At 58.6% G+C, this 56,575-nt stretch carries 53 protein-coding genes and 4 tRNA genes (1 of these 57 cut by a window edge); 27 read left to right on the top strand and 30 right to left on the bottom strand.

Annotated features, from left to right (window positions below; translation table 11 throughout):
- Window positions 1–321: the 5' end (the start) of a DNA gyrase subunit A gene (gyrA, locus tag GOW56_RS02525; protein WP_171204842.1), read on the bottom strand. Its footprint begins 2,406 nt before the window's first position; the window shows 321 of its 2,727 coding nt (coding positions 1–321); its start codon is at window positions 319–321; its stop codon lies off the left edge, out of view.
- Between the two features lie 193 nt (window positions 322–514).
- Between gyrA and GOW56_RS02520 the strand changes: the two genes are divergently transcribed.
- Window positions 515–784 carry an usg protein gene (locus GOW56_RS02520; protein ID WP_152458119.1) on the top strand — a complete coding sequence of 90 codons (270 nt, stop codon included), beginning with the start codon at window positions 515–517 and terminating at the stop codon, window positions 782–784.
- A gap of 99 nt (window positions 785–883) precedes the next feature.
- Window positions 884–1,546 carry a hypothetical protein gene (locus tag GOW56_RS02515; protein WP_216603509.1) on the top strand — a complete coding sequence of 221 codons (663 nt, stop codon included), beginning with the start codon at window positions 884–886 and terminating at the stop codon, window positions 1,544–1,546.
- On the opposite strand, the gene GOW56_RS02510 is transcribed toward GOW56_RS02515, so the two are convergent.
- On the bottom strand, window positions 1,547–2,500 hold the full coding sequence (locus GOW56_RS02510; RefSeq protein WP_171204841.1) for a radical SAM protein: 954 nt from the start codon (window positions 2,498–2,500) through the stop codon (window positions 1,547–1,549).
- Window positions 2,501–2,663: 163 nt separating this feature from the next.
- Here GOW56_RS02510 and zwf point away from each other — a divergent pair, with 163 nt between their 5' ends.
- The 4 genes from zwf to GOW56_RS02490 all read left to right on the top strand — a co-directional run bounded on the left by zwf (window position 2,664) and on the right by GOW56_RS02490 (window position 8,200).
- On the top strand, window positions 2,664–4,118 hold the full coding sequence (zwf, locus tag GOW56_RS02505) for a glucose-6-phosphate dehydrogenase (RefSeq protein WP_171204840.1): 1,455 nt from the start codon (window positions 2,664–2,666) through the stop codon (window positions 4,116–4,118).
- Window positions 4,115–4,786, top strand: a complete 672-nt coding sequence (pgl, locus tag GOW56_RS02500) for a 6-phosphogluconolactonase (protein ID WP_171204839.1) — start codon at window positions 4,115–4,117, stop codon at window positions 4,784–4,786. The genes zwf and pgl overlap by 4 nt, the downstream gene beginning before the upstream one ends.
- A 4-nt stretch (window positions 4,787–4,790) precedes the next feature.
- Entirely contained in the window at window positions 4,791–6,395 is a 1,605-nt protein-coding gene (pgi, locus tag GOW56_RS02495; protein WP_171167934.1) for a glucose-6-phosphate isomerase, read from the top strand.
- Window positions 6,396–6,580: 185 nt separating this feature from the next.
- Entirely contained in the window at window positions 6,581–8,200 is a 1,620-nt protein-coding gene (locus tag GOW56_RS02490; RefSeq protein ID WP_171204838.1) for a long-chain-fatty-acid--CoA ligase, read from the top strand.
- 21 nt (window positions 8,201–8,221) lie between these two features.
- On the opposite strand, the gene GOW56_RS02485 is transcribed toward GOW56_RS02490, so the two are convergent.
- From GOW56_RS02485 to GOW56_RS02475, 3 genes are all read right to left on the bottom strand, one after another.
- A tRNA-Asn gene (locus tag GOW56_RS02485) sits at window positions 8,222–8,296 on the bottom strand.
- A gap of 128 nt (window positions 8,297–8,424) precedes the next feature.
- A tRNA-Asn gene (locus tag GOW56_RS02480) sits at window positions 8,425–8,499 on the bottom strand.
- Window positions 8,500–8,575: 76 nt separating this feature from the next.
- A complete protein-coding gene (locus GOW56_RS02475) occupies window positions 8,576–9,490 on the bottom strand; it encodes an MBL fold metallo-hydrolase (protein WP_171204837.1) in 915 nt (304 codons plus the stop codon).
- Window positions 9,491–9,534: 44 nt separating this feature from the next.
- Between GOW56_RS02475 and GOW56_RS02470 the strand changes: the two genes are divergently transcribed.
- Together GOW56_RS02470 and GOW56_RS02465 are read left to right on the top strand one after the other, a co-directional pair.
- The gene (locus GOW56_RS02470; RefSeq protein ID WP_171167937.1) at window positions 9,535–10,854 is read left to right on the top strand and encodes an ATP-binding protein; all 1,320 of its coding nucleotides are present in this window, start codon (window positions 9,535–9,537) and stop codon (window positions 10,852–10,854) included.
- 98 nt (window positions 10,855–10,952) lie between these two features.
- Complete coding sequence (locus GOW56_RS02465) at window positions 10,953–11,510, top strand: hypothetical protein (protein WP_171115717.1); 558 nt, start codon at window positions 10,953–10,955, stop codon at window positions 11,508–11,510.
- Between the two features lie 53 nt (window positions 11,511–11,563).
- Here GOW56_RS02465 and GOW56_RS02460 read toward each other — a convergent pair.
- Window positions 11,564–11,640: transfer RNA gene (locus GOW56_RS02460), tRNA-Ile, on the bottom strand.
- 106 nt (window positions 11,641–11,746) lie between these two features.
- Here GOW56_RS02460 and purM point away from each other — a divergent pair.
- The 3 genes from purM (at window position 11,747) to rnd (ending at window position 14,658) form a co-directional block, all read left to right on the top strand.
- Complete coding sequence (gene purM, locus GOW56_RS02455) at window positions 11,747–12,793, top strand: phosphoribosylformylglycinamidine cyclo-ligase (RefSeq protein ID WP_171204836.1); 1,047 nt, start codon at window positions 11,747–11,749, stop codon at window positions 12,791–12,793.
- Window positions 12,790–13,386 carry a phosphoribosylglycinamide formyltransferase gene (gene purN / locus GOW56_RS02450; protein WP_171204835.1) on the top strand — a complete coding sequence of 199 codons (597 nt, stop codon included), beginning with the start codon at window positions 12,790–12,792 and terminating at the stop codon, window positions 13,384–13,386. The genes purM and purN overlap by 4 nt, the downstream gene beginning before the upstream one ends.
- A gap of 114 nt (window positions 13,387–13,500) precedes the next feature.
- Window positions 13,501–14,658, top strand: a complete 1,158-nt coding sequence (rnd, locus tag GOW56_RS02445; protein ID WP_171204834.1) for a ribonuclease D — start codon at window positions 13,501–13,503, stop codon at window positions 14,656–14,658.
- Window positions 14,659–14,664: 6 nt separating this feature from the next.
- On the opposite strand, the gene GOW56_RS02440 is transcribed toward rnd, so the two are convergent.
- The gene (locus GOW56_RS02440; RefSeq protein WP_171204833.1) at window positions 14,665–15,195 is read right to left on the bottom strand and encodes a hypothetical protein; all 531 of its coding nucleotides are present in this window, start codon (window positions 15,193–15,195) and stop codon (window positions 14,665–14,667) included.
- A gap of 139 nt (window positions 15,196–15,334) precedes the next feature.
- Between GOW56_RS02440 and GOW56_RS02435 the strand changes: the two genes are divergently transcribed.
- Entirely contained in the window at window positions 15,335–15,745 is a 411-nt protein-coding gene (locus tag GOW56_RS02435) for a SufE family protein (RefSeq protein ID WP_117868838.1), read from the top strand.
- Between the two features lie 2 nt (window positions 15,746–15,747).
- Here the strand turns inward: GOW56_RS02435 and GOW56_RS02430 are convergent, their stop codons facing one another.
- The 3 genes from GOW56_RS02430 to GOW56_RS02420 form a co-directional block, all read right to left on the bottom strand.
- Window positions 15,748–16,407, bottom strand: coding sequence for a DUF1638 domain-containing protein (locus GOW56_RS02430; protein ID WP_171204832.1), 660 nt, complete (start codon window positions 16,405–16,407; stop codon window positions 15,748–15,750).
- Window positions 16,408–16,484: 77 nt separating this feature from the next.
- Window positions 16,485–17,522, bottom strand: coding sequence for a Hint domain-containing protein (locus tag GOW56_RS21705; RefSeq protein ID WP_171204831.1), 1,038 nt, complete (start codon window positions 17,520–17,522; stop codon window positions 16,485–16,487).
- A 146-nt stretch (window positions 17,523–17,668) separates the two neighbouring features.
- Window positions 17,669–18,367: a B12-binding domain-containing protein gene (locus tag GOW56_RS02420; RefSeq protein WP_152458104.1), complete on the bottom strand. Its 699-nt coding sequence runs from the start codon at window positions 18,365–18,367 to the stop codon at window positions 17,669–17,671.
- Between the two features lie 270 nt (window positions 18,368–18,637).
- Between GOW56_RS02420 and GOW56_RS02415 the strand changes: the two genes are divergently transcribed.
- Complete coding sequence (locus GOW56_RS02415) at window positions 18,638–19,705, top strand: PA0069 family radical SAM protein (RefSeq protein ID WP_171204830.1); 1,068 nt, start codon at window positions 18,638–18,640, stop codon at window positions 19,703–19,705.
- 135 nt (window positions 19,706–19,840) lie between these two features.
- Here GOW56_RS02415 and gltA read toward each other — a convergent pair whose 3' ends face one another.
- Together gltA and gltX are read right to left on the bottom strand one after the other, a co-directional pair.
- Window positions 19,841–21,136: a citrate synthase gene (gltA, locus tag GOW56_RS02410; protein WP_171115733.1), complete on the bottom strand. Its 1,296-nt coding sequence runs from the start codon at window positions 21,134–21,136 to the stop codon at window positions 19,841–19,843.
- A 121-nt stretch (window positions 21,137–21,257) separates the two neighbouring features.
- A complete protein-coding gene (gene gltX, locus GOW56_RS02405) occupies window positions 21,258–22,658 on the bottom strand; it encodes a glutamate--tRNA ligase (RefSeq protein WP_171204829.1) in 1,401 nt (466 codons plus the stop codon).
- 78 nt (window positions 22,659–22,736) lie between these two features.
- On the opposite strand from gltX, the gene GOW56_RS02400 reads away from it, so the two are divergent.
- The gene (locus tag GOW56_RS02400) at window positions 22,737–24,785 is read left to right on the top strand and encodes a ComEC/Rec2 family competence protein (RefSeq protein ID WP_171204828.1); all 2,049 of its coding nucleotides are present in this window, start codon (window positions 22,737–22,739) and stop codon (window positions 24,783–24,785) included.
- Here the strand turns inward: GOW56_RS02400 and lexA are convergent.
- From lexA to GOW56_RS02370, 6 genes are all read right to left on the bottom strand, one after another.
- Window positions 24,779–25,477, bottom strand: coding sequence for a transcriptional repressor LexA (gene lexA, locus GOW56_RS02395; protein WP_171167952.1), 699 nt, complete (start codon window positions 25,475–25,477; stop codon window positions 24,779–24,781). The genes GOW56_RS02400 and lexA overlap by 7 nt on opposite strands.
- Before the next feature lie 78 nt (window positions 25,478–25,555).
- Complete coding sequence (gene glp / locus GOW56_RS02390; protein WP_171204827.1) at window positions 25,556–26,728, bottom strand: gephyrin-like molybdotransferase Glp; 1,173 nt, start codon at window positions 26,726–26,728, stop codon at window positions 25,556–25,558.
- A complete protein-coding gene (moaC, locus tag GOW56_RS02385) occupies window positions 26,725–27,198 on the bottom strand; it encodes a cyclic pyranopterin monophosphate synthase MoaC (RefSeq protein WP_171204826.1) in 474 nt (157 codons plus the stop codon). Before moaC ends, glp begins: the two co-directional genes overlap by 4 nt.
- Window positions 27,198–28,010 carry an indole-3-glycerol phosphate synthase TrpC gene (gene trpC / locus GOW56_RS02380; RefSeq protein ID WP_171204825.1) on the bottom strand — a complete coding sequence of 271 codons (813 nt, stop codon included), beginning with the start codon at window positions 28,008–28,010 and terminating at the stop codon, window positions 27,198–27,200. The genes moaC and trpC overlap by 1 nt, the downstream gene beginning before the upstream one ends.
- Window positions 28,007–29,026, bottom strand: a complete 1,020-nt coding sequence (gene trpD / locus GOW56_RS02375) for an anthranilate phosphoribosyltransferase (RefSeq protein WP_171204824.1) — start codon at window positions 29,024–29,026, stop codon at window positions 28,007–28,009. Before trpD ends, trpC begins: the two co-directional genes overlap by 4 nt.
- Window positions 29,023–29,604 (bottom strand): aminodeoxychorismate/anthranilate synthase component II, encoded by a 582-nt coding sequence (locus GOW56_RS02370; RefSeq protein ID WP_171115746.1) that lies wholly within the window; start codon window positions 29,602–29,604, stop codon window positions 29,023–29,025. Before GOW56_RS02370 ends, trpD begins: the two co-directional genes overlap by 4 nt.
- Before the next feature lie 198 nt (window positions 29,605–29,802).
- On the opposite strand from GOW56_RS02370, the gene GOW56_RS02365 reads away from it, so the two are divergent.
- On the top strand, window positions 29,803–31,224 hold the full coding sequence (locus GOW56_RS02365) for a polysaccharide deacteylase family 2 protein (RefSeq protein ID WP_171204823.1): 1,422 nt from the start codon (window positions 29,803–29,805) through the stop codon (window positions 31,222–31,224).
- 58 nt (window positions 31,225–31,282) lie between these two features.
- Here GOW56_RS02365 and trpE read toward each other — a convergent pair whose 3' ends face one another.
- From trpE to fabI, 5 genes are all read right to left on the bottom strand, one after another.
- The gene (gene trpE / locus GOW56_RS02360; RefSeq protein ID WP_171204822.1) at window positions 31,283–32,794 is read right to left on the bottom strand and encodes an anthranilate synthase component I; all 1,512 of its coding nucleotides are present in this window, start codon (window positions 32,792–32,794) and stop codon (window positions 31,283–31,285) included.
- Between the two features lie 11 nt (window positions 32,795–32,805).
- Window positions 32,806–34,647, bottom strand: coding sequence for a peptidylprolyl isomerase (locus GOW56_RS02355; RefSeq protein WP_171204821.1), 1,842 nt, complete (start codon window positions 34,645–34,647; stop codon window positions 32,806–32,808).
- Window positions 34,648–34,727: 80 nt separating this feature from the next.
- Window positions 34,728–35,903: an aminotransferase gene (locus tag GOW56_RS02350; protein WP_171115755.1), complete on the bottom strand. Its 1,176-nt coding sequence runs from the start codon at window positions 35,901–35,903 to the stop codon at window positions 34,728–34,730.
- A gap of 21 nt (window positions 35,904–35,924) precedes the next feature.
- A complete protein-coding gene (gene gpt, locus GOW56_RS02345; RefSeq protein ID WP_152458089.1) occupies window positions 35,925–36,434 on the bottom strand; it encodes a xanthine phosphoribosyltransferase in 510 nt (169 codons plus the stop codon).
- Between the two features lie 4 nt (window positions 36,435–36,438).
- Window positions 36,439–37,245 (bottom strand): enoyl-ACP reductase FabI, encoded by an 807-nt coding sequence (gene fabI, locus GOW56_RS02340; RefSeq protein WP_171204820.1) that lies wholly within the window; start codon window positions 37,243–37,245, stop codon window positions 36,439–36,441.
- Window positions 37,246–37,380: 135 nt separating this feature from the next.
- Here fabI and pdxH point away from each other — a divergent pair, with 135 nt between their 5' ends.
- The 4 genes from pdxH (at window position 37,381) to GOW56_RS02320 (ending at window position 39,228) form a co-directional block, all read left to right on the top strand.
- Entirely contained in the window at window positions 37,381–37,986 is a 606-nt protein-coding gene (gene pdxH, locus GOW56_RS02335) for a pyridoxamine 5'-phosphate oxidase (RefSeq protein ID WP_171116534.1), read from the top strand.
- A 142-nt stretch (window positions 37,987–38,128) separates the two neighbouring features.
- A complete protein-coding gene (locus tag GOW56_RS02330) occupies window positions 38,129–38,635 on the top strand; it encodes a cold-shock protein (RefSeq protein ID WP_174829352.1) in 507 nt (168 codons plus the stop codon).
- Window positions 38,636–38,640: 5 nt separating this feature from the next.
- On the top strand, window positions 38,641–39,108 hold the full coding sequence (locus tag GOW56_RS02325) for a DUF192 domain-containing protein (protein WP_171204819.1): 468 nt from the start codon (window positions 38,641–38,643) through the stop codon (window positions 39,106–39,108).
- A 43-nt stretch (window positions 39,109–39,151) separates the two neighbouring features.
- Window positions 39,152–39,228 (top strand) — tRNA-Pro (locus GOW56_RS02320).
- Between the two features lie 11 nt (window positions 39,229–39,239).
- On the opposite strand, the gene GOW56_RS02315 is transcribed toward GOW56_RS02320, so the two are convergent.
- Window positions 39,240–39,674: a hypothetical protein gene (locus GOW56_RS02315; protein WP_171205027.1), complete on the bottom strand. Its 435-nt coding sequence runs from the start codon at window positions 39,672–39,674 to the stop codon at window positions 39,240–39,242.
- Window positions 39,675–40,216: 542 nt separating this feature from the next.
- Here GOW56_RS02315 and GOW56_RS02310 point away from each other — a divergent pair.
- Together GOW56_RS02310 and GOW56_RS02305 are read left to right on the top strand one after the other, a co-directional pair.
- On the top strand, window positions 40,217–43,837 hold the full coding sequence (locus GOW56_RS02310) for a vitamin B12-dependent ribonucleotide reductase (protein ID WP_171204818.1): 3,621 nt from the start codon (window positions 40,217–40,219) through the stop codon (window positions 43,835–43,837).
- A 539-nt stretch (window positions 43,838–44,376) separates the two neighbouring features.
- Window positions 44,377–44,622, top strand: a complete 246-nt coding sequence (locus GOW56_RS02305) for a hypothetical protein (protein WP_117868858.1) — start codon at window positions 44,377–44,379, stop codon at window positions 44,620–44,622.
- A 45-nt stretch (window positions 44,623–44,667) separates the two neighbouring features.
- On the opposite strand, the gene GOW56_RS02300 is transcribed toward GOW56_RS02305, so the two are convergent.
- Window positions 44,668–46,212: a trimethylamine methyltransferase family protein gene (locus GOW56_RS02300; protein ID WP_171204817.1), complete on the bottom strand. Its 1,545-nt coding sequence runs from the start codon at window positions 46,210–46,212 to the stop codon at window positions 44,668–44,670.
- Between the two features lie 401 nt (window positions 46,213–46,613).
- Between GOW56_RS02300 and GOW56_RS02295 the strand changes: the two genes are divergently transcribed.
- Complete coding sequence (locus GOW56_RS02295; RefSeq protein ID WP_254447139.1) at window positions 46,614–47,144, top strand: outer membrane protein; 531 nt, start codon at window positions 46,614–46,616, stop codon at window positions 47,142–47,144.
- A gap of 8 nt (window positions 47,145–47,152) precedes the next feature.
- Here GOW56_RS02295 and GOW56_RS02290 read toward each other — a convergent pair whose 3' ends face one another.
- Both GOW56_RS02290 and GOW56_RS02285 read right to left on the bottom strand, forming a co-directional pair.
- On the bottom strand, window positions 47,153–48,340 hold the full coding sequence (locus tag GOW56_RS02290; RefSeq protein ID WP_171204816.1) for a pyridoxal phosphate-dependent aminotransferase: 1,188 nt from the start codon (window positions 48,338–48,340) through the stop codon (window positions 47,153–47,155).
- 56 nt (window positions 48,341–48,396) lie between these two features.
- On the bottom strand, window positions 48,397–48,741 hold the full coding sequence (locus tag GOW56_RS02285; protein ID WP_171115769.1) for an MmcQ/YjbR family DNA-binding protein: 345 nt from the start codon (window positions 48,739–48,741) through the stop codon (window positions 48,397–48,399).
- Between the two features lie 218 nt (window positions 48,742–48,959).
- Here GOW56_RS02285 and cysS point away from each other — a divergent pair, with 218 nt between their 5' ends.
- Genes cysS through GOW56_RS02265 form a run of 3 tightly spaced genes read left to right on the top strand, consistent with a single transcriptional unit; the run spans window position 48,960 to window position 52,770 of the window.
- A complete protein-coding gene (gene cysS, locus GOW56_RS02275) occupies window positions 48,960–50,357 on the top strand; it encodes a cysteine--tRNA ligase (protein WP_171204814.1) in 1,398 nt (465 codons plus the stop codon).
- On the top strand, window positions 50,357–51,991 hold the full coding sequence (gene cimA, locus GOW56_RS02270; protein WP_171167987.1) for a citramalate synthase: 1,635 nt from the start codon (window positions 50,357–50,359) through the stop codon (window positions 51,989–51,991). Before cysS ends, cimA begins: the two co-directional genes overlap by 1 nt.
- 2 nt (window positions 51,992–51,993) lie before the next feature.
- On the top strand, window positions 51,994–52,770 hold the full coding sequence (locus GOW56_RS02265; protein WP_171205025.1) for a squalene/phytoene synthase family protein: 777 nt from the start codon (window positions 51,994–51,996) through the stop codon (window positions 52,768–52,770).
- Here the strand turns inward: GOW56_RS02265 and GOW56_RS02260 are convergent, their stop codons facing one another.
- Window positions 52,771–53,997, bottom strand: a complete 1,227-nt coding sequence (locus GOW56_RS02260; RefSeq protein ID WP_152458078.1) for an MFS transporter — start codon at window positions 53,995–53,997, stop codon at window positions 52,771–52,773.
- 97 nt (window positions 53,998–54,094) lie between these two features.
- Here GOW56_RS02260 and GOW56_RS02255 point away from each other — a divergent pair, with 97 nt between their 5' ends.
- Window positions 54,095–54,727, top strand: a complete 633-nt coding sequence (locus GOW56_RS02255) for a DNA-3-methyladenine glycosylase (RefSeq protein ID WP_171204813.1) — start codon at window positions 54,095–54,097, stop codon at window positions 54,725–54,727.
- Entirely contained in the window at window positions 54,724–55,389 is a 666-nt protein-coding gene (locus tag GOW56_RS02250; protein ID WP_171204812.1) for an alpha/beta hydrolase, read from the top strand. Before GOW56_RS02255 ends, GOW56_RS02250 begins: the two co-directional genes overlap by 4 nt.
- A 45-nt stretch (window positions 55,390–55,434) precedes the next feature.
- On the opposite strand, the gene GOW56_RS02245 is transcribed toward GOW56_RS02250, so the two are convergent.
- Entirely contained in the window at window positions 55,435–55,860 is a 426-nt protein-coding gene (locus GOW56_RS02245; protein WP_171204811.1) for a VOC family protein, read from the bottom strand.
- Between the two features lie 32 nt (window positions 55,861–55,892).
- Window positions 55,893–56,498 (bottom strand): rRNA large subunit pseudouridine synthase E, encoded by a 606-nt coding sequence (locus tag GOW56_RS02240; RefSeq protein WP_171204810.1) that lies wholly within the window; start codon window positions 56,496–56,498, stop codon window positions 55,893–55,895.
- Window positions 56,499–56,575: the final 77 nt, after the last annotated feature.

Here is a 56,575-nt window from a genome sequence, read left to right as displayed (position 1 = left end):
CATCCGCACCAGCGCATCATAGATCGCGCTGTCGCCGTGGGGGTGGTACTTACCCATCACGTCACCCACCGGACGGGCCGATTTGCGATAGGCCTTGTCATGGGTATTACCGGTCTCGTGCATCGCATAGAGGATGCGCCGATGCACCGGTTTCAAACCGTCGCGCAGATCGGGGATCGCGCGGCTGACGATGACCGACATCGCATAGTCCAGATAGGACGTGCGCATCTCGGATTCGATCGAGACCGTCGGGCCGTCATAGACAGGGCGCTCGGGCGGGGTTTCATCCATGTTTTCGGGGATTTCTGGCGTATCGCTCACGTAAACTGCCCGTATTTTGTGCTGGGTCTATATCTTGTGGATGCACCTTATCAGACCCGGCACATAAGGTGCAAGCAAGCAGCGCTCCCCAAGGTTCGAATCCTCGGTAACACCCAAGTAACATATTGTTATCTAAGTATTAGGGGGTTTTCGTGCTAGCCTGAGAATATCGTGCAACAAACCGGAGGTCTGCATGAAGACAAGTGAAACCGAATTGATGCTTAAGGGCTATGGCCTGACAACGGCCGAATTTTTCTATCATATGCCCGATTACGTCCACGTCCTGAATACCTTCATCTGGCAGGAATATGACCTTGCGCCGGATCATCCGAAACTCTTCGAATTCATCGAGTTTTGGCAACGAGAAATAGAAGGGCCGCTGCATTCCGTGAAATTCACGCACCGCAAGATGATCGCACCGGGCGAGTGGCGCAACATGGTTGGCGAGTTTCGCGTGAACTGAGTGATCGGCCAGGTTCGCCTGTGCGTCGGAATTCCTGTTCTCATTTGAGGCAAGTCGCGTATGGTGACTGCCAATCTGATGGCGTCACAGGAAAAAACAATGATCAGAGCCGTTCTCTTTGTTGCAGCGCTTTGCATGACCAGCCCCGTTTTTGCCGAGGGTGTTCTGGACAAAATCAAAAAAGGCGCCGAGAGCGTCGGGAAGACGATCGACAAAGGTGCCGAAGCGGTTGACGATACGATCACGTCCACCTCTGAGCTGCTGTCCAACGAGGCAACACCTGAAGAAACGCGCGCAAAGCTTGACGCGATGGCAGGTGAGATTTTGGATCAGCTTTTGGCGGAAAACCCCGATGCGCGGCCACTTTATGACGTCAGTGCCGGGTATGCGGTGTTCGACTCTCGTAAGGTTACAGTATTTCCTGTGTCGGCGGGCTATGGCCGGGGCGTGGCGGTGTCGAAAGACACCGGGCAACACACATACATGAACATGGGAACGGGCGGGGTTGGCGGCGCCATCGGCATCGGTGGGTTCGAGACCAAATTCGTGATCCTGTTCGAAACTCCCGCTGATCTGGATAAGTTCATAAACCAAGGCTATGACGCGACCGCAGAAACGGGGGCCATGTATGGCGAGGACAAAACGGGCGAAACCCTGCGTTTTACTGATGGCCGCTCGTTCTTTGTTCTCAACAAAAAGGGCTGGCGCGTATCGGCCGGCGCGTCTGGCACCAAGTTTTGGAAATCGCCCGAGCTGAACTGATCAGCCAGAACAGCTGGCCCCGCCCAAAACGCAGAATTTGGCGCAATGAGGGTGGTTCAGATGCACGTCCGCCTCGGCCTCGGCCAGGGTATGACCCATCTCGAACTCGGGCTCATAGGGCAGCAGGGTGCAGGCCAGGACAGCAGGTTTTTCGGCCCCCTTGCGTTTGACCACCATACGGGCGCTGGCGCACATGACGTCGTTGGGGGATTTGTCAAGAATTCCCCAGCACGCGGTGGTGATTTCTGGAACCTCGACAGTTTCGTCCATTTCGGGAAACAGAACGGTCTGAGCCGGGTTCTGCGGGTCAATATCAAATCCGTGCCTGGCAAAGAACCTAGCATAGCCAGCACGGCTTTCCGCGTCTGACTCCCCCCAGACCGTACGCCCGGCGATGGCCATGTTGAAACCGTGGTCGCGCAACCATTCCATCCCGGCCAGGGTTTTGTCGAAACTGCCGTCGCCGCGTTCTTCATCGTGCAGGGCCGGGCGGAAGTGATCGACCGAAATGCGCAGAGTCAACATGTGGTTGAATTCCTTTTGCAACCCCAGCAACCCTTCGCGCATTTTGCGGCGCATCATCGGCGCCATTGCGTTGGTCAGGATCAGAACCTTGTACCCTCGTTCCAGCGCGGCGCGCGTCATGTCGATCATTTGCGGGTTCATGAACGGCTCACCGCCCGTGAAACCGATCTCGTGCACGGGCCAGTTGCGGGCTTCGATCTGATCCAGGTAGTTCCGGACCTCTTCAGCGGTGATGTAAACCAAAGCGTCATTGGTCGGGCTGCTGGCGATATAGCAGTTCACGCATTCGATATTGCACAAAGTGCCCGTATTGAACCAAAGGGTCTCGGGCCGTGTCAGGGAAACCTTTGCGCGGGTTTGGCCGTCAGCTGTCACCGATTTGTTTTGAAACTTGCCGATATTGGCGAGCTGAGGGGCGTTGTCTTTCATTCCCGCATCCGGTTCTTAAAGGTCATCAATTCGATCTAGCCCTTTGTCGCGGATTTGGTAAGGGTGACGCAGCGGTTCTGACAGAGTTTTGAACAGAGTGATTTTTTGCCGAATGGTTGCGCTAACATTGGACATGCCGGAAGGGGCGAGGTAAGGACAATTCATGGTTTCACGCGTCATACCTGTTGATCCCTTTGATCTGATCATTTTCGGCGGCACCGGCGATCTGGCGCAGCGCAAGATTCTGCCCGCGCTTTACCGTCGGTTTTGCGCCGGGCAATGGCATGAGGATGCAAGGATTATCGCAGCAGCGCGTACGGGCCATTCCGTGGAAGATTTCCGACAGATGGTCGCAGAATCGCTTCACCGGCATGCTGCGGTCCGCGCTTCAGAGTCCCAGAGAGTGTCCCGTTTTCTACAACGGGTCGATTATGTCCCGCTGGATGCAGTATCAGCCGAAGGATGGGACCTGCTGGGTAAAAAACTGTCACCCAACCGCGTGCGCGCGTTCTATTTCTCGGTCGGCCCCAGCCTGTTCGGCCCCTTGGCCGAGCGGGTCCGGGCCTATGACCTGGCGACCGAAGATACGCGCATCGTGGTGGAAAAACCGTTCGGGCATGATCTGGGCAGCGCGCGAGAGCTGAATGCCACACTGGCTGCGCATTTTGATGAAAGCCAGATTTACCGAATCGATCATTATCTGGGCAAGGAAACCGTCCAGAACCTGATGGCCGTACGGTTTGGCAATATGCTGTTCGAACCGTTGTGGAACAGCCAGTATGTCGACCACATCCAGATCACCGTTGCCGAAACCGTGGGCATCGATGGGCGCGAAGAATACTATGAACGCGCCGGCGCGATGCGGGACATGGTGCAAAACCACCTGATGCAGCTGCTGTGCCTGATTGCCATGGAACCCCCGGCGAAGTTCGATCCGGACGCGGTGCGGGATGAAAAGCTCAAGGTGATCCGGGCGCTTGATCCGGTGGAGCCGCATCACATCGTGCGCGGCCAGTTTTCGGCAGGGCCGGAAGGGGTGGGATACCGCGAATGTGTCGGCAATCCACGCTCGACCACTGAAAGCTATGTGGCGCTGAAGGCGCATGTCAGCAATTGGCGATGGGCGGGCACGCCGTTTTATCTGCGTACGGGCAAACGGCTGGTGGCGCGCTCGTCGGTTATCAATGTGATGTTCAAGGACGCGCCGCATTCGATTTTCGGGGAAGAGGCCGGGCGTCACGCCAATGCGTTGTCGATCCGGTTGCAACCCAACGAAGGGATCACGCTGAAAGTGACGATCAAGGAGCCGGGACCGGGAGGGATGCGGCTGATCGACGTTCCATTGGACATGAGTTTCGCCGAAGCACTGGGGCCTGAGAATCAAGACCCGCCAGATGCTTACGAGCGCCTCGTCATGGACGTGATACGGGGCAACCAGACGCTGTTCATGCGTGGGGACGAGGTCGAGGCCGCCTGGGCCTGGACCGATCCGATCATCGCCGGATGGCTGGCGCGCGGGGACGTGCCGAAACCTTATGACAGCGGCAGCACAGGGCCGGGCGACGCCGAGCTGCTGATGAAACGTGACGGTCGCCGCTGGCAGGGAATAAAGCCATGAACATTCAGGAATATGCCGACCGGGAAATGCTGGCCATCGATGTGGCAAACGCGTTGGCGGGTGAGCTTGAGGCCGCTTTGTTGCACAATGACACCGTTGCATTGGCCGTCCCCGGCGGGACAACACCGGGGCCGGTTTTTGACAGCCTGTGTGCCGCCGATCTCGAGTGGGACCGTGTGCGTGTTCTGCCTACGGACGAACGCTGCGTGCCGGCTTATCACGAACGTTCGAACGAACGTCTGATCCGGGAAAGACTGCTGACCAACCGGGCATCCGTCTCACAGTATATTCCACTTTATGTTCCGGGCGCAGAGCCTGAAGCGGCGTTGCCGGAAGTTGAATCGCTGATCGCGCCGGTACTGCCTTTGTCGGTTCTTGTCCTCGGGATGGGGGAAGACATGCACACGGCCTCGCTGTTCCCGGGAATGGACGGGCTGGACAAGGCCCTCGACAGCCAGGCGCCGACCTTGATCGTCGCCCGGACCGATGTGCAGCCAGAGCCCCGGATTTCTTTGACGGCCCCTGTTCTGGACGGGGCCTTGTCGAAACATCTGATCATCTACGGGCAGGCAAAACGAGACGTATTGGACAAAGCCATGTCGATGCCACCGGAAGAGGCACCGATCGCCGCGGTCCTCAGCGGCATGACGGTTCATTGGGCGGAGTGAGGCAATGCAGTTGGATGCTTTGAAGGCGCTTGCAGCAGCTGACCGCCGTATCGTCGACCTGTTTGCAAAGGATGCAACCCGGGCCGGGTCGTTTTCAGCCTCGACCGGGGATTTGCTGTTCGATTATTCAAAAACGCAGATCGATGAAGACGTGCGCGCTGCTTTGTTGCAATTGTGCGAAGATGCCGGGCTTGCGACGCGGCGCGACGCCATGTTTGCCGGGAAGAAGATCAACGAAACCGAAGGGCGCGCAGTGCTGCACACCGCCCTGCGCAACCTTGATGGTGGGCCGGTTGACGTGGACGGTCAGGACGTCATGCCCGGGGTTCTGGACACGCTGCATCGGATGCGTGTTTTTGCCGAGGAAGTGCGCGGCGGCGCCATTGCGGGGGCAGGGGGCAGTTTCACCGATGTGGTGAATATCGGCATCGGGGGGTCCGACCTGGGCCCGGTGATGGCCACGCACGCACTGGCCCCTTATCACGATGGCCCGCGGGTGCATTACGTCTCGAACGTGGATGGGGCCCACATCGCGGACACGTTGCGCCCGTTGGATCCGGCGCGGACGCTTGTGATTGTCGCGTCCAAGACATTCACCACGATCGAAACGATGACCAATGCGCGCACGGCCCGCGCCTGGATGTCCGAGGGCGGAGGTGATCCGTCCCGCCAGTTTGCCGCCGTATCCAGCGCGCTGGACAAGACGCAGGCTTTCGGCATCCCCGAGGCGCATGTATTCGGTTTCGCCGATTGGGTGGGCGGGCGTTATTCGGTCTGGGGGCCGGTCGGATTGCCGGTCATGATTGCCGTCGGTTCAAATGCATTTGATGCGTTTCTGCGGGGCGGGCAGGCGATGGATCTGCATTTCCGCTCGGCGGATTGGGTGGAAAACATGCCTGTGATGCTGGCGCTGGTCGGCATCTGGCACCGTCAGGTTCTGGGTTGCACCAGCCGCGCTGTGCTGCCCTATGATCAGCGGCTGCTGCGCCTGCCAGCCTATCTCCAGCAGTTGGAAATGGAATCGAATGGCAAATCTGTCGCGATGGACGGGTCTTCGCTGGCTGTCCCCTCCGGGCCAGTGGTCTGGGGTGAGCCGGGTACCAATGGCCAGCATGCGTTCTATCAGCTCATCCATCAGGGGACGGATGTCATTCCCTGTGAATTCATGGTCGCCGCCGAAGGGCACGAACCCGAGTTGACCCACCATCACCGCCTGCTTTTGGCCAACTGTCTGGCCCAGTCAGAGGCTTTGATGCGTGGCCGGTCTTTGGATGAAGCCCGTGAACTCATGGCAGAAAAAGGCCTTGATGGCGACGAACTTGATCGGCAGGCGCGACACCGCGTGTTTCCGGGCAACCGCCCTTCCACAACGCTGATCTATCCGAAGCTTACGCCGTTCGTTCTGGGGCAGATTATCGCGCTGTACGAACATCGTGTGTTCGTTGAAGGTGTTCTGCTGGGCATCAATTCCTTTGATCAGTGGGGTGTGGAATTGGGCAAAGAGCTTGCCAACTCGCTTGGACCTGTCGTGGATGGTGTCGCCAGTGCTGACGGTAAGGACGGATCAACCGCCGCATTGGTCGCCTACGCGCTGAAACACCGAAACTAAGAGCGAAAAATACCGCCCACGGCCGTGTTGGGCTGCATTCTTTTATTGTCAGACAATTAAATGATTGGCAGGGTTCCTCCGTAGGAAACGACTGTATTGACGCATCGGGTCACGCCCCAAGCCGTCAATGCCAGATGGATAAGGCAGAGGCCATCCAAGGTCTCGCCAAGGACGGGAGGATGTCCATGTTAGGACAGATGATGACGCAGCCCTTGCTGGTTTCGTCGCTGATCGATCACGCTGACCGCTATCACGGTCAGACCGAGATTGTTTCGGTTGAAACGGATGGAACGGTCACTGAAACCAACTGGTCCGAGATTGCGGTGAATGCCCGACGGATGGCGTCGGCCTTGACCAATCTGGGGCTGGAACCGCAGGACAGGATCGGGACACTGGCCTGGAACAATCGGCGGCATCTCGAGATCTATTTTGCCACGTCCGGCGCGGGCTATGTCTGTCACACGGTCAATCCCCGCCTGTTCCCCGAGCAGCTGATGTTTATCATCAACCATGCCCAGGACAGGGTTCTGTTCTTCGATGCGACGTTCATTCCGCTGGTCGCCGCGCTGCATGACGCTTTGTCCGAAGTTCAGCATTTTGTCCTCATGGGGCCTCGCAATGAAGAGGCTGCGGCTCAGGTTCCTGATCTGAAGTTCTATGACGAGTTGCTGGAGACCGGGGATGCAGGTTTCCAATGGCCTGAGCTGGATGAAAAGACGGCCTGCGGGCTGTGCTATACGTCGGGAACCACAGGCAATCCAAAGGGCGTATTGTATTCTCATCGGTCGACACTGCTGCACAGCTTTGCATCGAACACACGGGATGTGATCGGGTATTCAGCGATGGATGTTGTCATGCCGGTTGTGCCGATGTTCCATGTCAACGCCTGGGGGTCGCCCTACGCCTGCGCCATGTCGGGATCGCGGCTTGTGTTGCCTGGGCCGGATTTGCACGGCGAGGCGCTGGTCAATCTGATCGACACCTATGGCGTGACCTTGGCCATGGGCGTGCCGACCATCTGGCAGGGCTTGCTGGCCTATGCCGCGGCATGCGGAACCGAACTCAAAAGCCTTGAACGCACGGTTATCGGCGGCGCCGCGTGCCCTCCGTCGATGATCGAAACCTTCCGCGAAACCTATGGCGTTGACACGGTCCACGCCTGGGGCATGAGCGAGATGAGCCCGCTGGGCACGACGAATTATCCCTTGGCCAAACACCTGAAGCTGCCGCCGGAAGAACAGCACAAGATCCGCCTGAGTCAGGGCAGACCACCCTTTGGGGTCGAGTTGAAAATCGTGGACGAAGATGGGAATAATCTGCCGCATGACGGCGAAACCCAGGGCGATTTGATGGTGCGGGGTCACTGGGTTCTGGACAGCTATTTCCAGTTGCAGGATCAGGAACTTTTACAGGATGGCTGGTTCGCCACCGGGGATGTGGCCACTTTGGATCCGGATGGCTACATGACCATTCGCGACAGATCCAAAGACATCATCAAATCCGGTGGGGAATGGATCAGTTCGGTCGAGCTTGAGAACATCGCCGTGGCACATCCCCAGCTTGCAACGGCCGCCGTGGTTGGTGTTCCGCATCCGAAATGGGATGAACGCCCCTTGCTGGTTGCCGTGAAAGCCGATGGTGAAGAGCCCAGCGAAGAGGATTTGCTTGCCTTTTTCGAAGGCAAAATCGCCAAGTGGCAGATCCCGGACAAGGTTGTCTTTGTCGACGCATTGCCGCTGAGCGCGACCGGAAAGGTATTGAAACGCAAGCTTCGGGCCGAGTTCGGCGACGCCCTGACAGGCTAGGTCTGCTGCGTTTTGGGGAATTGGCTCCGGCGGTAGGGATCGAACCTACGACCAATTGATTAACAGTCAACTGCTCTACCGCTGAGCTACGCCGGAACGGTTCGCGCCGTATAGCAATCCGGTTTCCCGACGTCCAGAGGTTGCGTGTGTTTTTCGACGAAAAAAAACGGCATAAATCGATGTGATTTTTGACGGCAATGCAGGTCTGAACGAAGGGGGGATTTTGGCTCCGGCGGTAGGGATCGAACCTACGACCAATTGATTAACAGTCAACTGCTCTACCGCTGAGCTACGCCGGAACTGAGGCGCATATAGCAACCCCGATTCCGGACGTCCAGTGGTTAAGTACGAGAACCATCAAAAAATTTTGCTGTTTTAGCGAACCCGCCGAAAAACAGATGAAACTGACAGGGGGTCAATGGGAGCCACTTTGTTTTTCCCATTCAGATCAACGAGATGAGCGAAAACGTTGCGCTCGGCCGCGGGCAGCAATGCCGCTGGCGTATCCGTATAGATGCGCCCAGCCAGATCCCGTGCCGTCCCGTCTTCATCCTCCAGTGCGCTCAGGATCTGTGCCTCGCGGGTCTGGCGGTGTGCAATCAGCCAGTCCAAACGTTCGGCAGGGCTGGTGATCGGTGCGCCATGGCCTGCATGGAAAACCGACCAGTCGCGCGCGCGCAGCCGATGGCAGGCAGTCATGAAGTCGGTCAGATCACCATCCGGAGGGGACACCAACGAGCTGGCCCAACCCATGACATGATCCGCCGTGAAGCAGATGTTCTGCCAGGCCAGGGCAATGTGATTGCCCAGATGGCCCGGTGTGTGAATGACCTCAAGCTGCCACCCGTCGCCATTGATGGTCTCACCATCCGTCACTTCGACATCAGGGCGAAACGTGGTGTCGATGCCTTCGCCGCCGCCGGTCAGCCCCTGCGCGGCAAGATCGGTCATGACGGCGCTGCGCCCCGCCTCGGGCCCGCCATAAGCATAAATCGTCGCCCCTGTGCGCGCCGCCAGCGGAGCCGCCAAGGGTGAATGGTCCACATGCGCATGTGTGACAATGATATGGCTGATCCTTTGACCCGGCGCCAAGGAATCCAGAATTGCGCCCAGATGTGCCTCGCTTGCAGGGCCTGGATCGATGACGGCAATGTCGCGTTCACCCAGCAGATACGTGTTGGTACCGCGATAGGTCATCGGAGAGGGATTCGGGGCCAGAATACGCCGCAAACCCGGATGCAGTTCCTCTGGCTGGCCGACGGGCGGATCGAAATCATCTGGTGCCTGCATTCTGTGCTCTTTCTCTTGTCCGGGCAGCCCGTTAGGTTTAGCGCATGTCTTCGCACTGGCTCAAACCTTATATGCCTCGCAGTCTTTACGCCCGGGCAGCGCTGATCCTGGTTTTACCTGTGATCGTGCTGTTGCTGGTCGTGGGAATCGCGTTCCTTCAAAAGCATCTTGAGGATGTCACCGGCCAGATGACGCGCGCGGCATCCCGCGAGGTGATGCTGATTTCGACAATGATCGAGGACGCGGAAACGCAACAACAGGCGCTGGCGTCGATTCGTCCCGATTTGCAGGCCCTTGAGATGAAGGCCAGGTTTCTGGGCGTCAACGAACAGCCTGAGATTGGCGCGCGGCGATGGTATGATTTCATCGCCCCGCAGGTCGAATCCGAACTGTATGCCAGGTTGCCCAATCTTGACGCCGTGGCTTTACCCAGCAGCAAAGAAGCGCGGGTTTATTTGAAGACCCATCTGGGGCTGCTGCAATTGACGTTCGATCGGCGCAGGTTGTCGCCCGCGGCCCCGCATCAATTGATCGTCACCATGGTGTTCTTTGCGGTCATCATGACGACGATCTCGTTTCTTTACATGCGAAATCAATTGCGCCCCATCACGCGCCTTGCTGATGCGGCGCAGGCCTTCGGGCGGGGGCGAATCGTTCCGTATTCACCCGGTGGTGCCATCGAGGTGCGCGCGGCGGGAAATGCGTTTCTGGATATGCGGTCCCGGATCGAACGCCAGATCGAACAACGGACGTTGATGCTGTCGGGTGTCAGCCACGATCTGCGGACCCCGTTGACACGTTTGAAGCTTGGACTGTCGATGTTGCCGGAAGACGAGGCCGCGCCGTTGCAAAAGGATGTTACGGAAATGCAGTCCTTGCTGGATGCGTTTCTGGATTTTTCGCGTGGGGCTGCCGAGGGATCGACGGAAGAGGTCCAACCGGATGAATTCCTCCGCCAGATCGTGGATGATGCAAAACGGGCCGGTCATCAGGCAGAGCTGATCGCGGTCGAGGGGCAGGGGACGGTCATGATACGCCCGATGGCTGTACGCCGGGCGGTGGAAAACCTGATTGGAAATGCCATGCGCTATGGCAGCCGGGCCGAGCTCAGCCTGTTTTTGAACGCGAAATCGATGCGCATCCGCGTTGAGGATGACGGCCCCGGTATACCTGCGGACCAACGTACAGAGGCGGTAAAGCCTTTCACGCGACTCGACCCGGCTCGCAATCAGAATCAGGGCAGTGGCGTTGGCCTTGGTCTTGCGATTGTGGCGGATGTCGCGCGCGCGCATGGTGGCGCTTTGCGTCTGTCGAAAAGTGAACGTCTTGGAGGGCTCTGCGCGGACATTATTATCGGGCGATAGACCCCCTGTTATGTCTGCGAATGGGGTTCAATTTTGTTAATTTGTCTGGCCATGGCATCCTGTCCTCATAGTTTTTTGCTTTTTTGGGGGCGCATAAGATGGTTATCGCAGGATTTGTGAAATTGGCCGAAAAGGGGTTTGTCGGGTGCGCGACACTTGCGGCCTTGCTGCCTCTTTGGCAGTGGTATGACGAAACCGATGAAAGGCGGGTGGAACGTTTGACCGGTTTTATCGGGGCAGGCGATACATGTCTGAAATGGTTGCGGTCCGACCTGATCGAGTCGTTGGCATCCGAGTTGTGGCATGCGTCGCAGCAGGACGTGGTGGATGGCGACGAGGATCTGGCGCCTCTTCCGGTTCAGGTGCGTGCCAATATGGCGATATTTTGCGCTGAAATGCTGGACTATTTGCAGAATGACTTCGGCAAGTTCGATGAGCCTCTCGCCTATGATTACTACATGATGATCATGGATGCTTCGTTCTGGGTCGATCCTGATGAATTCGAGACCTATTTGGAGGCGGTGCATCAAGATCCGAGCCTGTCCGGCAGTCACGAGGATTACAGCTTTGGTGGGCGCGACGGCTATTCCTATGAATGGCAAGTAACCCAAGAGGAGCTTGACGCCTATTTTGGGTTCGAAGATTCGGACGGATAAGCCAGCGCATCAACGTCCAGACGGCAACAACCCACCCGGATGTTTCGGCGAAATGGTAGGCCCGGAGGGACTCGAACCCCCAACCAAAGCGTTATGAGCGCTCTGCTCTAACCAATTGAGCTACAGGCCCGCCTAGGCGCTTGGGTATCACGGTGAACAGCCGCGTCAAGCCTGACCGTTGCAACAAACGCCACAATCGACTAACCCGCCCGCAAAGCTTTCTTGAGGGACCGGACATGACAGCGGGTAAAAACGGAATCACCTATGCCGATGCAGGTGTGGATATCGACGCGGGCAACGCCCTGGTCGATCGGATCAAACCCGCCGCCAAGCGGACCAACCGCCCCGGTGTGATGAGCGGCCTGGGTGGATTTGGCGCGCTGTTCGATCTGAAGGCTGCCGGATACCGGGACCCGATCCTGGTCGGTGCGACGGATGGCGTGGGCACCAAGCTGCGGATTGCGATTGATACCGGCGTCGTGGACGGGGTCGGCGTCGATCTGGTGGCCATGTGCGTGAATGACCTGATCTGTCAGGGTGCCGAGCCGCTGTTCTTCCTCGATTATTTCGCGACCGGCAGGCTGGATACCGATACGGCGGCGCGGATCATCGAAGGGATTGCCGAAGGCTGTGCGCAGTCTGGCTGTGCCCTGATTGGTGGTGAAACCGCCGAGATGCCGGGAATGTATCCTGATGGCGATTTTGATCTGGCCGGGTTTGCGGTCGGTGCGATGGAACGCGGCGCAGATCTGCCTGCGGGCGTTCAAGCCGGTGACGTCCTTTTGGGTCTGGCCTCGAACGGGGTGCATTCCAACGGCTATTCGCTTGTGCGCAAGCTGGTCGAACTGTCCGGTCTGGGCTGGGATTCGCCGTCTCCCTTCGGAGAGGGCAACCTGGGTGAGGCACTTCTGACGCCCACACGCCTTTACGTAAAACCGGCTTTGGCTGCGGTTCGTGCGGGTGGTGTTCACGCGCTGGCGCATATCACCGGCGGTGGGTTGACCGAAAATCTTCCCCGCGTGCTGCCCCAAGGGCTGGGGGCCCAGATCGATCTGGACAGTTGGCAACTGCCCCCTGTCTTCGGCTGGATGGCGAAGACCGGCAGTATCGTTGAGTCGGAAATGCTCAAGACCTTCAATTGCGGCATCGGCCTTATTGTCGTGTGCGCTGCGGACAAGGCGGACGAGTTGTCGGCCCTGCTGGCGGATGCCGGTGAAACCGTCGCTCGGATCGGTACTGTCACGGAAACGCCCGGCGTTGCCTATTCGGACAAACTGCTGTGAGCCAGAAGCGCGTCGCGATCCTGATCTCCGGGGGCGGGTCGAACATGGTGTCGCTTGTTGACAGCATGACCAAAGATCATCCGGCGCGGCCCTGTTTGGTGTTGTCCAATGACGCGCAGGCAGGCGGGCTGAAAAAAGCTGCGGACCGTGGCATTCCGACCGCAGTGGTTGATCATCGCCCTTTCAAGGGGGACCGCAGCGCCTTTGAAGCCGAGCTTTTGAAACCCCTGCAAGAGGCGCGACCCGACATTGTCTGTCTGGCTGGCTTCATGCGGGTTCTGACAGCGGATTTCGTGTCTCGGTTTCAAGGGCGGATGCTGAATATCCACCCTTCATTATTGCCAAAATACAAAGGGTTACACACCCATGCCCGCGCGATACAAGCCGGAGATTCCGAACACGGCTGCTCGGTGCATGAGGTGACGGCGGCACTGGATGACGGCCCGATTCTGGGCCAGGCACGGGTGCCGATCCAAGCCGATGATACACCGGAATCGCTGGCTGCGCGGGTGCTGGTGTGGGAACACAAACTCTACCCTGAAGTGCTGCGGCGCTTTGCTGAAGGCAACAGGTCGCCCGTCCTGTTGCCGTGAACGCTCTGTGGGTGATTTACACCCGTGCAATAATCGGCCTATGGTCGTCGACAACGCTCGGGACGAGGACAAAAACGGGCAGGCACAAAAACAAGAGCGATACTAGTACGGCGCATGAAAACCCTGACGACGACGCAAGAGCTGGCCGATTTCTGCATGGCCGCCGAAGGCTATCCCTATATCACGGTCGACACCGAATTTCTGCGCGAGCGGACGTATTACTCCAAGCTGTGCCTGGTGCAATTGGCTGTCCCGTCCGAGGATGAAGACAGCGCGGTTCTGGTCGATCCGCTTGCCGATGGTTTGTCGCTTGACCCGCTTTACGATCTTTTCCGGAATGAAAGCGTGGTCAAGGTGTTCCATGCCGCCCGCCAGGACCTTGAGATCTTCTGGGTGGAAGCCGGCGTGTTTCCCAAGCCGCTGTTCGACACACAGGTCGCAGCGATGGTGTGTGGCTTTGGCGAGCAGGTTGGCTATGAAACTCTGGTTCGGAAAATCTGCAAGCAGGGCGTCGACAAGACCTCTCGGTTCACCGACTGGTCCCGGCGCCCGTTGACCGATGCTCAGAAAAACTATGCTCTTGCAGATGTGACCCATTTGCGCGGGATCTACGAGCGTCTGGCCGCAGAACTTGAAAAGACGCAGCGCAGCCACTGGGTTGCCGAAGAATTGCGGACCCTGACACAGCCTGCCACTTATGACATCCGGCCTGAAGACGCATGGAAGCGGGTAAAAACGCGCACGAACTCGGCCAAGTTTCTGGCCGTGGTGCGCGAATTGGCGCAGTTTCGCGAATCCTATGCGCAGGAAAACAACGTGCCCCGGAACCGCGTATTCAAAGACGACGCGCTGATCGAGCTGGCATCGACCAAACCCAAAACACATTCGGATTTGGGCGGATCCCGCCTGTTGCTGCGCGAAGCCCGCAAAGGGGCGATCGCCGAAGGTATTCTGGCAGCGGTCAAGCGTGGCGTGAATTGCCCGCCTGACAAATTGCCCAAGGTCGACACTTCGCGCGACAAGCTCAAGGTCAATCCGGCGCTGGCTGACCTACTGAGGGTTCTGCTGAAGTCCAAGACCGAAAGTTCAGGTGTGGCGGCGAAATTGATCGCCACAAGCTCGGACCTGGATCAGATTGCGGCCGGCGAGCGGGATGTTCCAGCCTTGTCGGGATGGCGGTTCGAGGTCTTTGGCGAGGATGCTCTCAAACTGTGCGAAGGAAAGATTGCCCTCGCGGCCAAAGGACAGTCGGTCAAGGTCGTGTCCCTGTAACGGCGCTTACCGGCGCCGTGATTCCAGTGCGTTTTGCTGTCCGACCACGCGGACCAGCCGAATACCTTGCAGTTCCTGATTCGAGATATTGATGGCGTCCGATACCATCCGAGTACGTTCCGACCCTTGCGGCGTCTCATAGCTGGGGTAGTTCACACGGAACACAAATTCCAAAGTTCCGTTCTTCTGGTTTTCTTCCTTTTCAACAGGAACCAGACGCGCGTTGAATGCCCCCTGTCGGACAGCCGTGCCAGACGCATAGATGATCGCGCCGGTGGGAGTTGGGTCGATACGCAACTCGTCGATCTGACCAATTGGAATGCTGGTGTCTTCGGCATCGGGGCGGGAAAACAGGCCGGTTCCTCCGCCTTGCTTCGGAACCAGTGCGTCGGCGGCATTTGGGTCGGGCGGTGTTTCGGCTTCGACAGATCTGCTGGATCCGAACCAGTTTGAAGGGTTCACCCGAGAGTCACGCCAGCTGCTGCATGCAGTCAGGGTCAGCGTGGCGATGATGAGAACGGACAGAGATTTTTGCATGGACCCACAGACTTTCACACGAGTTCAGGCAATGGGTTAGCGCATATTCTTCGCGTTGAAAAGCCACCGCGGGGGCTGGACAGTGGCGGGTCACCGGCTTAGGTCACAATTGTGAATGCAACCAAAGGATCACCGCATCATGGCCACGCCCGCCTTTGAAGAGATTGTCGAGGATTTCGAGTTTCTCGAGGATTGGGAAGACCGGTATCGCCATGTCATCGAGCAGGGCAAGGCGATGGAGCCGCTGGACGATGCATTCAAGGTTCCGGCGACAAAAGTCCATGGATGCGCCAGCCAGGTCTGGCTGCATCCGATGATTGAATCCGGCGTCTTCAAATTCGATGGTGACAGCGATGCACTGATCGTGCGCGGCCTGATCGCTGTTCTTCGGTCCTTGTACAACGGTTTGCCCGTGGCCGAAGTTCCCAAGGTCGATGCGGGGGCGGAACTGGCACGCCTTGGGCTGAACGACCACCTGTCCGCTCAGCGCTCGAACGGCCTGCGGTCTATGATCGAACGCATCCGGCAGGTCGCACAGGAAAACGCCTGACCTCATCCTGGGCGGTTTGCCCAGTCCGACAGCGTGTTTTCCAGATCGCCGTAACCGGTGAACCGGCGTTCGAATTCCAGCCCCATCCGGTCTGCGCATTCGCGCGCGCGTTCCGTCAGCTCTGGGCTGTCGATCTGGGCCTGATAGACAAGTTTGGTGTAATTGCCGAAATACATGTCACGCAGTTCCGGGTGGCGGTCCAGGCCCAGTGGTTTCCAGACAAAGGCGTCGAATTGCCGGGCCAGGAAATCTGTCAGATAGAACGCGGTTGTTTCGTCTTCTCCGCGGTCCTGAAAGGCCTGATTTCCTTCGAAGAAGGAATAGCAATGGGGCCCCTTCACCATTTCGACCCCAAGTTTTTCGCAGGCGGCCTGAAGCAGACCCCCGGTGCCGCAATCGGCGTAAACGATGTAGATCTTGTCAAAATCGCCTTGATGCTTGGCCACGGCGTCTTCCACGGCCTGGGTGATCCGTTCCGGGTGAACGTGCAGGATCGCAGGCAGGCAGGTCAGAGCCATGTGATCCCAGCCATTCCGTGTTTTGATATCCAGTATTTCGCGCGCAAGAGCGCCGCAGGCAATCAACAGGATGCTTCCCTTGCCTGTATCTTCATAGCCCTTCGAGGTCAGGCTTGCATCATCTGGCAGGGATTCGTTTGACATCGCTTGGCATCCTCCGGGGCTTTTGCCATAGGAGGATGATTGAGGCCGTTGGGCAAGCCCCGATCCGACATCTCATGTCAGGCCGCCGACGCATGCGCTTCAAACGCAGTCAGTAGGGGCCGGGCCAGCGGGCCGTACGCGGCAACACCGTTCAGCGACAGTTCCGGAAACAGCGACAGGATTTCTTGCCGTGCGGCAGACCCGAGACTGTCCCAGATATGCGCGCCGGGATGAAAGCTCTCGCTCAGGCAATCTTCGGCCCAGAGCAGCTCATGCCGGTCGAACAGCAAGTGGATGTAGGTCACCACCCCTCCGGGCCGCAGTATGATGTCGGACCCGTTCACGAGATGTTTGGCAGGCGCCAGGGCTTCGCAATGTCCGGTGTGCAGCTCGAGACGCCAATCCCCAATCAGCATGCGGTGCTGTTGTGACACCAGAAGGTCGCGCGTGTTTCCGATGGCGCCTGCTTTGAAAAGAACAGGCGCATGCGGACCCGTTGCCTTGACGGTTCGCCGCCCCATCCAACGCAGGGGTTGCAGCCCATGATCATGGGTTTCGATCCGGTCACCAACGGACAGGGTTTCAATCGGTCGCGCGCGTTGCTCGGTGCGGATCATCGTTCCGGGGGTAAAGCAGGGCACCAGATCCCAATCTTCACGGCGGGATGTCAGGCCTGAATACCGGTTTCCGGCAAGGCTGTTGAGCGTGATCGAGCGGACAGGGCCAGCCTCCAAGGCGGATTGGTCCGAATTGTCCGAGAATTCCGGCATCAGATAGGTGTTGCCATCCACATCCTGCGCCACAACTGTGGAAATCCTGGCAGTTGATCCGTCAAAATAGGTGATCGTGGCGTTGTAGACCGAAGTGCCATCGAATGTCTGAGGCGGCCCGCCATCGATCGAAAACCGATCATTGGCCGACATGTTGTTCATGTTGTAATACGAACCCGGATTGCCGACCGGGCTCCAGGTGACGCTGTTGTGAGCCAACGGATCGTCGGACCCGCCAAAGGTTTTCCCCACAAGCGCCGAAGCGTTTTCAGCTGTGTTGTTGCCTTCGAAACTGTCGATATCGACAAGTTTGCCGAGCGAGATGGCCGTGAATGTAGTCGGCACGAGACCCCCTGAGGATGTGGATGCCTCGTTCTTTTAGACCTGCTTTGGTTTAATATTGGATAATCCGGATCCTCCGGTGACAAGGCGCTTCAGAATCAAAAAGGCCGCCCGGATCGGACGGCCTTTCAATCTGTATTGTTCTGGTCTTAGCCAGCCAGTTGATTGTGCTTGCGGCCCACGAATTCCTTGGCGGTTTCCACTGCAACAGCTGCGTCGCGGCAATAGGCATCCGCGCCGATGGCTTTGCCGAACTCTTCATTCAGGGGCGCGCCGCCGACCAGAACGATGTAATCGTCGCGGACGCCCTGTTCGACCATCGTGTCGATGACCACTTTCATGTAAGGCATCGTAGTGGTCAGCAGGGCCGACATGCCCAGAATGTCGGGTTGTTCGTTTTCCAGTGCTTCCAGGTAGTTTTCGACCGGGTTGTTGATGCCCAGATCGACAACTTCGAAGCCGGCGCCTTCCATCATCATCGAAACAAGGTTCTTGCCGATGTCGTGGATGTCACCCTTCACGGTGCCGATGACCATCTTGCCGACGCGCGGTGCACCGGTTTCGGCCAGCAGCGGCTTGAGAATGGACATGCCGCCTTTCATGGCGTTTGCGGCCAGCAGAACCTCGGGGACGAACAGGATGCCGTCGCGGAAGTCATGGCCTACGATGGTCATACCGCCAACCAGAGCCTTGGTCAGGATGTCATAAGGTGTCCATCCGCGTTCCAGCAGGATGTTGGTACCTTCTTCGATCTCTTCCTTCAGGCCATCGTAGAGATCGTCGAACATCTGCTCGACCAGTTCGTCGTCATTCAGTTCGGACAGGACGATGTCTTCTTCGTCGGACATGGGGTATTCCCTGTGCTGGGCGGGCCATCGACCCGTGGTGGCATTTTTTCCGTTTTGGCCAAAACGTCGCATCGTGACTGTGACGATTGCGACGTCGGTCGTTTCGGGACCGACCTATAAGCCAAAAAATGGGGGGGCTCGATAGAAAAGTCTGCAAGATTATCCTGCAGACTCTTCAACTAACTTCAATCCAACGAAGATTTGGCGGGGGTTGCGCCAAATCGGCGACAGGCCTATGTTTGCGCGAGAACAAAAAAAGAACATACTGACATGAACATCGCGCGGACGATCAAGGCAAGAGGAACAACGACGAACGAAGCTGGTCGGTTTGAACGCTTTGCCACCACGACCGCCGAAGACGGGTGGGTCATAGAGGAAGAATTGCCGCCGCTGCGTACCGAGACAAGCGAAGAGGTTGCGCGCAGCGCTATTACTTATAACCGATCCCCTGACTTGCCTTTCGATCGGTCGATCAACCCGTACCGGGGATGTGAACATGGCTGCGTTTACTGTTTTGCGCGGCCCAGCCACGCGTATCTTGGGCTATCGGCAGGATTGGATTTCGAAACCCGCCTGATCGCTCGACCCAACATGGGACGTGTTCTGCGCAAGGAATTGTCCGCCAGATCCTACAAAGTCGCGCCGATTGCAATTGGTACGAACACGGACCCGTATCAGCCGATTGAGAAAAAGCACATGATTACAAAATCATGTCTTGAGGTTTTGAGTGAGTTCAACCACCCGGTCGCAATCGTCACCAAGGGTACCCTGATAGAGCGGGATCTGGAGTTGCTTGCCGACATGGCAGGCCGGGGGCTGGTGCGGGTTGGTATTTCGCTGACAACTTCGGATGCGGAATTGTCCCGCCGGATGGAACCACGGGCGCCGTCGCCTCTTCGGCGGTTGCGCGTGATCCGAACGCTGACGGAAGCGGGCGTTCCGGTGCGTGTCATGACGTCACCCATCGTGCCGGGGCTGACGGATCATGAACTGGAAAGCCTTCTGGAAGCCGGGAAAGAGGCTGGTGCGGATGCCGCAAGCTGGATCATGTTGCGCCTGCCGCGCGAAGTATCGCAGCTTTGGCAGGGCTGGCTTGCCGATCATGAGCCGTCGCGGGCGGAAAAGGTCATGTCCAAACTGCGGGAAATGCATGGAGGGCGGGACTACGATCCGCGTTGGGGGCACAGAATGCGGGGCGAGGGTGAGTATGCCGGGATTATCGCTCAAAGGTTCGTGAAGACCTGCAAACGTCTGGGGCTGTCCATAAAATCGGCCCCGTTGCGTTGCGACTTGTTTGCGGTGCCGCCGCAGCCCGGGGATCAGCTGAGCCTGTTCTGAGGTCTTGCGCCCCGGCTTGTCCGGTGCTGTCTTGCGCGGGAAAACACCGGGTCTTCGCGCTCTCATTGCTTCAGCCCAAACAAAAAGACCCCGGCAGTACCGGGGCCTTCGAAACAGATTGACGTGAGGCGCGTTTCAGCGATTTTCGATATCCACGTAATCGCGCAGCGTTTCGCCTAGGTACAGCTGACGCGGGCGGCCGATTTTGTTTTGCGGATCGGCGATCATCTCTTTCCACTGGCTGACCCAGCCAACGGTGCGTGACAGGGCGAAGATCGGCGTGAACATCGAGGTCGGGAAACCCATCGCTTCGAGGATGATGCCCGAGTAGAAGTCGACATTCGGGAATAGCTTTTTATCGGCGAAGTACGGGTCTTCCAGTGCTTCGCGTTCCAGTTCCTTGGCAACCTGCAATTTCGGGTTGTCTTCAACGCCCAGCAGATCAAGAACTTCGTCAGCCGATTGCTTCATCACTTTGGCGCGCGGGTCGAAATTCTTGTAAACGCGGTGACCAAAGCCCATCAGGCGGAACGGATCGTTCTTGTCTTTGGCGCGGGCAATAAACTCGGGGATGCGATCAACGGTGCCGATCTCTTCCAGCATCTCCAGGCAGGCCTGATTTGCGCCACCATGTGCCGGACCCCAAAGGCAAGCGATGCCGGCGGCGATACAGGCAAACGGGTTTGCCCCCGAAGACGACGCCAGACGCACGGTCGATGTCGAGGCATTCTGTTCGTGATCCGCATGCAGCGTAAAGATGCGGTCCATGGCGCGGCTGAGGATCGGGTTGACCTCGTATTCCTCGGCAGGAACGCTGAAACACATGCGCAGGAAGTTCGACGCATAGTCCAGATCGTTGCGCGGATACACGAAAGGCTGACCGGTGTGGTACTTGTAGGCCCATGCAGCAATAGTCGGCATCTTGGCGATCAGACGATGCGATGCGATTTCACGCTGCTGCGGGTCCGAGATATCCGTTGAATCGTGATAGAAGGCCGACATCGCGCCGACAACGCCGACCATGATGGCCATCGGGTGCGCGTCGCGGCGGAAACCGCGATAGAAATACTGCATCTGCTCGTGCAGCATGGTGTGGCGTGTGATCGTGGTCTCGAATTTCTCAAGATCCTTTGCCGCCGGCAGTTCTCCGTACAGCAGAAGATAGCAGACTTCGAGAAAATGCGATTTCTCGGCCAGTTGGTCGATCGGATAGCCCCGGTGCAGCAGTTCGCCTTTTTCGCCGTCGATATAGGTGATGGTGCTGTCGCAGCTTGCGGTCGAAGTGAACCCGGGATCGTAGGTGAAGACGCCGGCCTGACCATAAAGCTTGCGGATATCAATGACATCCGGACCAGCGGTCGGAGAATGAACAGGCAACTCATACTCTTTGCCGTGAACGGTCAGAGTGGCTGTTTTGTTGCTTTCGGTCATGGTTGTCCCTTCTTCATTCATGCGCACGCCAGAGATACCTCCGGTGATACGGGCAATGACTGCGCGTGGACGCGCAGTCCGGGTGTTAGCGGAGCAGCGTTACCCCTTTATGAAGCTTGGGTTATTTCGCTGCTTCAGAAAGCCGCGCCAGGGTTTCTTCCCGTCCCAGCACAAGCATCATGTCAAAAACCGAAGGCGTAACGGCCCGACCCGCCAGGGCGGCCCTCAGCGGACCGGCCAGCTTGCCGAATTTGAGCTCCTTTGACTCGGCAAAGGAATTCAGTGCCTCCTCCAGTTCGTTCCGCGACCAGCTAACATTTTGCAGATGCGGCGTCAATTCCGTCAGTATACCATCGGATACAGTTGCCAGTGCCTTTGCCGCCTTTTCATCCGGAACGATCGGGCGGTTTGTCAGTGCAAAATGAGCCTTTTCAAGCAGTTCCGGGAAAGTGCGCGCCCGGTCCTTGAGGCAATACATCGCACGTTCCAGATCACTGGATTGTGCTTCGGTAAGGGGCGGAAGGTCTGCTGCGGCCAGATATGCTTCGATCTCTTGCCGCAGTGCAGCATCATCCGAGATTGCGATATGCTGTCCACACAGGTTTTCAAGCTTTTTCAGATCAAACCGTGCAGGGCTTTTGCCGATCCCGTCCAGATCGAACCAGTCCTTTGCCTGCGCATCCGTGAAAAACTCATCGTCGCCATGACTCCAGCCCAGCCGGGTCAGGTAATTGCGCATCCCGGCTGCGGGATAGCCCATGGCCTGATACTCCTGCGCCCCAAGAGCACCATGGCGCTTGGACAGCTTCTTGCCATCCGGCCCGTGAATCAGCGGGATATGCGCCCAGACCGGAACGTCCCAGCCCATGGCTTCGTAGATCATCATTTGCCGCGCGGCATTGTTGAGGTGATCGTCGCCGCGAATGACATGGGTGACACCCATGTCGTGATCGTCGACAACGACTGCCAGCATGTAGACGGGTGTTCCGTCCGAGCGCAGAAGAATCATGTCGTCCAACTGGTCATTGCGGATGCTCACATCGCCCTGAACCTGATCGTGGATCACGGTCACCCCGTCCTGAGGCGCCTTGATGCGTATGGCAAAAGGTGCATCCGGATGTGTCGCAGGATCCGCGTCACGCCATGGGCTGCGGAACAGGGTTGATTTCCCTTCGCTGCGCGCCTGGTCCCGGAAAGCCGCGATGTCTTCCTGAGTCGAAAAACACTTGTAGGCTTTGCCCTCGGCCAGCAACTGATGCGCGACCTCGGCGTGACGGGCGGCCCCTTCGAACTGGCTTATCACGTCACCGTCGTGATCAAGGCCAAGCCAGGCCATGCCCTGAAGGATCGCGGCGGTCGCCTCGGGTGTCGAACGTTCGCGATCGGTGTCTTCGATCCGCAGCAGGAATTTGCCGCCCCGACCACGCGCATACAGCCAATTGAACAATGCAGTGCGCGCGCCGCCGATATGCAGGAAACCAGTGGGCGAGGGGGCAAAACGAGTGACGACCTGTTCAGTCATGGTGAGGATTAACCTTTTGCTAACCGTATCTGGCATAGTTTGAAGCCTGTCTAACGAGCCCGAAGGACGGGGGCAACCATGCGTGTTCTTGCACGGGTCGAGGCCGCGCTGCTGCGCCAGACAGGCTACCTTTTCCCTTGGACGCCGGTTTTTCTGGCGACGGGGATTGGTCTTTATTTCGGCGTCCGCGTCGAACCGGATTGGTCAGTTTATGCCGGTCTTGTCTGTCTTGGAATCGCTCTTGTCGCCTTGCGCCGCTGGCTGCCACCGGGGGTAGGAACGTTGGCAATCGGGGGGGCGCTGATCGCTGCCGGTTTCATTCTGGCAGGCGTTCGCGCCCATATGGTGGCAGAACCGGTACTGTCGTGGCGATATTATGGCCCTGTCGAGGGGAGGGTCGTCGCCATGGATCGGTCTGCCTCGGATGCGTTGCGGTTGACGCTTGATCAGGTACGCATAGGGGATGTACCTCAGGAGCGCAGGCCGCAGCGCATCCGTCTTTCCGTTCATGTTCCAACGGGCGCAATCGCACCGGGGCAGCGTATTATGACCACAGGTCATCTTTCGCCGCCGCAGGGCCCGGTCGAGCCCGGAGGTTTCGACTTTCGCCGACATGCCTGGTTTCAACGATTGGGCGCGGTCGGCTATACCCGCGTCCCGATCATGACCATCGCGCCAGCGACCGAGGGGATCGACGGCATTCGGGTCACTGCGATCCGCATGGCCATTTCGCAGCGGGTCAGGCAGATTCTGCCCGGTGAAATCGGTGGATTTGCCGCCGCCGTCACCACCGGAGATCGCAGCGGGATGGGGCAGGAGACGCTATCATCCTTGCGGGCGTCCAATCTGGCGCATCTGCTGGCCATTTCCGGGCTTCATATGGGGCTTCTGACAGGCTTCGTATTCGTCGCTTGTCGATTGGGGCTGTCGTTGTGTCCCCCTGTTGCGTTGCGACTTCCGGTTCGGAAGGTGGCTGCTGTTCTCGCGCTTTGTGCCGCAACCCTTTATCTGTTGTTGTCCGGCGGCAACGTTGCAACCGAACGGGCCTTTGTCATGGTCAGCGTCATGCTGGGCGCCGTATTGATCGACCGACGCGCGATTTCGCTGCGTGCGGTTGCTGTTGCCGCCGTAATCGTGCTGGTTCTTCGGCCCGAGTCGCTGCTGAGCCCCGGATTTCAAATGTCCTTCGCCGCAACCACAGCCTTGGTCGCCGTCTTCGGAGCGTTGCGAGAGATGCGCCCGATGCCCGGCCCAAACTGGCTGAAGCCCGTCGCCGGCGTGGTGATGTCATCGGCAATTGCAGGCCTTGCAACAGCCCCCATAGGTGCAGCGCATTTCAATACGATGTCCCATTACGGTCTGCTGGCCAACCTGCTTTCCGTTCCTGTCATGGGCCTTTTTGTCGTGCCCTCCGCCGTCGTCGCGGCGCTTCTGGCTCCGTTTGGACTGGAGGCAATTGCCCTGACCGTCATGGGGTGGGCGCTGCATTGGATCCTTACGGTTTCCGACTGGGTATCGCACCTTGATGGCGCGCAGGGTTTTGTGGTCAGCCCGCCTTGGTACATCCTGCCCCTGGTCGCATTCGGCGCCTTGTGGATGGCCTTGTGGCAGGGACATGCACGGCGGGCCGGAGCAGTGCCTGTTGTCCTGGCATTTCTGCTTTGGAACTCGGGGCACAGACCGGATGTCCTGATCGCTGAAAACGGCGGATTGGTAGGGGTCATGACCGACAAGGGGCGGGCCCTCAGCAAAAGCAAAGGCAGCGGGTTTGTCGCCGGTGTCTGGCTTGAAAATGACGGGGACGGCGTTGATCAGATCGAGGCGGCGCTCAGATGGCCGGACAGCGACATCGTGCAACGATACCCGCTGAAGGATTTTGAGATCATCCATATCACCGGAAAACGGGCGGCGCGGGCGTTTGGTGAATGCCAAAAAAACCAGATCATCATCTCGGCTGTTGCGCTTGCCCTGCAAGGTTCATGCGGGGTGTTCGATCCGGAACGGTTGTATGAAACCGGCAGCCTGTCGGTTTCGAGTGGAAAGCTGACCTCGAGCGCGGACATGACAGGCCATCGGCTTTGGTCCCCGAAACCTGCCGGGGACCGTCATTCCAATCAGGCTCAATAGGTGCGGATCAGTCCGACCAACCGGCCCTGAACCTTGACCTTTTCTTCGGGCAGGACGCGCGTTTCATAAGCCGGGTTTGCTGCCTCAAGCGCGATTGCGTTGCCGCGGCGGAGGTACCGCTTGAGGGTCGCTTCCTGATCCTCGACCAAGGCAACCACGATGTCGCCGTTATCCGCGGTCGAGGTTTCTCGGATGACGACCACGTCACCGTCATTGATGCCAGCGTCGATCATCGAGTCGCCGCGAACTTCCAATGCATAGTGCTGACCCTGTCCCGAAACCATGGGGCCGGGGACGGCCACGTGATGCGATACATGGCTGATTGCTTCGATGGGAACACCGGCTGCGATCCGGCCCATGACCGGCAGCTCGAGCGCGTCCACCGATACAGGCTCCACATTCGCAGGGCGGGGGCCCTTGGGCCGGTCGCCTTCGATCACACGTGGCGTAAATCCAGCTGTCGGCTCACCGCCAAGGCTTTCGGGCAATTTCACGATCTCAATGGCCCGAGCGCGATGGGCAAGGCGGCGGATAAACCCACGTTCTTCCAATGCGGTGATCAACCGGTGAATGCCGGATTTCGACCGCAGGTCGAGAGCAGCCTTCATTTCATCAAAACTGGGCGGAACACCGTCCGCCTGCACGCGTTTGTGGATGAATTCCAGCAAATCCAATTGCTTCTTGGTCAGCATCGCTCACACCTCGTCGCTCATGCGTTTTCTTTTGTTCTACGCATGTTCACGTTTTGTGTCAACGAATTTGAGGGCAGGTCAGATCGGCAGGTATTCGACCATTTCCCCGATGTCGCGCGCCGGATCGTGTGGGGCGCGGACCAAAAGCGCGTTGGACTGAGCCAATACGCTGAGAAGGGAACTGTCCTGATCTGCGCAAGCTTCGATACCGGCATCCGTCACCACGGCGCGCATATAATGCTCGCGCGGGCCATTCTCGGGCAAAGTACCATTCAGCCGGGCCGTGCGGAAGGGCGGCAGCACCTGTTCAAGTCCCAGCATCCGGCGCACCATCGGAGCCAGAAACAGATAGCCGCAGACCATGGCGCTGACCGGATTGCCCGGCAACCCGACCATCGCCGCGTTGCCGATACGACCGGCCATCAGGGGTTTTCCAGGGCGCATTCGGATCTTGTAGAAGGATTGCTTCATCCCCAACCCCTGCGAGACGTCCGACACGAGGTCATAATCGCCAACCGACGCCCCGCCGATCGTCACGACCAGATCCGCCCCCTGCGCAAGACCAAAGGCCGTTTCAAGCGACGAAACAGTATCCCGCGCGATCGGAAGCACGCGCACCACAGCCCCCAATCCCTCGAGCATTGCCTTCAGGCCAAATGTGTTTGAGGCGATGATCTGATCCGGGCCGGGTTCTTCCCCGGGCATGACCAACTCATCACCAGTCGAGATGAGGGCGATCACGGGTTTGCGCGAAACCGGAACGCGAGGGATGTTCATCGCGGCCATCAAGGCCACATCTTCAGCGCGGATCAAACGCGGGGCCGATATGGACGTGCCAGCCTTGAAATCCACGCCAGCGGGTCGGATGTTCGTTTTGGCGCCGGGTGCGTCCGTGATCGTCAGAAGATCACCGCGGCGGTCCGTATCCTCTTGAATCACAACGAAATCCGCGCCGTCGGGCACAGGGGCGCCGGTATAGATGCGAACGGCCTGTCCGGGGCCTACAGCGCCCTCAAAACGACGCCCGGCGGCTGACTCGCCCACGACTTTGAACATGGCGTGCAGTTCGACCTCGTCAGATTTGACTGCATAGCCATCCATGGAAGAGGCGGCAAAAGGCGGCTGATCCCGCGTGGCCGTGACGTCCCGCGACAGAACGCGCCCTGCGGACTGGGCCAGTGGGACTTCTTCTGTCGGCAATGGCCCCACAAAATCGAACAACAGGGCGCGCGCCTCTTCGACAGTAATCATTTCGCCTCGTAACGCCCTGATTTACCGCCATCTTTGAGCAGAACGCGAATGCCGCCTATCTCCATCGCCTTATCGACGGCCTTGGTCATGTCGTATACGGTCAAGGCGGCTGTCGATACGGCGGTCAGCGCTTCCATCTCAACCCCGGTCTGGCCCGAGGTCTTGACGGTGGCCTGGATCCGAACACCCGGCAGGTCCGGGACAAGAGTCAGCTCTACGGCCACTTTGGTCACCGGCAAAGGATGACACAGCGGAATGAGGTCCGGCGTCTTCTTTGCGCCCATGATGCCGGCCAAACGGGCAATGCCCAGAACATCGCCTTTCTTGGCGCGACCTTCGGAAATGATTTCAAAGGTTTCCGGCGCCATCCTGATGTAACCTTCGGCAACTGCGACGCGATCTGTCACCTCCTTGTCCGAGACATCGACCATATGTGCCTGACCTTGGGCATCGAAATGGGTCAGTGGCATCACATCACTCCGGGGATAAGCGGGTTTGACAGGATATGGCGCGTTGCCGCTTCAACATCGTCCTGGCGCATCAGGCTTTCTCCGATCAAGAAGCAGCGGGCCCCGTAGCGTGCAATGTCCTTCAGATCGTCTGGTGTATCCAGGCCGCTTTCGCACACGATGGTGCGATCGGCGGGCACCAGCTTGGACAGGCGGCGCGTCGTGTCGAGCGTTGTCTCGAATGTCTTCAGATTGCGGTTGTTGATACCGATCAGCGGGCTTTTCAGCTGTGCCGCGCGTTCAAGCTCTGCCTCGTCGTGTACTTCGATCAGAACATCCATTCCCCAATCGAATGCAGTGTCTTCCAGTTCAGCCGCCTGATCATCACTGACCGAGGCCATGATGATCAGAATGCAATCCGCCCCCAGGGCGCGTGCTTCGACCACCTGATACGGGTCGTACATGAAATCCTTGCGCAAGGCGGGCAGGGACGTCGCCTCGCGCGCCTGCGTCAGATACTCTTTCTTGCCCTGAAAGCTGGGGGTGTCGGTCAGGACGGACAAACATGTCGCGCCACCATCTTCATAAGCCTTTGCAAGAACGGGCGGGTCGAAATCCGGCCGGATCAGTCCTTTGGACGGGCTGGCCTTCTTGACCTCGGCGATCAGGCCATAGCCTTGCCGCGAGGCGTGTTGCAGCGCATTGGCAAAGCCACGGGGTTCCGAGGCGGACCGGGCCTCACTTTCCAGTGTCTCCAAGGATTTCTGCGCTTTGTCCGCCGCGACTTCTTCCAGTTTGTAGGCTTTGATTCTGTCCAGAACGGTTTCGGTCATGCGGCTTCCTGTGTCTTGGCGGCCAAGGCCGTGATTTTGTTTTTGGCATTGCCACTGTCGATGCTTTCAGCAGCCATGGCCACGCCTTCGCGCAGATCATTTGCCGCTTCGGCGACGACCAGAGCGGCGGCCGAATTCAGCAACACCGCGTCGCGATACGCGGACGGGGCACCATCCAGCAAAGCCCGAAACGCAACGGCGTTTTCCTCGGGCGAGCCACCGATGATGTCCTCGAACGGATGCACCGGAAGACCTGCGTCTTCGGGGTGCAGTTCGACCTCTTTCACAATCTCGTCTTCCAGAGCGGCGACCCAGCTGATGCCGGTGATTGTAAGCTCGTCGGTCCCGTCCGAACCATGCACCAACCAGGCCCGGTCCGAGCCCAGCAGGCCAAGCGTTTCGGCCATCGGACGGATCAGGTCGCGGCTGAAGGCACCGGTCAATTGCCGTTTGACGCCGGCAGGGTTGGTCAGGGGGCCGAGAATATTGAAGATCGTGCGTGTTCCCAGTTCTTGCCGGGACGGCATCACATGGGCGATGGCAGGGTGGTGCATGGGCGCCATCATGAAGCCGATACCAACGTCTTTCAGCGCATTTTCAACGACTTGCGGGCCAACCATGACGTTGATGCCCATCTGGCCCAATGCATCCGCCGCGCCGGATTTGGAGCTCAGGTTGCGATTGCCGTGTTTCGCGACAGTGACTCCGGCACCGGCCACGACAAAAGCGGTCGCGGTCGAGATGTTCAGGGTGCCTTTGCCGTCACCGCCGGTGCCGACGATATCCATCGCCCCCTCGGGTGCGTTTACGGCATTGCATTTCGAACGCATCACGGCGGCTGCCGCGGCGTATTCATCCACCGTCTCACCGCGTGTCCGCATGGCCATCAGCAATCCGCCGATCTGGCTGGGCGTGGCTTCGCCATCGAACAGTATGGCAAAGGCTTTTTCGGCCTCGGCACGTGTCAAAGGACGATCGGCAGCGGCTCCGATCAGCGGTTTAAGCGCGTCGCTCATGCCGGGACTTTCAGTTCTTGCAGGAAGTTTTTGAGAAGGGCGTGACCGTGCTCGGATGCGATTGATTCCGGGTGGAACTGCACACCGTGGATCGGCAATTCCTTGTGCTGCAATCCCATGATCGTGCCGTCGTCCAGCTCGGCCGTGATCTCCAGGCAATCGGGCAGGGTCTCGCGCTCGACCACCAGCGAATGGTAGCGCGTTGCCTCAAAGGGTGAGGGCAGACCGGCAAACAACCCCTTGCCGGTGTGCTTCACCGTGCCCATCTTGCCATGAACGATCTCGTGGCATCGAACCACCTTGCCGCCAAACACCTGGCCTATGGTCTGATGGCCCAGGCAAACCCCCAATAGCGGCGTTTTGGTTTCAGCGGCCGCTTTCGTCAGTGCCAGGCAAATCCCCGCCTGATCCGGGTCGCAGGGGCCGGGGCTCAGCAGAATGCCGGCGGGGTTCATGGCCATCGCTTCCTGCACATCCAGCGCATCATTTCGGCGAATGACCATTTCGGCACCAAGTTCGCCTAAATAATGTACCAAATTGTAGGTAAACGAGTCGTAGTTGTCGATCAGCAGCAGCATTTGGGCACTTATCTTCGCTTGGGCATTTCGGGCTGGCGATGCAGCCCCGGGCCACGGTATAATGTCCGCACATACATGCTCAGGCTTGAGCGGCAGCGTCAAGAGGACATACCGTTTCTGGCGCGTTCAATTGGCCGAGCGCCACACCAGATGGCGCAGAGCTGGACGAGGCAGAGGAAAGAGGCGAAAGGCAGGAAAATGGGCGGATTTTTCGGAGGAATGGTCGCGGGCGCGATCGTTGTTTTGATCTTGGGTGCGGTTGTGTCACTCAAGACGCCGATGGTGAATACCCCGGTTGTTGCAACCGAAGCACCGGCGCCGACGATTTCTGAAACTCCCGAGGCTCCGGCTGAAGTGGCGGACGCCGGATCTGACGCCGATCTGGTGGAACTTGCCCCACGTGCGCCAGAAGCCGCCGATGACGAAGGCGAGGATCTGGCCGATCTGTCGGGGCTGGAAACGTCAATCGATTCCCAGCCGGTTGTCGGTGCGGCAACGGATGCGCTGAACCAACCGGAAGCGGCAGGTGCAAATGAAGTGTCATTCGTGATCGAAGCACCCGCCGCCTTGCCAGAGCCAAGTCAGGTTCCCGCGATTCAGCCAGACGATGCGCTGCCTGCCGTAATTGATGAAACACCGGCCCCGCCGGCAGAGCCCGAGAACACCGAGGTGGCCGCGCTTGCACCCGAGCCAGACCCTCTGCCACGGGCAGCGCCAGAGTCGACAGAGGCCGAAGAACAGAACCCCTTTGAAAACAGCCCGATTGCCGTGGAAGGGGATGAAGACACCATGCCTCGCGAACTTCCGCGCATCGCTGCGCTGCCCCAGATCGGGGGTGAGCAGAAAGCAAGTGCCAGCTCGATCATCGGAAAACGCGTCGTTCCGCTGACGGAACGGGATGATGAGCCGGTCGTGGAACAGGCCTCGGCTGAACAGCCGAAATCGACCAAGCCGATCGAGCGTTTTGCGGCAAAGTTCGAAAACCCCGAATCCAAACCGCTGATGTCCATCATCCTGATCGATGACGAGGGTGCATTCGGGTCCGAGGCTTTGCAGGACTTTCCCTATCCGATCAGTTTTGCTGTTAACCCATCGGATCCTGATGCGGCAGAAAAGATGGCCCGTCATCGCAAGGCCGGGTTCGAGGTGCTGGCCCTGGCGGATCTGCCCGAGGCCGCAAGCGCGCAGGACGCCGAGGTGTCGCTGTCGGTGTGGCTGGATACCCTGCCGGAAACTGTTGGTATTCTGGAAGGCGTGAACAGCGGGATTCAGGGCAATCGCAAACTGGCCGATCAGGTCGCCGCGATTGCTGCGGGAACCGGTCGTGGGCTGATTACGCAGGACAATGGGCTCAACACCGTGCAGAAGCTGGCGGCGCGAAACGGAATTCCGTCCAGTGTCGTTTTCCGCGATATCGACGGCGCACGGCAGGATCCCAAAATCATGCGCAGATTCCTGGATCAGGCCGCGTTCCGTGCGGGTCAGGAAGGGACAGTGGTCATGCTGGGACGCGTGCGTCCCGAGACGATTTCAGCCCTGTTGCTGTGGGGGCTGGAAGATCGGGGCAACCGCGTGGCAATGGCTCCGATTTCGGCCGTCATGATGAAACAGGTGCAGTAATCTTCGCAGAATGCAAAGAAAAGGGGCGGTGATCATCTGATCGGCCGCCCCTGTTTTTTTAGCCGTTTCCGTTGCCGGTAAACCGCGCGGCGTCAGCTGCCGCGCGCCGTATGGCGTTGGATTTATGAACAGTTTCCATAAACTCGGCTTCGGGGTCGCTGTCGTAAACAACACCACCACCGGCTTGGATGTAGAGTTTCTGATCCTTCACGATGGCGGTGCGCAGGGCAATACACATGTCCATGTCTCCGCCCGCGCTGAAATAGCCGACGCCGCCGCCGTAAACGCCGCGTTTTTCCGGCTCCAGCTCGTCTATGATCTCCATCGCGCGCACTTTTGGCGCGCCCGAAACCGTTCCTGCCGGCATACCCGCAAAAAAGGCATCCAACGCGTCTTTGTCTTCGGCCAGTTCGCCTACAACGTTTGATACGATGTGCATCACGTGGCTGTAGCGTTCGATGATGAACTCTTCGGTCGGACGCACGGTTCCGATCTTTGACACGCGACCGGTATCGTTGCGACCCAGATCCAGCAGCATCAGATGCTCGGCCAGTTCTTTCTTGTCGGCCAGCAGGTCCAGCTCGTTCGCCTTGTCTTCTTCGGGCGTCGCGCCGCGTGGGCGCGTGCCTGCGATGGGGCGTATGGTGACTTCGTTGCCAAACACACGCACCAGGATTTCGGGGCTTGCGCCCACCACCTGAAAACCGCCGAAGTTGAAGTAGAACATGAAGGGTGACGGATTCGTGCGCCGCAAAGATCGGTAGAGAGCAAAAGGCGGCAGCGGAAAATCCTGCGTCCAGCGCTGTGCCGGGACAACCTGAAAGATGTCACCCGCGCGGATGTATTCCTTGGCCTTTTCAACCGCCTCCATATAGCCGGATTTGGTGAAGTTCGACACCGGCGGGGCGACCTCGCGCGCGTCGCCCAGATCGCGGGTTTCCGCGGGCATGGCACGTTCCAGGTCGCGGACCGCATCCATCACACGCTCAGCCGCCTGGGCATAGGCCGCCTTGGCCGATTGACCGTCGCTGGCCCAGACAGGTGAAACCACCGTCACCTCACCCTTGACACCATCCAGTACCGCGATGACAGACGGGCGCAGCATGATCGCATCGGGCAAACCCAGTGGATCAGGGTTCACATCCGGAAGGTGTTCCACCAGCCGAACCATGTCATAACCCAGATACCCGAACAGCCCGGCAGCGGCCTGTGGCAGGTCATCGGGCAATTCCATGCGGCTTTCGGCAAGAAGCGCCCGCAGGTTGTCCATCGGGTTGCCATCTTGGGGCGAGAACGCCTCGGCATCGAAACGGGCCGAACGGTTCAGTTCCGAGGTTTCCCCATGACAGCGCCAAACCAGATCAGGTTTCATGCCAATGATCGAATAGCGGCCACGAACCTCACCGCCTGTCACCGATTCCAGCATGAACGCATCTTTCTGCGCGCCCGTCAGCTTGAGCATCAGTGAAACAGGTGTGTCCAGATCGGCGGCCAGACGCGTATATACAACCTGGTTTTCGCCCGCATCATAGGCGCGCGCGAAGGTTTCGAAATCGGGTGTCAGGGCCATATCGGTCTCGTTTAAAAGCTCGCCTGCACGGCGTTCAACGCCTGTTGATCCACCACGGGGCGCGCCCGGGTCTGGGCATCACGTACGTAGGCGTTGAAAATATTCTGTGCCAAAGCCTGATCCATCTGCGAGCTCAGGGCATCACGCAACTGACGCAGTTCATCCGTATCCGCCGGCGGCAGGATTTCGTCCAGACGCACTATCCAAGCCGCACCATTGCCCGAAACAACGCGCAGCTCGCCCGGTTCCATCGCGAAAACTTCGTTCATGAAATTGGCCGGAACGTCATTCAGAAACGCCGTGCGGGTCAGGGCGTTTTCGACGCGGAAGGGCAGGCCGGTCGCCGCGAAATCACCGTCAGGTGCCAGTTGGTTCAGAATGGCATCCGCCTTTTCGCGCAGGGCTTTGTCGATCTCGGCCTGTTGCCAGGCCTCGGCGACACGGTCGCTCGCGCTCTCCAGCGGTTCCGGGCGACGTGGCAGAACCTCGTCCAGGCGCAGGGCAAAAATTGACCCGTCTTCGAGGAAGGCGATTTCAGGGAAATCCCCTTCCTGAACGGCTTCTGCGGCCGCTCGGAACCCGTCATAGGCCGCAACGCCTTCGTCGCTGTCACGGGTCCAGTCGATCTGGCCCAGTTCCATTTCGGTTTCTTCCGCCAGTTCTTCCAGCGTGGCACCACCCGCCAGCATATCGTTGATATCTTCGGATTGCGCCTCGATCAGACGGCGGGCGCGTTCAGTCGCCAACTCTTCGCGAAGTGCCGGCTCGGCCTCTTCAAATGGAACGTTGTTCGCCGCCAGTGATCCGTTGACGCGGAACAGCGCCGGACCGAACACCGAAGGCAACGGACCCACGACAGTGTCAAGCTCGGCCGCAAATACGGCGTCCGCAGCTTCGCCCAGATCCTCACGCGTCACGTCGCCCAGATCAATGTCGTTCAGTTCCAGATCGCGATCCCGAACCAACTGCTCAAAGGTCGTGCCGCCAACCTCAAGCTGCGCCAAAGCGTCCTTGGCGGCCTGTTCGCTTGGGAAGTTCAGACGTTCGACCAAACGGCGTTCGGGCTGGTTGTATTCGTCGTTTCGTTCTTCATAAAGCTTGCGCAGCGCGTCTTCGTCGATGTCGACCGTGTCCACCAACATTGCAGGCGACAGAATCGCGTAAGTCAGCTGCTTGGTGCGGGGCAGCATGAACTGTTCCCCATTGTCATCATAGAATGCCTGGATCTGCGCGTCCGTTGGTTCGGCCACAGGTGTTTCCAGCGCTTCCGTTCCAACAGTTGCAACCGTAAAGCTGCGCCGTGCGCCGATATAATCGATCATCGTGTCCGTCAGCGTGGCCGGCATTTTCACGCCGCCCATGATTGCGCCCTGTACGATGGTTCTGGCGGATTCCTTACGCAGATCGGATTCGAATTCGGAATCGGTCATGCCGACCTGTTCCAGCTGAAAGCGATAGGATTCACGGTCAAAAGTTCCGTTGACACCCTGAAATGCCGGGATCGAGATGATCTCTTGCTGAAGGTTCTCATCGCCGATGGAAATCCCAAGCTGACCGACCTCGTTGTCCAGCGCCGCCAAAGCGGTCAGGCGGGCAAGGGCGTTTCGGTCCAGACCCAGGTCGCGGGCTTGCGACATCTGCAAAGGTTGCCCAGACTGTGCCTCTACCGCTCGGATCTCACGCTGCAATTCGCGCACGTACTCATCGACCGAGATGCTTTCGTCGCCGACTGTCGCAACTGTGCGGATCGTACCGCTGAGGTTGACCGCGCCAAATCCCGCAAGGCCCAGCATCAGCAGGCCCATCAGAATCCAGACAAAGGTTTTCGAAAGACTTTTAGCGCCTGCGGCCATGATGCCCTCTTGTTTTTTCGGCAGAGTTCTGCCCTGTCGGTTGCGGCCCTGAATACGACGCACACCGCCGAGGGGCAAGCTTAGAAGGACAGGGCCTGCAACCGGTCGAACAATTGGCCCAGCCCGGCCCGATCCAGATTGGCAAAAGCAATGCGCACCTGCCGTTTTCCAGCCGGGTCATGATCCGGCATGAACATGGTTCCGGGCAACAGCAGCACGCCAGCTTCCTTGACCAGACGGCGCGCCAACTCGTCGGACGGCATGTCGAACGGATGTTCGAGATAGGCAAAATAGGCGCCAAGCCCCAAAAGCCGCCACCCCCGTGCTTCAAGCGCCGGCATCCCTTCTGCAATGGCTGCGCGGCGGTCAAGAATTTCGTCACGCTCGCCGGCCAGCCATTGCGACAGGTTTTGCATACCCCACAACGCTGCGAACTGGCCGATCTGGCCCGGGCAAATGGCGACCGTATCCAGAAATTTCTCGACCTCGGCCAACAAGGCCGGGCTTGTTGCGATGGCACCCACCCTGTGACCCGTCAGACGATAAGCCTTGGAGAAAGAGTAAAGATGGATAAGCGTTTCGTCCCACCCGGGTTGCTGAAACAGATCATGCGGGGGGCCGCTGCGGCTGTCGAAATCGCGATAGGTTTCATCGACGATCAGGCGGATCCCGGTTTCACGGGCCAGGTTATAAAAGGCTCTGACAAGTTCGGCAGGGTATTCGACACCGCCCGGATTGTTGGGCGTGACCAGCGCAATGGCGCGTGTCTTGTCGGTAATTAATCCGCGCGCACGCTCTGGATCGGGCAAAAGATCATCGCCGGTCGGCAGGTCCACGGACCGTACTCCGGCCATATCCAGCCACATTTTGTGGTTGAAATACCATGGGGTTGGCAGAATGACCTCATCCGATTCGCCGGTGATCGCCGATATCACGGCCGAAAACGCCTGATTGCAGCCCGAGGTGATGGCGATCCGAGGTGCGTCTACCTGCGCCGCATAGTGAGAACTGATCTGCGCCGCCAGTTCGGTGCGGAGATCGTCATTGCCCAATACCGGGCCGTAAAGATGCGCGCTGTCTTCGCGCACAGCAAACTCGGCCATAGCCTGCCGCAAGGCCAGCGGCGGCGGATCGACCGGGGCCGCCTGACTTACGTTGATCAACGGGCGGTCGGATGGGAAGGCAATGCCCTCGACCCATCGGCGCGCCTCCATCACCGGAGGTGCGAATGTTGCGGCGGTGCGGCTGAGCGTCATGTGCGGTCTACTGTTCAGAAATCAATCGGTGCCGCGATACGGCTCGACATATTGAAGGGCCATATCCCATGGGAAGAAGATCCATGTGTCCTGGCTGACTTCGGTGATGAAGGTATCCACCATCGGGCGGCCCTTGGGTTTGGCGTAAACCGTCGCGAAATGCGCGTTTGGGTACATGTCCCGAACCAGTTCCAACGTCTTTCCGCTGTCGACCAGGTCGTCGATGATCAGAATACCGGTTCCGTCACCCATCAGGTCGGCGTCCGGAGATTTCAGCACCTCTGCTTCACCCTGTTCCTGGTGGTGGTATGAACGCACGCTGATCGTATCGACCGTACGGATGTCCAGTTCTCGGCTGACGATCATCGCAGGCGCCATGCCGCCGCGCGTGATCGCGACAACACCCCGCCAATTGCCATCATCGGGACCTTGCCCGTCAAGACGCCAGGCCAGCGCACGCGAATCGCGATGAATCTGGTCCCAGCTGATGTGAAAGCCTTTTTCGTGGGGCAGGCGGTCCTTGGCGCTCATGTTCTTAACCTTTTTCCACGTCCGGGGCGTCAACTGCCTTCATGCCGACAATGTGATACCCCGAATCCACATGCAGATTCTCACCTGTGACACCGCTGGACAGATCCGACAACAGGTACAGCGCCGAGTTGCCGACGTCATCGATCGTCACGTTGCGGCGCAGGGGCGAGTTATATTCGTTCCACTTCATGATATAGCGGAAATCGCCGATGCCGCTGGCGGCCAGCGTCTTAATCGGGCCGGCCGAGATCGAGTTTACGCGGATGCCATCCTTGCCCAGATCCTCAGCCAGGTATTTGACCGACGCCTCCAGCGCGGCCTTGGCGACGCCCATGACATTATAATGCGGCATGACCTGCTCGGCGCCGTAGTAGGTCAGGGTCACAGCGCTGCCGCCCTCGGACATCATCTTTTCGGCACGCTGCATCACGGCTGTGAAGGAATATACCGACACATCCATCGTCAGTTTGAAGTTCGCGCGGCTGGTGTCGACATAGCGACCGCGCAACTCGTTCTTGTCAGAAAAGCCGATGGCGTGGACGATGAAGTCCAGCTTGCCCCATTTCTCTTCCAGAGCTGCAAAGAGCGCGTCGATGGATGCTTCGTCACTGACGTCGCAGGGCAGAACGATTTCGCTGCCCAATTGCGCCGCCAGCGGGTCGACGCGCTTTTTCAAAGCCTCGCCCTGATAAGAAAAGGCCAGCTCGGCCCCGGCTTTCGACAAGGCGCGGGCGATTCCCCATGCGATTGATTTGTCATTGGCCAGTCCCATGATGAGGCCGCGTTTGCCGGCCATCAACTGATTTGACATGTTCGGTTCTCCGCCTGTCTTCGCGTTATGTTGAGTTGGTTTATGCCATTGGTTGCGTTGCATCAAGGCCGTGCGCTCTTGCCCGCAGCGAGTTCTCGCCTTAGGTTCGACGTTAACACTTTCCAGGGGATGGAAATGACCGAGCGTGATGGCATCTTTGCTGGCTCCGATCCGTTTGAAATAGCGGCCCGGTGGCTTGCCGAGGCTGAAGAAACCGAATTGAACGACCCGAATGCGATTGCGCTAGCAACCGTTGATCCGGATGGCTTGCCAAATGCACGCATGGTGTTGCTCAAGGAAATCGAAGCGGACTCGTTTGTTTTTTATACGAACTACGAAAGCGCCAAGGCCAAGGAACTGGATACCGCCGGAAAAGCTGCATTTGTGATGCATTGGAAATCTTTGCGGCGTCAACTTCGTGTTCGTGGTACAATACGTCGTGAAAATGGGCCCCAGGCAGATGAGTATTATGCATCAAGGTCATTGAAAAGCCGACTGGGCGCGTGGGCTTCAAAGCAGTCGCAACCGCTTTCAAGCCGGGCAGCTTTGATGGCAGAGGTCGCGAAAGTGACGGCGAAACTTGGGCCAAATCCACCGCGTCCGCCGTTTTGGGGCGGGTACAGATTGACGCCCACCGAGATTGAGTTCTGGGCCGATGGAGCATTCCGCTTGCATGACCGGTTCAGATGGCAACGAATTGAGCCGGGATCGGCATGGCATGTTGAAAGGTTGAATCCATGACGTTCACGTGTCGTGAAATGCAACAGGCAGAAAATAAACGATTTTTTCAGCTTGAATTTGCCTGCCATTCCCATAAACAACAAACCCTTAACGAACTGTTGAAATTCGCGATGGGAAAACCGTGCCAGAAGACCTGAACAACATGTACCGCGTCCGTGGACACGTAAAATGGTTCGACCCTGCCAAGGGTTATGGCTTTGTTGTATCCGAAGAGGGCGGCCCGGATATTCTGTTGCACGTGAATGTTCTGCGCAATTACGGCCAGAGTTCGGTTGCGGATGGCGCCAGCATTGAAATCATGACTCACCGCACGGACCGAGGGGTTCAAGCGGTCGAGGTCGTTGCGATTGATCCGCCGGCGCGGACCGACTCGATGATGCTTGCCGATTTCGCCGAGCTGGATCCGGAGGCTATCGCAAAGGCGCCGCTGGAAGCCGCACGGGTGAAATGGTTCGACAAAGGCAAGGGTTTCGGATTTGCCAATGTCTTTGGGCGAAATGAAGACGTATTCCTTCATATCGAGGTATTGCGCCGGTCGGGTCTTGCCGATCTGCAACCAGGTGAAGCTCTGGCCATGAGGGTGATCGACGGCAAGCGTGGTCGGATGGCCGCGCAGGTTCTGGCCTGGGAAGCGGCTTTGGATAGCTGAACCGGATGAAACGGCTTCGGATACTCTTGACCATATTCGTAACGTTGTGGGCAGGAGTTGCCGCTGCTGCGTGCAGATCGGATCGTGTCACACTCAGAAATGACAGTGCGACGGTGCAGTTTAATGTGGAAGTCGCCGTTACTCCGCAAGAGCGATCCCGCGGTTTGATGTTTCGCGAATCGTTGCCGGCTCGATCCGGTATGCTGTTCGTCTTTGATCCGCCGCAACCCGTTGCTTTCTGGATGAAGAACACACTGATCCCGCTCGATATGGTTTTTCTGGATCGCACCGGTTTGGTGACGCATGTGCATGAAGGGGCGATTCCGGGTGATCTTACGCCGATTGAAGGGGGCGATTCCGTATTTGCGGTGCTGGAAATCAATGCAGGATTGTCCGCGCGCTACTCCATCAGGCCCGGGACACAGATGAAGCACGAAATTTTTTTGCAGGGACCTGCAATTTGGCCCTGTTAGGGCTTTTCAAATCTGATCGGCGTCGTTAGGAAGGCGCACGGTCCGGGGCGTGGCGCAGTCTGGTAGCGCACCTGTTTTGGGTACAGGGGGTCGTAGGTTCGAATCCTGCCGCCCCGACCACTTCCATAAAGCTAATTCGGTGAGCCACCCATTGTCTGGTACAGCTCGCTGATGGCTTGATTTAAAACCTTACTTTCAACCGGAACTTCAACTGCCGCACCGGTTTTTTGCGGGACGTGGAAGAAAACACGCGCGTCCACGCGATACCCTGCGTTTGTTTTTGTTGACGTAAGACGCATGACGCTTTGGGGCAGTTCCTGCGGATGGCCGTCATAGTTCAGAATCAGAAAAGCTGTCGCCTTCGGGGGCAGGAACTCACTGCATTCAAAAACTTCGTTCCCGGTTTTTTTGAAAGACTCGCCAGGGCCCGAGCAACTGGTTTCAAACGTATCGAACAGCCGTTTCGGGAAGGACTCAAACTGTGCGCTGCGTGACGGGATGGGCACATCTTGTGGTGCGCATGCAACGATGCAGGCCATGGCCGGGAAAAAATGAAACAACTTCATTCGTTTGAACTCCCTCGCTCTTGGGTAAACCGTTCGGCACATGGCGCAGGTCTGTTTGCCCGGACGGTATTGATTCCCTTTCAAGGTAACCAGCATGCCATTGGTTGATCAAATCCAGATAACTATGCTGGTAAAAACGGGAATTCATTTTGAGAGCGCAAAACGTCGGCGGAAATTCGCCGTGGATGAAGCTGTGGAGGAATCGCGGCCTGCACGCAGAAGGTCTCATGCAACCATCAGGTCAATAAAAAAGATTTGGGAAATGACCGAAAAAGGGCGTTGACCTACTATGGGAACATACGTCAAATTGTATGAGCCAACGAGATTGCCACAACATCTGGTGTATATCCCAGAAAAGGCAGCGGGCGAGGGTCGGATAAGCACAAACGATTAACGTGCGGCCGCATTAGCGGCATTGCGCTGTCCAAGGCAGCGAAAAGTACCTTTTTGCACGCTTCTCAGGGCGTTGTGGGCGACACCCTGCAACACAAGATTTGGTGTCGGGAATCTGAAATTGAGCTGAATAAACCAGGGCTGCGGACATGAAGATTGAAAGAAAATTCACCAAACCGGATCAGGACGCCTATGCGGAACTGAATTTTGTGTCGGCAACATCTGAAATCCGAAATCCGGACGGTACAATTGTCTTTCGTCTTGATGACATCGAAATCCCTTCCAGCTGGTCGCAGGTTGCAAGTGATGTGATTGCGCAGAAGTACTTCCGCAAGGCGGGGGTGCCCACCAAACTCAAGAAGGTGAAAGAAAAAGACGTTCCTGAATTTCTGTGGCGATCGGTTCCCGCGGAAGGCGCAGAGTTCGAAGGAGAAACATCGTCGAAGCAAGTGTTCGACCGTCTGGCCGGCGCCTGGGCCTATTGGGGTTGGAAGGGTGGCTATTTCTCGACCGAGGAAGACGCGCGCGCCTATTTCGACGAGATGCGCTATATGCTGGCGACCCAGCGTGCGGCGCCGAACTCACCGCAGTGGTTCAACACCGGCCTGCACTGGGCTTATGGAATCGATGGCCCGGCGCAGGGGCACCACTATGTCGATTACAAGACCGGCAAGCTGACCAAGTCGAAATCGGCCTATGAACATCCTCAGCCGCACGCGTGCTTCATCCAGTCGGTCGATGATGATCTGGTGAACGAAGGCGGCATCATGGACCTGTGGGTGCGCGAGGCGCGCCTGTTCAAATACGGGAGCGGCACAGGTACCAACTTCAGCCATCTACGTGCAGAAGGCGAGGCGCTGTCGGGTGGCGGCAAGTCCTCGGGCCTCATGGGCTTTCTCAAGATCGGCGACCGCGCCGCTGGCGCGATCAAATCAGGCGGAACAACCCGTCGGGCAGCAAAGATGGTGATCGTCGATGCAGATCACCCGGACATCGAGCAATTCATCGAATGGAAGGTGATCGAAGAACAGAAGGTGGCCTCGATCGTTGCCGGATCGAAGATGCACGAGAAGATGCTGAACGGCATTTTCGAGGCCATCCGGTCTTGGGATGGATCTGCCGATGACGCCTATGATCCGAACAAGAACGACGTGCTGAAGAAGGCGGTTCGTGAAGCAAAAAAGGTCGCAATACCAGAAACTTACATCAAGCGTGTCTTGGATTATGCCAAGCAGGGCCACGACAGCATCGAGTTTCCGACCTATGATACAGACTGGGATTCGGAGGCGTACAGCTCGGTTTCGGGCCAGAACTCGAACAACTCGATCCGCGTGACCAACGCGTTCCTGACAGCGGTGGAGAAAGACGCCGATTGGGAATTGATCAATCGGACTGACGGCAAGGTCGCCAAAACCGTGAAGGCGCGCGATCTGTGGGAAAAGGTTGGCCATGCCGCGTGGGCCTGTGCCGATCCGGGCATCCAGTTCCATGATACGGTCAACGAGTGGCACACATGCCCCGAAGATGGTGAGATCCGCGGCTCGAACCCGTGCTCGGAATACATGTTCCTGGATGACACGGCCTGTAACCTGGCCTCGATGAACCTGCTGACCTTCCTCAAGGATGGTGAGTTCCAGGCAGCGGATTACATGCACGCCTCGCGCCTGTGGACCCTGACGCTGGAAATCTCGGTGACCATGGCGCAGTTCCCGTCGAAGGAAATCGCGCAGCTGTCTTATGACTTCCGCACACTGGGTCTGGGTTATGCCAATATCGGCGGTCTGCTGATGAACATGGGCTACAGCTATGACTCGGACGAAGGCCGGGCGATCTGCGGTGCGCTGACCGCGATCATGACCGGTGTGGCTTATGCGACTTCGGCTGAGATTGCCGGTGAGCTGGGCGCATTCAAAGGTTATGAGCGCAACGCCGAGCATATGCTGCGTGTCATCCGCAACCACCGCCGCGCGGCGCAGGGTGTGACGGAAGGCTACGAGAAACTAGCCGTCAAACCGGTGCCACTGGATCACGGCAACTGCCCGGACAAGCGCCTGGTCGATCTGGCCATGTCCGCCTGGGATGAGGCGCTGAGCCTTGGTGAGAAGAACGGCTATCGCAACGCGCAGGCCACCGTGATCGCGCCAACCGGCACCATTGGTCTGGTGATGGATTGCGACACCACCGGGATCGAGCCTGACTTTGCGCTGGTAAAGTTCAAGAAGCTGGCCGGTGGCGGTTACTTCAAGATCATCAACCGCTCGGTGCCTTCGGCGCTGGAAAAGCTGGGCTATTCCTCGTCGCAGATCGAAGAGATCGTGTCCTATGCCGTTGGTCACGGCACCATCGGCAACGCGCCGGGGATCAACCACACCTCGCTGACCGGTCACGGCTTTGGCCCGAATGAACTGGCAAAGGTGGACGCGGCGCTGGAAAGCGCCTTCGATATCCGGTTCGTCTTCAACCAGTGGACGCTGGGCGAGGATTTCTGCACCGGCGTTCTTGGCATCCCGGCGACCAAGCTGAATGACCCGACATTCGACCTGCTGCGCCATCTGGGCTTTACCAAGGCGGATATCGACGCGGCCAACGACCATGTCTGCGGAACCATGACACTGGAAGGTGCGCCGCATCTGAAGGAAGAACACTACGCAATCTTCGATTGTGCCAACCCGTGCGGAAAAAAAGGCAAGCGTTTCCTTGGTGTTGACAGTCATATCACCATGATGGCGGCGGCACAAAGCTTCATCTCGGGCGCGATCTCGAAAACGATCAACATGCCTAATGACGCGACCATCGAAGACTGTCAGAAAGCCTATGAACTCAGCTGGTCGCTGGGTGTGAAGGCCAACGCGCTTTATCGTGACGGCTCGAAACTGTCGCAACCGCTGGCGGCAGCACTGGTCGAGGATGACGACGAGGCGGCAGAGGTGCTGGAGAGCGGCTCGGCGCAGGAAAAGGCCGTCGTTCTGGCAGAGAAGGTGATCGAGAAGGTTGTGGTCAAGGAAATCATCCGGAGCCATCGCGAGAAACTGCCGCATCGCCGCAAGGGCTATACCCAGAAGGCAATCGTCGGTGGCCACAAGGTCTATCTGCGCACCGGTGAGTTCGAAGACGGCCAGTTGGGCGAGATTTTCATCGACATGCACAAGGAAGGCGCTGGCTTCCGGGCGATGATGAACAATTTTGCCATCGCAGTATCGGTCGGCCTGCAATATGGCGTGCCGCTGGAAGAGTTCGTGGACGCCTTCACCTTCACCAAGTTCGAACCCGCGGGGATGGTGCAGGGCAACGACTCGATCAAGAACGCGACGTCGATCTTGGATTACATCTTCCGCGAATTGGCCGTGTCTTATCTGGATCGTACCGATCTGGCCCATGTGAAACCCGAAGGCGCAACCTTCGATGATCTGGGCCGGGGCGAAGACGAGGGTGTCTCGAACGTTTCGGAAATCAGCGAAACAGCCGCGTCCAGGTCGTTGGAAGTGCTGAAACAAATCAGCTCCACCGGCTATCTGCGCAAGCGCTTGCCGCAAGATCTGGCGGTGTTCAACGCCGGTCAGGTCGAGGTGAACGGCATGGCTGAACCGGCGGCTTCCTTCGAAGCACCGGCAGCCGAAACGGCGGTGGCCACCGGCATGGACGCCCGCACGAAGGCCAAGATGCAGGGGTACGAGGGCGATCCCTGCGGCGAATGCGGAAACTACACGCTGGTGCGCAACGGCACCTGCATGAAATGCAACACCTGTGGCGCGACAAGCGGGTGTAGCTAAGGACAGCGCCCCGGCACCCCGGGGCGTAGGGGTCGGACGCTGCCCTAGGTAACCGACCCCGACGAATACGAAGAAAGGACACAAGACTTACCGGATGTCCTTTCTTCACTCGGCCGACATGCCCGTGTTGGCCGGGAACAGGGTGGGGCGGAATATTTGCTCCCTCCCACTCTTTCACGGAACGGGTGCGCTCGTTCCATGCGACGTCCAGGCCGCAGGCAAAAAAACACCGGGCGGTCAACGAAATGAGCCTGGATGGCGAAACTGACAGGGGGCTTCGGCCCCCTTTCTTTTTTCGCGTGGTTGACCGGATAAGCGCAGTCTTGCCGGATCAGACAATGCCTTTCGGGCATGTCCCGCCGAAATGGGTCTGGCAAGGTTTTGCCCGGCGGTGCTTCGCGACTCCGACTCGGTCAAACACGCAAGGATTGGCGCGATTTCCTCCCGATCGCGCAAAACGGGTGACGCCTGCGGCTGTTGCGGTGTTTCTGGGGCCTGTCCGGACGAAGACATAATCAACCTATCCAGGAGGCACCAAAATGAAACCGCAGTACTTGATTGGGATTTCCATCGCTGCTCTGACCCTGCCGGGAGTGCTCTCGGCGCAGTCCTCAACCGATGCCAATGGCGATGGCGTTCTGACCATCGAAGAAATCCAGGCCGTGTTGCCCGACGTCGACGCCGACACTTTCTCGGCGATGGACGCAAACGGCGACGGGGCGCTGGATGCTGATGAAGTGGCCGTTGCGCAAGAGGCAGGTTTGCTTCCACCCAGCAACGGGTAAACAAGAAAGGGCGGCCCGACACTCATCGGGCCGCTTTTTCAGATGCTATAACGGCAAGTGAATGTTGAATTTTTCCCGAATCTCTGCGTCCAGAAGCGGGTCGAACCGGGCCGCCGACGGGGTGGACAGGATTTCATTCTTTCGGGCCACTGCCTTTTCAACCAGATCCGGTTTGCCAAGCTCCACCCACTCCTTGGGGGACGAGCGGTCACCAAAGGTCGGATAGACATAGTCGGCCTGCATCCGGCTGAGGGTCGCATCGGTGCCCAGATAATGACCGGGGCCGCCCATGCACACGGATGCGATCTGATCCAAAGCCAGGGTTTCATCGGTCACTTCGATCCCGCGCACACAGCGCAGTGCCTGACCGATCAGGTCGTCGCTGAGAATGAGGCTTTCAAAGCAGAAACCCAGCAGCGAGGCGTGCATGCCAGCGGCTTCATAAACCATGTTCAACCCGGACAGCCCCGCCATCACGTTCGAGCACATCTGTTCCCACCCGGCCTGCATGTCGGGCAGCTTCGAATCTGATGCACCGGCCGCCGCACCCCCAGGCAAGTCGTAGAAACGGTGCATCTGGGCGCAGCCTGCCGTCAGCAGAGCTTGTTCTCCGGAACCGATGGACATTGCGCCGGTCCGCAGATCAAGACCAAAGGGCCAGGTGCCGAAAACTGCGGGCGCGCCGGGACTTACGGCGTTTACATAAACCAATCCCGCAAGGCATTCCGCCGTGGCCTGGGTGATTGCTCCGGCGATGGTTGATGGCGCGGTGGCGCCGGCCATTCCGGCTGACAGCAACAGAACCGGCATTCCGGCCTTGATGCATTCCTCCATCACTTCGCAGCTTTCAGTGGCGAATTTCATCGGAGGGACGACGAAGCAGTTCGAGTTCGACACGAAAGGTCGCTCGCGATATTTGTCCTCGCCGCCCGCGATCATGTAGATCATCTCCATTGCGGGGGCGACGTGGCTGGGTTCCGTGAAGGACGTGCCGATATGTTTGAACGTTCCCGAGCAACTTGCGTAGATCGTGTTCAGGTCCATTTCCAGGTTGTCGGCGATATCGCGACAGACCATGGGGCGCTGAACAAAGTGAATATTGTCAAGCTGTTGGCAGATGCGTGCGGCATCGTGCAAATCCTGAACGGTTGAATCACGATACTCGCGACCATGCACGTCGACCATGGAAACGGCGGCACCAGCCGTGCCGTAATGTACTTTGGTACCGGTCAGGTCCAGATCGGTTTTTCCATCGCGGCTGTACAATGTGACCTTGCGGTTCGCTTTTGCGATCGTGTCTTCGACAAGGGCACGGGGAAAGCGGATGCGGCCATCGTCGCCCAATGTGCAGCCTGCACCGACCAGATAGTCGATTCCGCTTTGCGGCGCGTCTGCCAGACCAATGGTTGCCAATGCGGTCAGGGCGGCCTCGTGGATACGTTCGATCTGTGCCTGGGTCAGGACATTCAGGACACCGCCTTCCATACCGGGGCGCACGGGGCGCAGATGTTCAGGCAATGCGGTTGCACGGGCAGCGCGACGCGCAGCGCGACCGCCGCTGCGCGATGTGTTGCGGGATTGGTCGTTCATTTCTTTTTCCGATCTGTGAGAGATGTTTGGGGAACTGGCAAATGGCCGCTTACGGCCGTCCTCTCGCTGCACGCCCCCGGTCCGCACCAATGGTGCGGCTGATCAGGCTGATTTTCCAGTCGTGGTCAGTCATTCCGCCTCTCAACGTTTGGCGCAACAATTCCAAAACACGGCGACGCAATCTGTTCTGTTTGCGACCTCAACGGAATTTACTTCAGCAAATATCTGCCCAACAAACCTCTGACGGAACTCTAAGGCAGATTTTCTCCCCCGAGGACAGAAATCTGTTATACTGCATTCACTTACTCTTGAGCTTTGCGTGCAAGGAATTGAACTCTGACAAAAGCGATCCCAGTTGAATTATAAGTTAACACATGATCTGAAGCCCGAGTGAAATCGCGTTGAAACAGACTTTTGAACTTTTTTCTGTCCTGATTGTCGTGGCTCTGACGGCCAGCGCCGGCCAGGTTTTGGCAGAGGATTGGACAGGGGGGTACGTTGGGCTCAGCTTTGGGTACGCGGATGCGGATGGACCGGGCGGATCAAGCGGGGATGACACCGCCTTTGGTGCGCATGTAGGCTATGATCAGGATTTCGGGGCTTTCGTTCTGGGCGGTGAACTTGAATACAACCGACTTTCCCTGAATCTCAGCCAGTCTCAGGGCAGTCTGGACAGCATGACCCGATTGAAACTGCGTGGCGGGTACGATTTCGGCAGCGCGCTGGGGTATGTCGTCGTTGGTGCGGCACGGGCCGAAACATCCGTCGACAGCGATACCGCCGCTGTTTACGGGATCGGCATCGCTTATCCGATTGGCGACAATTTTGTCATCAGCGGTGAGGCGCTGCGGCAAGATTTCGATGATGTCACCCGATCCACCGGTGGTCTGGATTCCAACGTCTTCAACCTGCGTACAACGTTTCGTTTCTGACAACAGGCTTATTCAGCTGCGTGCTGCCTCGCAAGTTGCGACGCAAATTTGCACAGCGTTTTCAGCGCAACCGCAAAGCGTTCATCGGCCACAGTCATGGCCACCCGTATGTGCCCGGCAGCGGCCTTGCCGAAGCTTTCGCCGGGCATGACGGCAATCTTGTGTGCGTCCAGCAGCGCGTTGGCAAACGCGTCCCCCGACATCCCGGTCGCGCGGATATCCAGCATCAGATACATGGCGCCCTGCGCGGGGACGAGGCCGACGATGTTTTGCGAGGCCAGAATATCCATGGCCAAGGCACGGCGGCGGCGGAACGGAGCAGCGATTTTTTCTTCAAGTTCAACACCCGCGGTCAGCGCAAAACTCGACGCGTCCTGTACGAACCCGGGAACGCCGTAGGTGGTGTGGGTTGCCAGATTGATCAGATGGGCGATGACCTCTTCGGGGCCGACGACCCATCCACAACGCGACCCGGTCATGGCGTGGGACTTGGACATGGATCCAACCACAAGCGTTCGCTCTGCCATGTCGGGCAGCGCACGCGGAGAAAGATGTTCACCGTCCCAGACCTGCGTGTCGTATACCTCATCCGAGATCAGCCAGAGATCGCGCCGTTTGCACACGTCAGCGACCGCCCCCAGCGATTGACGGGAATAGACCACGCCGGTCGGATTGTTCGGCGTGTTGATCAACAACGAAACCGCGCCTTCAGCAGCGGCATCGATCCGCTCGGCCTGGGGCTGGAAAGCGTCATCGGTCGGGGTTTGAACCGCACGTGCCACGGCGCCAACACCCCGAATCGTGCCGGGATAGGTGGCGTAGTACGGGTCGAGATACAATCCGACATCACCGGGATCGCAAACGGCCATATGTGCCGCGAACAGGGCGGCTTGCCCGCCGGGGGTGATCAGAACGTTGTTCCGAAAGGTCGGAACGCCAGTGCGGGTCTGAACCCGCGCGGCGACGGTGTCGCGCAGCAGGTCCGTGCCGGGCACCATCGCGTAACCTGTATGGCCGTTGCGGGCCGACAGCTCCATCGCCCGAAGAATCGAAGGGTCGGTTCGGGTGTCATGTTCACCGATCGTCAGTTCGGTTACGGCTTGTCCTTCACTCAACATCCGGCGCGCGCGATAGAACACGTCCCAGCCATCGCCGCCGCCGCCGGTGATCTGCGTGATGCGTTCAGACAATCTCATGAAATCGCCACTGGTTGCTTTGCGCTGAATGGGGCAGAGCAGTGGCCGTTTGTCAATCAGCTTCGCGGCGCCAGCGTCGCCTGAAGCTTTTTTGTCAGCGATGCGCGTACGAGGTCATAGGAAACCGTCAAACGATGGCGCAGCTCCTCGGTCTCGGCATCAAACGGCAGGCGGACCCAGCTGCGGTGAAAATAAGGGGCTTTCACCGCGACACCGGCATCAATCAGCATCTGAGCCGTCTCCGCATCGGGTGTTTTGACGGAAACACCGTCATTTGCAATTCCGATACAGGCAAACATCTTGCCGCCTACTTTCCACGCGTCATGACCGCCGCCCCATGGGTCTGACAGTTCTGCACCGGGAAATTCCTTGCAGATGGAATTAATGAAGTCTCGGTCCATGACGGGCACTCTGCCGGACCCGGTGAACAAACTCAACGCTTGGCTTGGCGGGGTTCCCATGCTAACCGAGGGGCATGAACCCGGTGACCTGCATCATTATCTGCTGCATTACCTGCTGATTTATCAAGCGGGCCGGTTTCTTTCGTTTTCATCCCTGAGACAAGTTGCTAAGCCCGCGCCAACGCGCAAGCCTTTGCTGTTTTCTAGGAGCCCGACCGATGACGACGATCAAGCTGCACAACACGCGGACGCGGACGAAGGAAGATTTTGTACCGATCGACCCTGATAACGTGCGGATGTATGTCTGTGGTCCGACGGTCTATGACCGCGCCCATCTGGGCAATGCCCGCCCGGTGGTCGTGTTCGACGTTCTTTATCGTCTGTTGCGCCATGTCTATGGCGCAGAGCACGTGACCTATGTGCGCAATTTCACCGACGTGGACGACAAGATCAACGCCACGGCGCTGGCCCGCAAACAGGCGGGCGCGGAAGGCACGCTGGAGCAATTGGTGCAGGAACGGTCGGATGAGACCATCGGCTGGTACCTGCATGATATGGGCGCTTTGGGCACGTTGGAGCCGAACGAGATGCCGCGCGCGACCCAGTTCATCGCGCAGATGATCGCGATGATCGAAGACCTGATCGCCAAGGGTCATGCCTATGCCGCCGAAGGCCATGTTCTGTTCGCGGTGGATAGCTGGAAAGAGAGCTACGGTAAGCTGTCGGGGCGCTCGGTGGATGACATGATCGCCGGCGCGCGGGTCGAGGTGGCGCCCTACAAGAAGAACCCGATGGATTTTGTCTTGTGGAAACCCTCGACCGATGAACTGCCGGGCTGGGACAGCCCATGGGGGCGGGGACGTCCGGGCTGGCACATCGAATGCTCGGCCATGAGCTATGAGTTGCTGGGTGAGAGTTTTGATATCCATGGTGGCGGCAACGACCTGATGTTCCCGCACCACGAGAACGAGATCGCCCAGAGCAAATGCGCACACCCGCACGGTGAATTCGCGCGGGTCTGGCTGCATAACGAGATGTTGCAGGTCGAAGGCAAGAAGATGTCCAAATCGCTGGGCAATTTCTTTACCGTGCATGATCTGCTGGAGCAGGGCGTTCCGGGCGAAGTGATCCGCTTTGTCTTTTTGCAGACGCATTATCGCAAGCCGATGGACTGGACTGAGAAAAAAGCCCGTGAGGCGGAGCGAACCTTGCGCAAATTCTACGCGCAGGCCGCGCAAGGGGTTGGTTATGGCGAGCCGCATCCTCAAATCGTTAACTTTTTGGCCGACGACCTGAACACAGCCGGTGCTATCGCCGAACTCCACCAGTTATCCATCGCTGACGATGTCGTGGGGTTGAGATATTCTCTGCAATTTTTGGGCTTGTTGGGCAAAGATGTCCCGTCGTGGGCTGACACGGCGTCCGTAGACCTGAGTGCGCATGCAGATCGCTTGGCGAAGGCGCGCGTATCTGCAATGGAAAACAAGGATTTCTCGGAGGTCGACCGCCTCAAGGCGGCGTATGTTGCGGCAGGGCTTGAGGTTCGAATTAGCAAGGAAGGTGTTGAACTGGTGCCGGGCGCCGGTTTTGATGCCGCCAAGCTGGAGGAGGTCTGATGACCAGAGAACGCCTCTATCTTTATGACACGACGCTGCGTGACGGGCAGCAGACCCAGGGTGTGCAGTTTTCGACCGCTGAAAAAGTGCAGATCGCACAGGCGCTGGACGCATTGGGGGTGGATTACATCGAAGGCGGCTGGCCCGGAGCGAACCCGACCGATAGCGCGTTTTTCGAGGCGGCGCCAAAGACCGCGGCCCGGTTGACGGCCTTTGGCATGACCAAACGGGCAGGGCGCTCGGCCGAGAATGACGATGTGCTGGCTGCGGTGATGAATGCGGGTACGCAGGCCGTCTGTCTGGTTGGCAAGTCGCACGATTATCACGTGACCCATGCGCTTGGCATTTCGCTTGAAGAGAACACGGAAAACGTTCGTGCTTCGGTGGCGCATATCGTGGCGCAAGGGCGCGAGGCGCTGTTCGATGCCGAACACTTCTTTGACGGGTACAAGGACAACCCCGAATACGCGACACAAGTTTGCCGGGCCGCGCTGGAGGCGGGCGCGCGATGGGTTGTGCTGTGTGACACCAACGGTGGCGCGTTGCCGTCCGAGGTCGGGCGGATCGTGTCCGAAGTGATCGCGGCCGGTCTGCCGGGTGAACGGTTGGGTATTCACACCCATAACGATACCGAGAACGCGGTGGCCTGTTCTCTGGCAGCGGTCGAAGCAGGTGCGCGGCAAATTCAGGGAACGCTGAATGGTCTGGGGGAACGCTGCGGCAATGCAAACCTGACGGCGCTGCTCCCGACATTGCTGCTGAAAGAACCCTACGCCTCGCAGTTCGAAACCGGCGTCAGCCTTGACGCGCTGGCCGGGCTGACCCGCATCAGCCGCATGTTGGACGATGTCCTGAACCGGGTTCCCAGCAAGCAGGCGGCGTATGTGGGCGCGTCGGCTTTTGCGCATAAGGCGGGGTTGCACGCCAGCGCGATCCTGAAGGACCCATCGACTTACGAACATGTGGACCCGGCGAGCATAGGCAATGAACGTATCATTCCGATGTCGAACCAGGCGGGTCAGTCGAACCTGCGCAAACGCCTGACCGAGGCGGGGCTGAGCGTCAAAGCCGGTGATCCCGCATTGGGCCGCATCCTTGAACGGATCAAGGATCGTGAAGCGGTTGGGTATTCCTACGACACCGCGCAGGCCAGTTTCGAACTGTTGGCGCGGGATGAACTGGGGCAACTGCCTGAGTTCTTCGAGGTCAAACGCTACAAGGTCACTGTTGAGCGTCGGAAGAACAAATACAACAAGATGGTCAGCCTGTCCGAGGCTGTCGTCGTGGTCAAAGTGGACGGTGAAAAGAAACTGTCGGTTAGCGAATCCATGGACGACTCCGGAAACGACAGGGGGCCTGTGAACGCGCTGGCCAAGGCTCTGGCGAAGGATTTGGGCCAATACTCGCAGGTTTTGTCAGACATGCGCCTTGTCGACTTCAAGGTCCGTATCACCCAGGGCGGGACCGAAGCGGTGACACGCGTCATCATCGACAGCGAAGACGGCCAGGGGCGGCGCTGGTCGACCGTTGGCGTAAGCGCGAACATAGTTGATGCGTCCTTTGAGGCGCTGCTGGATGCGATCCAGTGGAAATTGGTCCGTGATTGCGATCCGCAAAAGGCAGCGGCCGAGTGAGTGTGACCTTCGACGATGATGTCAAAGCCTGCGCCGCGTTGGTACAGCGTGCGGATCCTGATCGGTTCCGGGCGACGATGGCTGCTCCGGTCGCGGCCCGCGTGGTTTTGTTTCCGATCTATGCGTTGAATGTTGAAGTCGCTCGCGCGCCATGGGTGACGCAAGAGGCCATGATTGCCGAAATGCGGCTGCAATGGTGGCGCGACGCGTTGCAGGAGATTGCAGAAGGGGCCGCGGTGCGGCGGCACGAGGTGGTGACGCCTCTGTCGCGGGTCCTGTCGCCGCATCTGGCAGGCGTTCTGGATGAATTTGTTGCCGTAAGACGTTGGGATATATACCGGGATCCGTTCGAGGACCAGGAACACTTTGACGCCTATATCAACCATAGTTCCGGATCTCTTTTCGTCGCCTCGGCGCAGGCGCTGGGTGCGGCGGATGAAAACGTGTTGCGCGATTTCGGGTACGGAGTCGGTGTGGCAAATTGGTTCCGCGCCATTCCCGAACTGGAAAAGCGGGGGCGCATACCTTTGCTTGATGGTACGACGGGCGGCGTTCAGAAACTGGCCCAATCCGCTTTGGACCGATTGCGCAAGGCGCGATCAAAGCGGGGCGACATCGCACCTGAGGCGCGTCCCGCGCTGTATGCGGGTTGGCTGGCGGAACGAGTTCTGAAGCAGGCCATCGCCCAACCCGAGCGGGTGGCGGCAGGAACGCTTGAGCCAGGCGAAATGCGTCAGCGACTGTCGCTGATGTGGACCGTCGGCAGCGGGCGCTGGTGATCAGACCCTTTCGGGATCGGCCGGGCGCAGAACCAGCCACAGCAATGCGCCACCTGCCAGTGTCAGCAAAGGGATCATGGCCAGGTTGACGGCATTCCACCCCTCGATCGCGGATCCGCCCGAGCAGTTCATCAACCCGCCCGAGGCCAGCGATGCCAATGTCACACCGCCAAACACCAACAGGTCATTGAGGCCCTGCATCCGTCCGCGCTCTTGCGGTTCATGCGACGCGGCCAGCATCGTGGTCGCGCCGATGAAGCCGAAATTCCAACCAATGCCCAGAAGAACAAGGGCGACAAAAAAGTTCCCCAATTCGACGCCTTGCAGCGCAACCACCCCTGATGCGGCAAGTATGGCCAAGCCCAGAGCGACGATCTTTTCAACGCCAAACCGGGCGATCAGGTGCCCGGTAAAGAAGCTGGGGACATACATTGCCAGCACGTGACTTGTCACGATATCCGCCGCGTCATTGGCAGAAAATCCACATCCGACAACGGCAAGCGGCGTCGAGGTCATGACCAGATTCATCAACGCATAAGACACCATGGCACAGATGATCGCGACGGCGATGCGGGGTGTTTTCAGCAACTCGATCCGTGACCGCCCCTTGGGTTCATCGGCCGCAGGTTTCGCAGGTGTCGGGATGTCGAGAAAGAAGAACAGCGCCGAGCCCAGAACGTTGATGCCGATTACGGCCATATATGTTCCCAGAAAAGGGATGACGTATGCTTCAGACGTAAGCTTCACGATCTGAGGCCCGATGATGGCGGCCGCCAGCCCGCCGGCCATCACGTACGAAATCGCTTTTGGACGGTAGTCGTCTGACGCAGTGTCTGCTGCCGCAAAGCGATAGAACCCGTGTGCGCTCATGTAGATGCCGGTCAGCAGGCTGCCGACAAGAAAGATGGGGAACGAGCCCAGAAACAGGCCATAGGCCCCGATCAACCCGCCCAGTGCACCGGCCGTTGCCCCGACAAGGAACCCCACGCGACGGCCCCATTTTTGCATGATGGCCGAGATCGGCGTGGCTGCCAGCATCGATCCCAGAACGATCAGGGATATCGGCAGCGTCGCTAGGCAGGGGTTCGAGGCCAGCGACTGACCTGCAAGCCCGCCGACGATGAACATCATCGGCATCTGCGCGCCCAGAATGGCTTGGGCAGCCACCAGTACGGCCACATTGCGTTTGGCCTGCCGGTCGTCCGGAAGGGTTGAAATCATCGTCATGGGCGAATGGTTATCGGCTAAGTGTTTGCGGCACAAGCGGGTTGCATCTGCGTCACATGCGCCTAACCTGCCCGAAACAAAAGAGCAGGGAGGCCGCATGCCCGCGGGCCGCATCATCGAAACATCGGACTGTGTGGCCGAAGGGGCCGAGTGGCTGGCCAAAACCTGTCCGCGCATGGCGTATGCGATGGATCAGACCGGCCCCTTGCCGCTGCGCCGCCGCCCCGATGGGTTTGCGCAATTATTGAGTGCAATTGTCAGTCAGCAAGTCAGCGTGGCTTCGGCCAATGCGATCTGGAAACGGCTTCAGGATGCAAGGTTGACCGGCCCGCGCAAGATCCTGTGGGCAACGGATGATGATCTGCGGGCAGTTGGGCTGAGCCGACAGAAGATCCGATATGCGCGGGCACTGGCCGAGGCACGTATCGACTATAAGGAACTGCGCGATGCAACTGACGCCGATGTCGTCGCCATATTGACGCAAGTTCCGGGTATCGGTGTCTGGACAGCCGAAATCTATGCCATGTTCTCACTGGGTCGCGCAGATGTCATCGCACCCGGTGATCTGGCCCTGCAAGAGGCGGCGCGCATCCTCTATGACTTGCCTGAACGTCCAACGGACAAGGAGCTGCGCAAAATGGCCGAGGCCTGGTCGCCCTGGCGTTCGGTTGCGGCACGGGTGCTGTGGGCCTATTACCGGGTTGCAAAACAAAGAGAAGGGATCAGATGACACGGGTTTTGAATGCGCTCCGGAAAGAGCCTGTTTCGGGCGACACGCGCTCGGTCGTGGTGTTCGTGCATGGCTATGGTGCAAACGGTGCCGATCTGCTGGGATTGGCCGATCCGCTGGGCGAACACCTGCCGGACACGTTGTTCGTGGCCCCCGACGCCCCCGAGCAGATCCCCGGAATGCCCAACGGGTATCAGTGGTTCCCGATTCCGTGGATCGATGGATCTTCCGAAGAAGAAGCCCGCCGGGGCATGGAAATGGCTGTCGAGGACTTCAACGCCTTTCTGGACGCGCTGATGGTGGACGAAGATGTTCTGCCCGAACAGGTTGTGCTGTTTGGCTTCAGCCAGGGCACCATGATGAGCCTGCACGTTGCGCCGCGGCGGGAAGATCCCGTGGCCGGGATCGTAGCCTTTTCAGGCCGTTTGCTGGAACCCGATCTGCTGGTGGATGAAACCGTCAGCCGGATGCCTGTCTTGCTGGTGCATGGCGACGCTGACGACGTCGTTCCCCCACAGTCCCTGCCGGAAGCGGTCGAAGCCTTGCAGGCTGCCGGCTTCAAAGAGGTCTATGCCCATGTCATGAAAGGTACCGGGCACGGTATCGCCCCGGATGGGCTGAGCGTTGCGCTGGCCTTCATGCGCGACAAGCTGAGCCTTTAGTCTTTGGAACCTGATCAGCGGAGCGCCCATGCGTTCCGCACCGGATCAAGCCCACAAGTGGCCTTCGGCGAACTCGACCGAGTTCCCGGCCGGGTCGCGCACATACAGGGACCGTACGCCGCCGGGCCAGACAAACTCGGCATCTACCGGAATATTCCAGTCCAGAAGGTGTTTGCGCATCACTGCGATTTCATCTCGTGACAGCACAAGACACACATGTCCGGGGCCGCGCGCGCCGTGGGGCGGAACCGGCATGCCGGGGTCGAGCGGCGGTTGTTCGGTCTGATCGGGATTGAAAACCAGCAGGACCGATCCGCCGATGCGATAGAATACATGGCGGTCAGCGACACGTTGGATGCGTTCGAGCCCAAGAACTTCGCCATAAAACTGTTCTGCCGCGTCCAAATCATCAACATAGAGCGCCGCTTCCAGAATGGCCGAAGGGGCCGGGATGTCAGGCGTTTTCTTCATGACCCCAGTTTAGCAGATCGGGGCAGGGTCTGTCACCGGCGTGGGCGACGGTCGCGCTTGCGTTGGGGGGCCGCGTTCAGTGTCGGCATTGGCAGACGGTCCCAGTGCCCGGGCTCAAGATCATCCAGGGTCCAGTCTCCGATGCGGTACCGGATCAGGCGCAGCGTCGGCAGACCAACTGCCGCTGTCATCCGGCGCACCTGTCGGTTTTTGCCTTCACGTATGGTCAGTTCAAGCCAACTGTCCGGTACTGTCTTGCGTTCACGGATCGGTGGGGTGCGCGGCCAGAGCGCCTCGGGTTCGTCGATCTGACGAGCTTTCGCAGGGCGGGTCAAACCATCCTTCAATTCGACCCCGTTGCGAAGCGTTTTCAGGGCAGCCTCGTCGGGGGTGCCTTCAACTTGGACCCAATAGGTTTTGGCCATCTTGTGCTTTGGGTCAGAGATCTGGGACTGCAACTTCCCTTGATCCGTCAGCAGCATCAAACCTTCACTGTCACGGTCTAGTCTGCCCGCCGGATAGACGCCCGGCAGATCGATGAAATCGGACAGCGTGCTGCGCGGGCTGTCCGTATTGGCGCGGTCGGTGAACTGCGGCAGAACATCATAAGGTTTGTTGAAGCGAATGAACCAGGACATGATCTGCGCATAGCCTGAAGATCGCCCCCGGTGCAAGCTGTGGATAACTGTCATGTGCCTGTTACGGATTCGCGTTA

This window comes from Ruegeria sp. HKCCA0235A, assembly GCF_013033235.1.
In the GTDB taxonomy this organism is placed as follows: Bacteria; Pseudomonadota; Alphaproteobacteria; order Rhodobacterales; family Rhodobacteraceae; genus Ruegeria.
This window is presented reverse-complemented; position numbering and strand designations above follow the sequence as displayed.

Excerpts from the sequence above, each read along its gene's own strand:
- GOW56_RS02520 (WP_152458119.1), top strand. The coding sequence starts at position 515 with ATGAAGACAAGTGAAACCGAATTGATGCTTAAGGGCTATGGCCTGACA.
- GOW56_RS02515 (WP_216603509.1), top strand. The coding sequence starts at position 884 with ATGATCAGAGCCGTTCTCTTTGTTGCAGCGCTTTGCATGACCAGCCCC.
- GOW56_RS02510 (WP_171204841.1), bottom strand. The coding sequence starts at position 2,500 with ATGAAAGACAACGCCCCTCAGCTCGCCAATATCGGCAAGTTTCAAAAC.
- zwf (WP_171204840.1), top strand. The coding sequence starts at position 2,664 with ATGGTTTCACGCGTCATACCTGTTGATCCCTTTGATCTGATCATTTTC.
- pgl (WP_171204839.1), top strand. The coding sequence starts at position 4,115 with ATGAACATTCAGGAATATGCCGACCGGGAAATGCTGGCCATCGATGTG.
- pgi (WP_171167934.1), top strand. The coding sequence starts at position 4,791 with ATGCAGTTGGATGCTTTGAAGGCGCTTGCAGCAGCTGACCGCCGTATC.
- GOW56_RS02490 (WP_171204838.1), top strand. The coding sequence starts at position 6,581 with ATGTTAGGACAGATGATGACGCAGCCCTTGCTGGTTTCGTCGCTGATC.
- GOW56_RS02475 (WP_171204837.1), bottom strand. The coding sequence starts at position 9,490 with ATGCAGGCACCAGATGATTTCGATCCGCCCGTCGGCCAGCCAGAGGAA.
- GOW56_RS02470 (WP_171167937.1), top strand. The coding sequence starts at position 9,535 with ATGTCTTCGCACTGGCTCAAACCTTATATGCCTCGCAGTCTTTACGCC.
- GOW56_RS02465 (WP_171115717.1), top strand. The coding sequence starts at position 10,953 with ATGGTTATCGCAGGATTTGTGAAATTGGCCGAAAAGGGGTTTGTCGGG.
- purM (WP_171204836.1), top strand. The coding sequence starts at position 11,747 with ATGACAGCGGGTAAAAACGGAATCACCTATGCCGATGCAGGTGTGGAT.
- rnd (WP_171204834.1), top strand. The coding sequence starts at position 13,501 with ATGAAAACCCTGACGACGACGCAAGAGCTGGCCGATTTCTGCATGGCC.
- GOW56_RS02440 (WP_171204833.1), bottom strand. The coding sequence starts at position 15,195 with ATGCAAAAATCTCTGTCCGTTCTCATCATCGCCACGCTGACCCTGACT.
- GOW56_RS02435 (WP_117868838.1), top strand. The coding sequence starts at position 15,335 with ATGGCCACGCCCGCCTTTGAAGAGATTGTCGAGGATTTCGAGTTTCTC.
- GOW56_RS02430 (WP_171204832.1), bottom strand. The coding sequence starts at position 16,407 with ATGTCAAACGAATCCCTGCCAGATGATGCAAGCCTGACCTCGAAGGGC.
- GOW56_RS02420 (WP_152458104.1), bottom strand. The coding sequence starts at position 18,367 with ATGTCCGACGAAGAAGACATCGTCCTGTCCGAACTGAATGACGACGAA.
- GOW56_RS02415 (WP_171204830.1), top strand. The coding sequence starts at position 18,638 with ATGAACATCGCGCGGACGATCAAGGCAAGAGGAACAACGACGAACGAA.
- gltA (WP_171115733.1), bottom strand. The coding sequence starts at position 21,136 with ATGACCGAAAGCAACAAAACAGCCACTCTGACCGTTCACGGCAAAGAG.
- gltX (WP_171204829.1), bottom strand. The coding sequence starts at position 22,658 with ATGACTGAACAGGTCGTCACTCGTTTTGCCCCCTCGCCCACTGGTTTC.
- GOW56_RS02400 (WP_171204828.1), top strand. The coding sequence starts at position 22,737 with ATGCGTGTTCTTGCACGGGTCGAGGCCGCGCTGCTGCGCCAGACAGGC.
- lexA (WP_171167952.1), bottom strand. The coding sequence starts at position 25,477 with ATGCTGACCAAGAAGCAATTGGATTTGCTGGAATTCATCCACAAACGC.
- glp (WP_171204827.1), bottom strand. The coding sequence starts at position 26,728 with ATGATTACTGTCGAAGAGGCGCGCGCCCTGTTGTTCGATTTTGTGGGG.
- moaC (WP_171204826.1), bottom strand. The coding sequence starts at position 27,198 with ATGCCACTGACCCATTTCGATGCCCAAGGTCAGGCACATATGGTCGAT.
- trpC (WP_171204825.1), bottom strand. The coding sequence starts at position 28,010 with ATGACCGAAACCGTTCTGGACAGAATCAAAGCCTACAAACTGGAAGAA.
- trpD (WP_171204824.1), bottom strand. The coding sequence starts at position 29,026 with ATGAGCGACGCGCTTAAACCGCTGATCGGAGCCGCTGCCGATCGTCCT.
- GOW56_RS02370 (WP_171115746.1), bottom strand. The coding sequence starts at position 29,604 with ATGCTGCTGCTGATCGACAACTACGACTCGTTTACCTACAATTTGGTA.
- GOW56_RS02365 (WP_171204823.1), top strand. The coding sequence starts at position 29,803 with ATGGGCGGATTTTTCGGAGGAATGGTCGCGGGCGCGATCGTTGTTTTG.
- trpE (WP_171204822.1), bottom strand. The coding sequence starts at position 32,794 with ATGGCCCTGACACCCGATTTCGAAACCTTCGCGCGCGCCTATGATGCG.
- GOW56_RS02355 (WP_171204821.1), bottom strand. The coding sequence starts at position 34,647 with ATGGCCGCAGGCGCTAAAAGTCTTTCGAAAACCTTTGTCTGGATTCTG.
- GOW56_RS02350 (WP_171115755.1), bottom strand. The coding sequence starts at position 35,903 with ATGACGCTCAGCCGCACCGCCGCAACATTCGCACCTCCGGTGATGGAG.
- gpt (WP_152458089.1), bottom strand. The coding sequence starts at position 36,434 with ATGAGCGCCAAGGACCGCCTGCCCCACGAAAAAGGCTTTCACATCAGC.
- fabI (WP_171204820.1), bottom strand. The coding sequence starts at position 37,245 with ATGTCAAATCAGTTGATGGCCGGCAAACGCGGCCTCATCATGGGACTG.
- pdxH (WP_171116534.1), top strand. The coding sequence starts at position 37,381 with ATGACCGAGCGTGATGGCATCTTTGCTGGCTCCGATCCGTTTGAAATA.
- GOW56_RS02330 (WP_174829352.1), top strand. The coding sequence starts at position 38,129 with ATGTACCGCGTCCGTGGACACGTAAAATGGTTCGACCCTGCCAAGGGT.
- GOW56_RS02325 (WP_171204819.1), top strand. The coding sequence starts at position 38,641 with ATGAAACGGCTTCGGATACTCTTGACCATATTCGTAACGTTGTGGGCA.
- GOW56_RS02315 (WP_171205027.1), bottom strand. The coding sequence starts at position 39,674 with ATGAAGTTGTTTCATTTTTTCCCGGCCATGGCCTGCATCGTTGCATGC.
- GOW56_RS02310 (WP_171204818.1), top strand. The coding sequence starts at position 40,217 with ATGAAGATTGAAAGAAAATTCACCAAACCGGATCAGGACGCCTATGCG.
- GOW56_RS02305 (WP_117868858.1), top strand. The coding sequence starts at position 44,377 with ATGAAACCGCAGTACTTGATTGGGATTTCCATCGCTGCTCTGACCCTG.
- GOW56_RS02300 (WP_171204817.1), bottom strand. The coding sequence starts at position 46,212 with ATGAACGACCAATCCCGCAACACATCGCGCAGCGGCGGTCGCGCTGCG.
- GOW56_RS02290 (WP_171204816.1), bottom strand. The coding sequence starts at position 48,340 with ATGAGATTGTCTGAACGCATCACGCAGATCACCGGCGGCGGCGGCGAT.
- GOW56_RS02285 (WP_171115769.1), bottom strand. The coding sequence starts at position 48,741 with ATGGACCGAGACTTCATTAATTCCATCTGCAAGGAATTTCCCGGTGCA.
- cysS (WP_171204814.1), top strand. The coding sequence starts at position 48,960 with ATGACGACGATCAAGCTGCACAACACGCGGACGCGGACGAAGGAAGAT.
- cimA (WP_171167987.1), top strand. The coding sequence starts at position 50,357 with ATGACCAGAGAACGCCTCTATCTTTATGACACGACGCTGCGTGACGGG.
- GOW56_RS02260 (WP_152458078.1), bottom strand. The coding sequence starts at position 53,997 with ATGACGATGATTTCAACCCTTCCGGACGACCGGCAGGCCAAACGCAAT.
- GOW56_RS02255 (WP_171204813.1), top strand. The coding sequence starts at position 54,095 with ATGCCCGCGGGCCGCATCATCGAAACATCGGACTGTGTGGCCGAAGGG.
- GOW56_RS02250 (WP_171204812.1), top strand. The coding sequence starts at position 54,724 with ATGACACGGGTTTTGAATGCGCTCCGGAAAGAGCCTGTTTCGGGCGAC.
- GOW56_RS02245 (WP_171204811.1), bottom strand. The coding sequence starts at position 55,860 with ATGAAGAAAACGCCTGACATCCCGGCCCCTTCGGCCATTCTGGAAGCG.
- GOW56_RS02240 (WP_171204810.1), bottom strand. The coding sequence starts at position 56,498 with ATGTCCTGGTTCATTCGCTTCAACAAACCTTATGATGTTCTGCCGCAG.